39 protein-coding genes, 3 tRNA genes and 1 rRNA gene (1 of these 43 cut by a window edge) are annotated in these 45,653 nt (G+C 65.6%); 22 read left to right on the top strand and 21 right to left on the bottom strand.

Annotated elements, in window-relative coordinates; all coding sequences use genetic code 11:
- The 4 genes from rrf to QQZ18_RS17545 form a co-directional block, all read left to right on the top strand.
- Positions 1 to 111 (top strand): 5S ribosomal RNA (gene rrf, locus QQZ18_RS17560); the annotation flags it as partial.
- A 366-nt stretch (positions 112 to 477) separates the two neighbouring features.
- The gene (locus QQZ18_RS17555) at positions 478 to 669 is read left to right on the top strand and encodes a CsbD family protein (RefSeq protein WP_284542243.1); all 192 of its coding nucleotides are present in this window, start codon (positions 478 to 480) and stop codon (positions 667 to 669) included.
- Between the two features lie 108 nt (positions 670 to 777).
- On the top strand, positions 778 to 2,262 hold the full coding sequence (amyA, locus tag QQZ18_RS17550; RefSeq protein ID WP_284542242.1) for an alpha-amylase: 1,485 nt from the start codon (positions 778 to 780) through the stop codon (positions 2,260 to 2,262).
- Between the two features lie 64 nt (positions 2,263 to 2,326).
- Positions 2,327 to 2,833, top strand: coding sequence for a TspO/MBR family protein (locus QQZ18_RS17545; protein WP_284542241.1), 507 nt, complete (start codon positions 2,327 to 2,329; stop codon positions 2,831 to 2,833).
- Between the two features lie 109 nt (positions 2,834 to 2,942).
- Here QQZ18_RS17545 and QQZ18_RS17540 read toward each other — a convergent pair.
- A tRNA-Gly gene (locus QQZ18_RS17540) sits at positions 2,943 to 3,017 on the bottom strand.
- 236 nt (positions 3,018 to 3,253) lie between these two features.
- On the opposite strand from QQZ18_RS17540, the gene QQZ18_RS17535 reads away from it, so the two are divergent.
- The 4 genes from QQZ18_RS17535 to QQZ18_RS17520 all read left to right on the top strand — a co-directional run bounded on the left by QQZ18_RS17535 (position 3,254) and on the right by QQZ18_RS17520 (position 5,713).
- Positions 3,254 to 3,757 carry a prolyl-tRNA synthetase associated domain-containing protein gene (locus tag QQZ18_RS17535; protein ID WP_284542240.1) on the top strand — a complete coding sequence of 168 codons (504 nt, stop codon included), beginning with the start codon at positions 3,254 to 3,256 and terminating at the stop codon, positions 3,755 to 3,757.
- 104 nt (positions 3,758 to 3,861) lie between these two features.
- Entirely contained in the window at positions 3,862 to 4,803 is a 942-nt protein-coding gene (gene trxA, locus QQZ18_RS17530; RefSeq protein ID WP_284542239.1) for a thioredoxin, read from the top strand.
- Positions 4,804 to 4,818: 15 nt separating this feature from the next.
- On the top strand, positions 4,819 to 5,496 hold the full coding sequence (locus QQZ18_RS17525; RefSeq protein WP_284542238.1) for an LON peptidase substrate-binding domain-containing protein: 678 nt from the start codon (positions 4,819 to 4,821) through the stop codon (positions 5,494 to 5,496).
- A gap of 10 nt (positions 5,497 to 5,506) precedes the next feature.
- Positions 5,507 to 5,713: a Trm112 family protein gene (locus QQZ18_RS17520; RefSeq protein ID WP_101290374.1), complete on the top strand. Its 207-nt coding sequence runs from the start codon at positions 5,507 to 5,509 to the stop codon at positions 5,711 to 5,713.
- A gap of 8 nt (positions 5,714 to 5,721) precedes the next feature.
- On the opposite strand, the gene QQZ18_RS17515 is transcribed toward QQZ18_RS17520, so the two are convergent.
- Together QQZ18_RS17515 and QQZ18_RS17510 are read right to left on the bottom strand one after the other, a co-directional pair.
- Complete coding sequence (locus tag QQZ18_RS17515) at positions 5,722 to 6,045, bottom strand: DUF167 family protein (RefSeq protein ID WP_284542237.1); 324 nt, start codon at positions 6,043 to 6,045, stop codon at positions 5,722 to 5,724.
- Between the two features lie 4 nt (positions 6,046 to 6,049).
- Positions 6,050 to 6,340, bottom strand: a complete 291-nt coding sequence (locus QQZ18_RS17510) for a YggT family protein (RefSeq protein ID WP_284542236.1) — start codon at positions 6,338 to 6,340, stop codon at positions 6,050 to 6,052.
- A gap of 289 nt (positions 6,341 to 6,629) precedes the next feature.
- Between QQZ18_RS17510 and QQZ18_RS17505 the strand changes: the two genes are divergently transcribed.
- Positions 6,630 to 6,705: transfer RNA gene (locus tag QQZ18_RS17505), tRNA-Ala, on the top strand.
- A 224-nt stretch (positions 6,706 to 6,929) separates the two neighbouring features.
- Here QQZ18_RS17505 and QQZ18_RS17500 read toward each other — a convergent pair.
- The 4 genes from QQZ18_RS17500 to QQZ18_RS17485 all read right to left on the bottom strand — a co-directional run bounded on the left by QQZ18_RS17500 (position 6,930) and on the right by QQZ18_RS17485 (position 12,691).
- On the bottom strand, positions 6,930 to 9,497 hold the full coding sequence (locus QQZ18_RS17500) for a glycoside hydrolase family 31 protein (RefSeq protein ID WP_284542235.1): 2,568 nt from the start codon (positions 9,495 to 9,497) through the stop codon (positions 6,930 to 6,932).
- Between the two features lie 47 nt (positions 9,498 to 9,544).
- A complete protein-coding gene (locus QQZ18_RS17495; RefSeq protein ID WP_284542234.1) occupies positions 9,545 to 10,363 on the bottom strand; it encodes a carbohydrate ABC transporter permease in 819 nt (272 codons plus the stop codon).
- Positions 10,364 to 10,374: 11 nt separating this feature from the next.
- On the bottom strand, positions 10,375 to 11,253 hold the full coding sequence (locus tag QQZ18_RS17490) for a carbohydrate ABC transporter permease (protein ID WP_284542233.1): 879 nt from the start codon (positions 11,251 to 11,253) through the stop codon (positions 10,375 to 10,377).
- A gap of 151 nt (positions 11,254 to 11,404) precedes the next feature.
- On the bottom strand, positions 11,405 to 12,691 hold the full coding sequence (locus QQZ18_RS17485; protein WP_284542232.1) for an ABC transporter substrate-binding protein: 1,287 nt from the start codon (positions 12,689 to 12,691) through the stop codon (positions 11,405 to 11,407).
- Positions 12,692 to 13,037: 346 nt separating this feature from the next.
- Between QQZ18_RS17485 and QQZ18_RS17480 the strand changes: the two genes are divergently transcribed.
- From QQZ18_RS17480 to QQZ18_RS17465, 4 genes are all read left to right on the top strand, one after another.
- Positions 13,038 to 14,078, top strand: a complete 1,041-nt coding sequence (locus QQZ18_RS17480) for a substrate-binding domain-containing protein (protein WP_284542231.1) — start codon at positions 13,038 to 13,040, stop codon at positions 14,076 to 14,078.
- A gap of 209 nt (positions 14,079 to 14,287) precedes the next feature.
- The gene (gene ybaL / locus QQZ18_RS17475; RefSeq protein WP_284542230.1) at positions 14,288 to 16,144 is read left to right on the top strand and encodes a YbaL family putative K(+) efflux transporter; all 1,857 of its coding nucleotides are present in this window, start codon (positions 14,288 to 14,290) and stop codon (positions 16,142 to 16,144) included.
- A gap of 476 nt (positions 16,145 to 16,620) precedes the next feature.
- A complete protein-coding gene (gene secD, locus QQZ18_RS17470) occupies positions 16,621 to 19,155 on the top strand; it encodes a protein translocase subunit SecD (RefSeq protein WP_284542229.1) in 2,535 nt (844 codons plus the stop codon).
- A 188-nt stretch (positions 19,156 to 19,343) separates the two neighbouring features.
- Positions 19,344 to 19,847 carry a rubrerythrin family protein gene (locus tag QQZ18_RS17465; RefSeq protein WP_284542228.1) on the top strand — a complete coding sequence of 168 codons (504 nt, stop codon included), beginning with the start codon at positions 19,344 to 19,346 and terminating at the stop codon, positions 19,845 to 19,847.
- 120 nt (positions 19,848 to 19,967) lie between these two features.
- Here QQZ18_RS17465 and QQZ18_RS17460 read toward each other — a convergent pair.
- From QQZ18_RS17460 to hemC, 4 genes are all read right to left on the bottom strand, one after another.
- Positions 19,968 to 20,043: transfer RNA gene (locus tag QQZ18_RS17460), tRNA-Thr, on the bottom strand.
- Between the two features lie 102 nt (positions 20,044 to 20,145).
- Positions 20,146 to 21,819: a heme biosynthesis protein HemY gene (locus QQZ18_RS17455; protein WP_284542227.1), complete on the bottom strand. Its 1,674-nt coding sequence runs from the start codon at positions 21,817 to 21,819 to the stop codon at positions 20,146 to 20,148.
- A 30-nt stretch (positions 21,820 to 21,849) separates the two neighbouring features.
- Entirely contained in the window at positions 21,850 to 23,952 is a 2,103-nt protein-coding gene (locus tag QQZ18_RS17450; RefSeq protein ID WP_284542226.1) for a uroporphyrinogen-III synthase, read from the bottom strand.
- Between the two features lie 3 nt (positions 23,953 to 23,955).
- Positions 23,956 to 24,876: a hydroxymethylbilane synthase gene (gene hemC, locus QQZ18_RS17445; protein WP_284542225.1), complete on the bottom strand. Its 921-nt coding sequence runs from the start codon at positions 24,874 to 24,876 to the stop codon at positions 23,956 to 23,958.
- Positions 24,877 to 25,087: 211 nt separating this feature from the next.
- Between hemC and tsaD the strand changes: the two genes are divergently transcribed.
- Both tsaD and QQZ18_RS17435 read left to right on the top strand, forming a co-directional pair.
- Complete coding sequence (tsaD, locus tag QQZ18_RS17440; protein WP_284542254.1) at positions 25,088 to 26,167, top strand: tRNA (adenosine(37)-N6)-threonylcarbamoyltransferase complex transferase subunit TsaD; 1,080 nt, start codon at positions 25,088 to 25,090, stop codon at positions 26,165 to 26,167.
- Positions 26,164 to 27,147: an NAD(P)H-dependent glycerol-3-phosphate dehydrogenase gene (locus QQZ18_RS17435; RefSeq protein ID WP_284542224.1), complete on the top strand. Its 984-nt coding sequence runs from the start codon at positions 26,164 to 26,166 to the stop codon at positions 27,145 to 27,147. The genes tsaD and QQZ18_RS17435 overlap by 4 nt, the downstream gene beginning before the upstream one ends.
- 253 nt (positions 27,148 to 27,400) lie before the next feature.
- On the opposite strand, the gene QQZ18_RS17430 is transcribed toward QQZ18_RS17435, so the two are convergent.
- Positions 27,401 to 28,612: an NAD(P)/FAD-dependent oxidoreductase gene (locus tag QQZ18_RS17430; protein WP_284542223.1), complete on the bottom strand. Its 1,212-nt coding sequence runs from the start codon at positions 28,610 to 28,612 to the stop codon at positions 27,401 to 27,403.
- Positions 28,613 to 28,945: 333 nt separating this feature from the next.
- Between QQZ18_RS17430 and QQZ18_RS17425 the strand changes: the two genes are divergently transcribed.
- Together QQZ18_RS17425 and QQZ18_RS17420 are read left to right on the top strand one after the other, a co-directional pair.
- On the top strand, positions 28,946 to 29,974 hold the full coding sequence (locus QQZ18_RS17425; protein ID WP_284542222.1) for a hypothetical protein: 1,029 nt from the start codon (positions 28,946 to 28,948) through the stop codon (positions 29,972 to 29,974).
- Positions 29,975 to 29,976: 2 nt separating this feature from the next.
- Positions 29,977 to 30,990 (top strand): carbohydrate kinase family protein, encoded by a 1,014-nt coding sequence (locus QQZ18_RS17420; protein ID WP_284542221.1) that lies wholly within the window; start codon positions 29,977 to 29,979, stop codon positions 30,988 to 30,990.
- A 44-nt stretch (positions 30,991 to 31,034) separates the two neighbouring features.
- Here QQZ18_RS17420 and QQZ18_RS17415 read toward each other — a convergent pair whose 3' ends face one another.
- Positions 31,035 to 32,507, bottom strand: coding sequence for a xylulokinase (locus QQZ18_RS17415; protein WP_284542220.1), 1,473 nt, complete (start codon positions 32,505 to 32,507; stop codon positions 31,035 to 31,037).
- Between the two features lie 262 nt (positions 32,508 to 32,769).
- On the opposite strand from QQZ18_RS17415, the gene QQZ18_RS17410 reads away from it, so the two are divergent.
- Genes QQZ18_RS17410 through QQZ18_RS17400 form a run of 3 tightly spaced genes read left to right on the top strand, consistent with a single transcriptional unit; the run spans position 32,770 to position 36,249 of the window.
- Positions 32,770 to 33,702: a substrate-binding domain-containing protein gene (locus tag QQZ18_RS17410; RefSeq protein WP_284542219.1), complete on the top strand. Its 933-nt coding sequence runs from the start codon at positions 32,770 to 32,772 to the stop codon at positions 33,700 to 33,702.
- A 55-nt stretch (positions 33,703 to 33,757) separates the two neighbouring features.
- On the top strand, positions 33,758 to 35,287 hold the full coding sequence (locus tag QQZ18_RS17405) for a sugar ABC transporter ATP-binding protein (RefSeq protein WP_284542218.1): 1,530 nt from the start codon (positions 33,758 to 33,760) through the stop codon (positions 35,285 to 35,287).
- 11 nt (positions 35,288 to 35,298) lie between these two features.
- Positions 35,299 to 36,249, top strand: a complete 951-nt coding sequence (locus QQZ18_RS17400) for an ABC transporter permease (protein WP_284542217.1) — start codon at positions 35,299 to 35,301, stop codon at positions 36,247 to 36,249.
- Positions 36,250 to 36,306: 57 nt separating this feature from the next.
- On the opposite strand, the gene QQZ18_RS17395 is transcribed toward QQZ18_RS17400, so the two are convergent.
- The 8 genes from QQZ18_RS17395 to QQZ18_RS17360 form a co-directional block, all read right to left on the bottom strand.
- Positions 36,307 to 37,572 (bottom strand): AGE family epimerase/isomerase, encoded by a 1,266-nt coding sequence (locus QQZ18_RS17395; protein ID WP_284542216.1) that lies wholly within the window; start codon positions 37,570 to 37,572, stop codon positions 36,307 to 36,309.
- A gap of 123 nt (positions 37,573 to 37,695) precedes the next feature.
- Positions 37,696 to 39,783 carry an alpha-galactosidase gene (locus tag QQZ18_RS17390; RefSeq protein ID WP_284542215.1) on the bottom strand — a complete coding sequence of 696 codons (2,088 nt, stop codon included), beginning with the start codon at positions 39,781 to 39,783 and terminating at the stop codon, positions 37,696 to 37,698.
- 204 nt (positions 39,784 to 39,987) lie between these two features.
- A complete protein-coding gene (locus tag QQZ18_RS17385) occupies positions 39,988 to 40,917 on the bottom strand; it encodes a metal ABC transporter substrate-binding protein (RefSeq protein WP_284542214.1) in 930 nt (309 codons plus the stop codon).
- Positions 40,918 to 41,061: 144 nt separating this feature from the next.
- Positions 41,062 to 41,298, bottom strand: a complete 237-nt coding sequence (locus QQZ18_RS17380; protein ID WP_284542213.1) for a sulfurtransferase TusA family protein — start codon at positions 41,296 to 41,298, stop codon at positions 41,062 to 41,064.
- Positions 41,295 to 41,465 (bottom strand): hypothetical protein, encoded by a 171-nt coding sequence (locus QQZ18_RS17375; protein WP_284542212.1) that lies wholly within the window; start codon positions 41,463 to 41,465, stop codon positions 41,295 to 41,297. Before QQZ18_RS17375 ends, QQZ18_RS17380 begins: the two co-directional genes overlap by 4 nt.
- A gap of 4 nt (positions 41,466 to 41,469) precedes the next feature.
- Complete coding sequence (locus QQZ18_RS17370; protein WP_284542211.1) at positions 41,470 to 42,069, bottom strand: SCO family protein; 600 nt, start codon at positions 42,067 to 42,069, stop codon at positions 41,470 to 41,472.
- A 91-nt stretch (positions 42,070 to 42,160) separates the two neighbouring features.
- Positions 42,161 to 42,661 (bottom strand): disulfide bond formation protein B, encoded by a 501-nt coding sequence (locus QQZ18_RS17365; protein ID WP_284542210.1) that lies wholly within the window; start codon positions 42,659 to 42,661, stop codon positions 42,161 to 42,163.
- 299 nt (positions 42,662 to 42,960) lie between these two features.
- A complete protein-coding gene (locus QQZ18_RS17360; RefSeq protein WP_446728672.1) occupies positions 42,961 to 43,194 on the bottom strand; it encodes a DUF1674 domain-containing protein in 234 nt (77 codons plus the stop codon).
- A gap of 52 nt (positions 43,195 to 43,246) precedes the next feature.
- On the opposite strand from QQZ18_RS17360, the gene htpX reads away from it, so the two are divergent.
- Positions 43,247 to 44,227, top strand: coding sequence for a zinc metalloprotease HtpX (gene htpX / locus QQZ18_RS17355; RefSeq protein ID WP_284542208.1), 981 nt, complete (start codon positions 43,247 to 43,249; stop codon positions 44,225 to 44,227).
- A gap of 143 nt (positions 44,228 to 44,370) precedes the next feature.
- Positions 44,371 to 45,653 carry the 5' portion of an RsmB/NOP family class I SAM-dependent RNA methyltransferase gene (locus tag QQZ18_RS17350; protein ID WP_284542253.1) on the top strand. Its footprint extends 13 nt past the window's final position, so 1,283 of the gene's 1,296 nt are visible here — the first part of the coding sequence; it begins with the start codon at positions 44,371 to 44,373; its stop codon lies off the right edge, out of view.

Genomic DNA, 45,653 nt, shown 5'->3' with positions numbered 1-45,653 from the left:
TGGTCATGGCGGGGAGAAATGCACCCGATCCCATCCCGAACTCGGCCGTGAAACTCCCCAGCGCCAATGGTACTCCGTCTTAAGACGCGGGAGAGTAGGTCGCTGCCAGGCCTGCAAAGTGCAAGACAAACAACAACAAACCACACGAACATAACTCTTCACAAAACACACACACAAACGAACCCAAACAACCATAAGCCCTCCGAGAGAGAAATCTCCGGAGGGCTTTTGCGTTTGGAAATGACGAAGCACAAGCGCGACTGTCCGGATCAGACACCTGCCGTATGGCGAGCCCGAACAAGCGGCCCTCTGACCGATCAACCGACTGAAATAGCTCACCATCTCCGCTCCAGAATGCCCGGACTCACGGCAAGGTGAGCCTGGCGTCCGGCGTTTCTTCGGAACCCATCCGTCCCTCCCACGTTTCATTCACGGTTCCCCGAACCGAAACCAACATAGACGTGAAGGGAGAATGTCATGGGTTCCACTACCGACAAGATCAAGGGCTACACCAACGAGGCCGTCGGCAAGGCCAAGCGTGCCGCCGGTGAGGCACTTGACGATCCCGAGCTGAAGGTCGAGGGCGACATCCAGGAAGCCAAGGGCGATGCCCAGAAGGCCGTCGGCAAGGGCAAGGAAGCCCTCAAAGACACCATCGACAAGCTCTGAGCGATCCCGCTCGGCACTTTCAAGACGCTGCCGGTCCGTTGGAACGGCGGCGTCTTTCGTTGATCCGAAGCCGCGCGCAACCCGGCGCGCCCCGCCCAGAGGCTGCAAATGGTCCAGAGAACGTTGCTGCAGGCATTTCATTGGTACTATCCCGGCGACGGGCGCCTCTGGCCAGACATCGAGGAGAAGGCGGCGTCGCTCGCCGACATGGGCATCACCGATGTCTGGCTGCCGCCCATTTACAAGGGGGCCGCGGGAGGACACTCGGTCGGTTACGACGTCTACGATCTGTTCGACCTCGGCGAGTTCGATCAGAAGGGCGGCGTTGCCACCAAGTATGGCGACCGGGCGGCCTTGGAGCGTGCCGTCCATGCGCTTGAGGCGAAGGGCATCGGCGTCATCCATGACGTGGTGTTCAATCACAAGATGGGCGCCGACGAGACCGAGCGGGTCCGGGTGCACCGCGTCAACCCGGACAATCGCGAGGAGATCGATCCGGAGACCTTCGAGGCCACGGCGCATACGCGCTTCACCTTTCCGGGACGGCAGGGGCGCTACTCGAAGTTCATATGGGACGCCAAATGCTTTAGTGGCGTCGATCACATCGAGGATCCAGACGAGAATGGTGTCTTCAAACTGGTCAACGAATACGATGACGGCTGGAGCGTCGAAGTTGGCGAGGAGTTCGGCAACTTCGACTACCTGATGGGATCGGACATCGAGTTCCGCAACAAGGCCGTATACGAGGAGCTCAAGCACTGGGGGCGCTGGCTGATGGGTGAACTGCCCTGTGCCGGGTTCCGCCTCGATGCCGTCAAGCATATTCCCGCCTGGTTCTATCGCGACTGGATCGGCCACATGCGTGAGAATGCCGGCAAGGACCTGTTCGTCGTTGCCGAATACTGGCTTCCGGACCTTGACGCGCTTCGCAAATACCTCGATCTGGTCGATCACCAGCTCATGCTGTTCGACGTGGCGCTGCACTACAATTTTCACGACGCTTCCAAAGGTGGTGCCGAGTACGATCTGCGCACCCTGTTCGACGGTACGCTGGTTGGCGCCATGCCGGAGCACGCCGTGACCCTGGTCGCCAATCACGACACGCAGCCGCTGCAATCGCTGGAGGCGCCGGTCGAACCATGGTTCAAACCGCTTGCCTATGCCCTTATCTTGCTGCGGGAGCAGGGGGTACCTTGCGTGTTCCACCCAGATCTCTATGGCGCGACCTATACCGACAAGGGGGGCGACGGCGAGGATCACGACATCGACATGCCGGCGATCGCCTGCCTGCCAGGGTTGATCGCGGCGCGTCAGCGCTTCGCTTATGGCCCGCAGACGGACGTCTTCGACGATCCGAACTGCATCGCCTTCGTACGCCACGGCACGTCTGAGGCGCCCGGCTGCGTGGTCGTGATGACCAATGCGGCCGACGCGGCGAAACCCATGGACCTCGGTGAGGAGATGGCAGGTGTCGCCTTCCGCGACTTCCTTGGGCACCGTGATGACGAAGTCACGACCGACGAGGCGGGACGCGCGAGCTTTCCCGTGAACGCAGGCAGCGTCAGTGTCTGGGTGCGCAGCGATGCGTTATAGGATTGAGCGAACGGTGCCGAAGGGCTCCGGTCTCTCGGTTGCGACCCGTGAAGGAGGATATGGATTGACCTCGGAAACGCTCTTGCCGCGCCCCATGGGAAAACTTCCAGCGGCGCTCGCCGCTGTCGTTCCCGTCGCCACGGCGGCGATCATCGGCAACTTCGCCACCATGCCCAACCTGGCGCCATGGTACGAGAGCCTCGCCAAACCGCCATTCAACCCTCCCAACGGCGTTTTCGGCCCGGTCTGGACGCTGCTCTACATCCTGATGGCCTGGGCTTTCTTTCGCATCCTGCGCAGCCCTGATGGCGCCTTGCGCCGCCGTGCCATCGCTTTCTTCCTGGTGCAGATGGCGCTCAATGCGGCGTGGTCCGTCGCCTTCTTCGGATTCCATTCGCCTTTGGCGGGCTTGGTCGTGATTCTGGTGCTCGTCACGACCATCGCAGCGACGGTGCACGCTTTTCTCGCCGTCGATCGCATCGCCGGAGGGGCGCTCGTTCCCTATCTGGGATGGGTCACTTTTGCGACGCTTCTCAATGCATCGATCTTGTGGCTGAACCGATCGGCATGACCGGAACATGGGGTGGGAAGGTAAGAGAGAAGATCTTCCTGGACAGACGCCAACAAAAAGGCCGCCCGAAGGCGGCCACTTTGCAAGTCTTTGACTTCTCTTCTGAAAATGGAGCGGGCGATGGGATTCGAACCCACGACCCTAACCTTGGCAAGGTTATGCTCTACCCCTGAGCTACACCCGCGCTCCGCTTTTCAGCGCGCTCCGTCGCCGGAGCGAGGCGGTATATCGCCCAAGTCGGCGGCGAATGCAACAGGCTTTTTCGACTTTTTTCGCAGCGCGCTTTTTTTTGCCGGAAAAAGGGCGTTTCAATCTCGCCAAGGCCCGGATTTTTCAATGGTTTTGGCTTGCGCGATCCATGCGTTACCTGAAAATATAAGCGGGTTCCGGGATCCTAGCCCGTCCGCTCATGAGGTTGTCATGGCTGCAACGCGCGCCGATCTGTTTGCCTTTCTTGATCGTCTCGGTATCGCCCATCGAACGATCGAACACCCGCCGTTGCCAACTGTCGAGGCTGCGATGGCCATCTGGGGCGGCATGACGGGCGGCTTTGCCAAGAACCTGTTCGTCAAGGACAAGAAGAGCCGGCTTTTCCTGATCACGCTCAGGAAGGATGCCTCACTCGATCTCAAGCACGTGCAGGCGGCGATCGGCGCTTCGGGCCGGGTGTCCTTCTGCTCGGCCGAACAACTGATGGAACATTTGGGCGTTCTGCCCGGTTCGGTGACGCCGCTCGGCGTCCTCAACGATACGGCCGGTACGGTGACCGTGGTGCTGGAGAGAGCGTTGCTGGAACTTGATCCGGTCCACGTGCATCCGCTTGAGAACACCGCCACCACGGCGGTATCGGCCGAAGGCCTGGTCACCTTCCTCCGGGCCACCGGCCACGAGCCGCTTATCGTCGACTTGCCGCTTCTCGCCTGAGAGGGGGCGCTGTTAAACTTGGCCCCGCCGCCCTATATAGGGCGGACAAACTCCCTCTTCGCCGCCTCCTGTCGGGAGGTCGGCGCCAGCAATCGAGTGACATGATGAGCAGCCCGACCTTCACCTTTGGCAACGGCTTCGCCCCGCCGGGACCTGGCGCCGCCCCGGCCCCCGCGACCGATGACGTGATCGAGACCACGACCCGCGATTTCGCCCGCGACGTGCTCGATGCCTCGAAGGACAGGCCGGTGCTGGTGGATTTCTGGGCCGAGTGGTGCGGCCCCTGCAAGCAGCTGACGCCGATCATCGAGAAGGTCGTTCGCGACGCCAAGGGTAAGGTGCGTCTCGTCAAGATGAACATCGACAACCACCCCGAGGTAGCAGGTCAGCTCGGAATCCAGTCGATTCCGGCCGTCATCGCCTTCGTCAAGGGGCGCGCCGTCGACGGCTTCATGGGCGCCCAGCCGGAAAGCCAGGTGCGACAGTTCATCGAGCGCGTCGCCGGTCCCATGGGGCCGACCGACCAGGAGAAGCTCATCGCCGCCGGCCAGGAGGCGCTTGCCGCCGGCGATGCGCAGGCTGCTGCCGAGGCCTTTCTCGCCGTGCTCGACGTGGAGCCCGAATCGCTCGTTGCGATCGCCGGCCTTGTCCGGGCGCTGACGGCGGCCGGCCAGCTTGAGGACGCACGTACCGTGCTGGCCCGCGTGCCCGACCTGAAGGCCGGCGACGCGGCGATTGCCGGCGCCCGCGCCGAGCTGGAGCTGGCCGAGCGGGCCGCCAGCGTCGGCGACACCGCAGCGCTGGCGGCGGCCGTTGCCGCCAATCCTGCGGACCACCAAGCCCGGTTCGAACTGGCCGAGGCGCTGGCCGCCAAGGGCGACCGCCAGGCAGCCGTCGACCAACTGATCGAGATCGTCCGGCGCGAGCGGGCCTGGAACGATGAAGCGGCGCGCAAGCAACTGGTCAAGTTCTTCGAAGCTTGGGGTATGACCGATCCCATGACCCTTTACGGACGGCGCAAGCTGTCTTCGGTTCTGTTCTCCTGATCGGAAAGGCATTCGATGCAAGTTGGCAACGCAAGCTACGTCGGTTCCGCCGATCTTCCCGGCGAACTGCCACTCTTTCCGCTGAAGGGCGTGCTTCTGTTGCCGCGCGGCCTGCTGCCGCTCATCGTGTTCGAACCACGCTATCTCGCCATGGTCGACGCGGCTTTGGCCGGTGACCGGCTCATTGGTATCATTCAGCCGCGTTTCGACGCCGACGAGGGCATAGAGGAGGGATCGGCGCCGCTTTGCGACGTTGGAACCGTCGGCCGAATCACGGCGATCGCCGAAACGGGGGACGGGCGCTATCAGGTGACTCTGACCGGCGTCTGTCGTTTTCACCTGACGGGCGAGGTTCCGGCCGGGCTGCCCTATCGCGTCGGCTGGATCGCCTGCGATTTCCCGGTCGATTTCGAGCCACAGACCGGCGAGGAAGAGGTGGATCGCGCCGCCTTCCTCGCTGTGTTCGAAGCCTATCTCGAGGCCAACGAGATGGAAGCGGACTGGGACGCCGTCGAAAAGGCGTCGACCGAGGCGCTGATCAACACCTTGTCGATGATGAGCCCCTATGGGGCAGCCGAGAAGCAGGCTCTGCTCGAGGCTCCCGACCTGAAGATGCGAGCCGAGACGCTGATCGCCATCACCGAGATCGCGCTGGCGCGCGCCGCCGACGGTGCTCCGACCACCTTCAACTGAGGACGCCACAATGCAGGAGAATGACGGCCGGCGGACTGGCGAAGTCGATCCCAAGCTCCTCGAGATCCTCGTCTGCCCGCTCACCAAGGCAACGCTGGAGTGGTATCCCGAACGCCGCGAGCTGGTGTCTCGCCCTGCTCGGCTCGCCTATCCCGTGCGTGACGGAGTGCCGATCATGCTGCCGGATGAGGCGCGGGCGCTCGACCCCGACGAGTAAGTCCGGTTTCAGGCTGGAAGGCCGCAGGCCGTCCTGAGGCGCGCTTCCGCCTCGGCATCGGCACCCGACAGGCGGATGGTCTTGAGACGCGCCGTTGGGCCGGATACGACCGCTGAAGCCGACTTCGGCAAGCCGGCGACGGCGGCCAGCAACGCCGCCACGGCGGCATTGGCTTTACCATCCTCTGGCACCGCCTTCACCCGCGCAGCGACCACCGCGCGGCCGTCCGACAGCGCTTTCACGCCATCTATGCGATCGCTGCCACCACGCGGCGTCAGGCGCACCTCGACGAGGAGATCGGCGCCATCGCGCCGGATCGGGGTGTCGGCCATCGGATCAGAAGACGTAGGGGAAGATGTAGCGGATGATGATCTGCTGCAGAAGGATGATGCCGAACCAAAGCACGAGGAAAGACAGGTCCAGTCCGCCGGTGTTGGGCATGAGGCGCCGGATGGGGCGCAGCAGGGGCTCGGTCATGGTGTACAAAAAGCCCGCGATCGTCGCCACCACCTGGTTGCGCAGGTTGACGACATTGAAGGCGACGAGCCACGACATGATCGCTGAGGCGATCAGGATGTACATGTAGAGACTGAGCACCTGGAGGAGAACGTAGAGGACGGCCTGCATGAATGGGTCTTTCGCATTACGAGGTTTCCGAGATGTAGCCATGACGCGGTGGGGCCGCAAGGCCGCTGTGCGGTGCCGTTGCGCGCAGATCACCAGACTTGGTAAAGGCCGAAGCAGACCGCTGCTTCGAAGGCGGGTGGCGGCGATGCTTCGCCGCGCTCTGGGTGAGCCTTCCCGATCTCGTCCGAGGGCCTGACTTGGGGGCCGGGAAAGGCTTGACAGTCTCTGTCCCTCCCCCTAAAAGCGGCTCACCCGACGCCGGGTTCGCGGCCGAAAAGCCGTGCCGGATGGGGCTGTAGCTCAGATGGGAGAGCGCTGCAATCGCACTGCAGAGGTCAGGGGTTCGATTCCCCTCAGCTCCACCAATCCGTTTCCAGGAATGGTGTTCAAGAGCATGTCAGGCGAACTCTGGTTCGCCGACATGATCCATACTGCTGCTTTCACGTGATTCCGGACGCAAAACCGGGTCCCACGTTTGCTGGGGTTGCCAGGTCGTCGAGAGACGAGCCAAAGCCCTCGCCGACAATCTTGATCCCACGAGGTCGCACCAGGCAGATGAAGCCTGCGGCTCTCCTGCCTGGCTGATGCGTTATCGCGTCAGAACGACGGAAATCGGATCGCCGCGATAGTCCAGTGCGATCCCTGTGGTCGAGGTCATCGGCGTCATGCCCGGACGGACGCGGCAGATTGTGAAATTTCTGACCTGCGGCATTCCCGGGTAGGCTCCACGGCACGCGCCGATCCGCAGTGTGTCCTGTGCGTCATCCCAGTGGAGTGGAATGCGGACGTTTTCGCCTCGCTCACAGCCAAGGCTGAGACCATCGTCCTGATAAAGCTCCATAAAGCCGTCGCAGCCGGGGAAGACGTAGATCGTCAATGTTGTCCAGGACAAGCCGGCCGTCGACTGGACGATCGGGCCGACGGGGAGAATGCTGCCCGCCCTTGCGTGAAGCGGGATGCGATCGAGCGGGCTGGGAACCTCGTGCGCGCAGCCGCCGGCGCGGTGCTCGCCGGTCCAGACATCAAACCAGCCGCCATCGGTCTCCGGCAGATAGACCGGCCAGTTTTCCGCTCCCTCCGCAAGGACCGGGGCGACATGCAAGGCCCCGCCGAACATGTAGCTGTGCGTCTCATCCAGCGCGCGCGAATCGCTGGCGAAGTCGAACACCAGTGGCCGCATCATGGGGACTCCGGTCGCTGCCGTTTCGGCGGCTGCGGCGTAGATGTAGGGCAGAAGGCGGTAGCGGAGTTCGAGATAGGCCTTTGCAATCTCCTCCACCTTTTCGCCATAGCGCCAGAACTCGGTATCCGTCTCGAAGCCATGGACGCGCTGCATCGGCAGGAAGGTGGCGTACTGGAACCATCTCAGGAAGCGTTCACGGTAGGCTTCGTCCTGATACTGCCCGGAGCCGGGGCGGAAGAAACCGCCGGCATCGACGGTCCAGTAGGAGTAGCCGGAGGCCGCCATGTTGAGCCCGGCGGCGATCTGATTGCCAAGCGTAGCCCAATCGTTACCGACGTCGCCCGACCAGGTAAAGGCCGGGTAGCGGTGCTGGCCGAGGAAGGCGCTGCGGGTCAGAATCAGAGCGCGCCTATCCGGCACGGACGTCTTCCACGACTCCGACACGGCGCGCGTGACTTCCAGAGGGTAGGCGAGCTGGACGTGTTCGCCCCGGCCGGCGGCCGTCGTCCGACCGGCGAGATCATCGTTCTCGGGCTCGGTGGCGTCCTGCCACCAAGCGTCGATGCCGAAGCGTCTGAGCCGCTCTTCCTGCTGGGCGGCGTAGAAGGCGGCGGCTTCCGGATTGAAGAAGTCGACCCAGTCGGTACCCTCGATGAAATACCCGCGACGGACAAACTCCTGGCCGAGCTCGGACGATGGATCGATGCGCGCCCAAACCGACAGCATGAAGCGCGCATCGCGCCGGTGGACTTCGTCGATGAGCTGTTTCGGATCGGGGTAATGGGCCTCATCGAAGCGCATGGCGTTCCAGCCGTGCGAACCCCAGTACTGCCAGTCCTGCACGATGACATCGAGCGGCAGGCCACGTTGCCGGAACTCATCGAGCGTCTCGATGATCTCGTCCGAGGAGTGGAATCGTTCGCGGCAGTGGACGTAGCCGAAGGCCCAGATCGGCAGCATGGGCGTCGCGCCGAGGAGTTGGCGGTATCCGCCCATGATTTCGGCCGCGCCGGGGCCGGCGATCACCACGTAATCGATGGCGTCGGCGACGGGAGAACGCCACACCGTGCGGTCGGCGACCGGACCGTGGTAGAGGACCGGAGCGTCGGCCTCGTCGGCCTCCACCGTCACCACGTGGGTTCCGGGGGCGAGATCGGCAAAGAAGCTTGTCGTCGGGGGGAGCCAGAAGTTGTCGTAATCGGCGCAGATCAGGCCATCGATCTCGACACGGTAGCGCGTGCCCATCTTCCGCCCGATGTCGAGCAGCATCGCGTGGCGCCCGCCGGTCGAGATCTCGATCCGTCCCTCGAACACGGCCGTCCGCCGCTCCACCGCCGCTCCGCCCGACGATGTCGAGACGGTTGCCATCTGAGCCTGACCGACCGAGCGCCTCGCCAAGACCATCCGGTTCGGTGGCGGGTTCAGGTCGCTGCGGCCGCGATGGTGCCAGATCAGCCCGTAGCCTTTATTGGACAGGATAAAGGGCAGCGCGATCTGGGTGTTGACCTGGGTCAGGCGACGCGGCAGACCGCGCAGATCGAGCGCGCCGTCCTGGAAGCAACCGGTTCCGTAAAGGCGCTCGTCCGGCGGGGAATCGAAAGCTTGTTCGGCGATATGGATAGCCTCGTGGCCAAGCAGGTCCGGCGACAGGCTGCGTCCTGCCTCGGCCTCGGCAAGCAGCAGTCTGCCGTCCCGCCCGAAGAAGCGCAGGCGCCCCGTGGTGTCGGTTATTTCGCAGACGAGATGCGGCAGGTCCAGGCGGATAGCGCCGCCCCCGGCCTGAGCGGAAACGGCGGCGGGTGGCAGGTTATCCATCAGGATCCGGCTTTCCGGCATCGTTCCGTCGTGCCCGGCGGGTGCAAAGCGGACTCGGAAGGCCCGGTCGCTCAGGGCCGAGATGCAAAGCGTGCCGCTGGCGTAAGCCTTGACGAAGTCAGGCATCATGCCTGCGTGGGAAAGAGCGTTGTTGGTCATGATGCCCGAATCTGGATGTGTGATGGGATCCGATCGTCACCGGCGGCTCATCCCTTGACCGAACCGCTGGTCATGCCGGCGATGATGAAGCGCTGGCCGAGGAGGTAGATGACGATGACCGGAATGATGGTGAGCACGATATCGGCAGAGACGAGGTTCCAACTGCTCTGGTACTGGCCGAAGAAGTTGTAGACCGCGAGGGTCATCGGCCAGTTGGCACTGCTGTTGAGATAGTAGAGCGGTATCATGAAGTCGTTCCAGATATTGAGGAAGTTCAGGATACCTGCGGTGACGAGCACCGGCTTCAACAGCGGCAGGATCACCAGGAAGAACAGTTGCGGCGGTCGGCAGCCGTCGATGATGGCGGCTTCGTCGAGCTCGCGGGGGACGGTCTCGACGAAGCCGTAGATCAGGAAGATCGAGAAGGGCACCTGCAACGCGGCGTAGAGGATGATGACGCCGATCTTGGTGTTGATGAGGTGGGTCACCTGCATCATGGTCGTCAGCGTGAAGAAGTTGATGGGCAGCGCAATGCCCATGATCAGGAACAGGTAGAAGAAGCGGTTGAGCCGCGTCCGGTGGCGCGACATCACGAAGGCCGCCATGGCCGACACCAGAGTGGCGATGATGGTGGCCGATGTGGCGTAGAGCAGGCTGTTGAAGAAGCTGGCAAGCAGCTTTCCCTTTTCGATAGCGATCAGGAAGTTCTCAAGGTGGAGCTCGGTTGGCAGCTCCATGCTCATCGTGCTCGCTTCGGTCGACGATTTGAGCGCATTGATGGCGATGAGATAGACCGGAAGGATCATGACCAGGCTGGCCAGGAAGGCCGCGAGATGGGTGGCGAGGGCGCGCAGGTTCCTAGGCATCCGCTTTCTCCTCAATCGCGGTCCGACTGGCGTTCCATCACCCGGATGACCAGGTAGCCGGTGACGACCAGGATCAGGAAAAGAATGCTGGAAATGGCGGTGCCGAGCCCGAATTGTCCCTTGGAAAAGGCTTTGAAGATCTCGGTCGACAACACCTCGGTCGCATAGCCGGGTCCGCCGTTTGTCAGCGCGTAGACGATGTCAAACACGCGCAATCCGTAAAGGATGTTGAGCACGGTGACGATCATCAGCGCCGGCATCAGCATGGGAAGGGTGATGTGGCGGAACTTCGCCCAGGCGCCGGCGCCGTCGATCGCCGCGGCCTCGTAGAGGTCCTTCGGAATGGTCTGCAGGCCGGCGAGCAGAATGACCATGATGTAGCCGATGCCCTTCCAGCTATCGACGCCGACCACCGAATAGAGCGCGATGCTCGGGTCGATGAGCCAGGGCAGGGCAAGGGCGTCGAGACCGATGCCGCGCAGGAAGCCGTTGAGAAGCCCGGCCGCGGGGTCCAGAATCGAGCGGAAAATCAGGGCAACGACCAACGTCGGCAGGATGACCGGAAGGTAGATCAGCACGCGGTAGCCGTTGACGAACCAGCGGACGCCCTGGTTGAGCAGCAGGGCGAGTGCCAAGCCGAAGACCGTCTTGATGATGATCGTCCAGAAGGTGAACAGCAGCGTGTTTTTGATGAAGGACAGGTAATTCTCGTCCGGAGACAGGATGGTCCGATAGTTGTCGAGGCCGATGAACTCGACCTCTTCGGAATAGCTGCTCCAATCGGTAAACGAATAGGCGATGCCGCTGAGGCTCGGAACGATGAAGAACGTCACATAGAGTGCGAGCGCCGCGAGGACAAAATAGAACGGGTAGGGACTATGCGTTTTCATTGCGAGTTCCGGTCGCTCGTGGTCGCACCCCCGGTCTCAAAGCCTTCTAGAGGAGAAGACCGGGGGTGGACGCCGCCAAGTCCAGAGGTTTTCCGGTGAAGCCGGTTCGCCGGTAGGGCTCTGTCCGCTTGTCAAGACGAAGCAGGGAGGATCACTTCTTCCAGGCGGGATCCTTGGCGGCCTTGGCGAGATCGCCACGACGCTTGTCGATGTTGGCGAGCACCTTCGCCGGTTCCATCGCCCCGGTGAACATTGCCGTCAGATCTGCGCCGATGTCCATCCACTGCGGGTTCACGTAGTTCACGGCGGTCTGGTAGACGGTGCCGCGCGCATCCTTGTGCGAATCGAACAACGCCTGAACGTCAGCGCTGAACTTGCTCTTCGCTCCCTCGAAGGGCAGCGTCATCGCAGTTGGCGTGTTGTCGATGAAGTAGTCGACGTTCTCGGGTTGAGCGAGGAAGGCGAGATACTGCTTGGCGGCGTCGACGTGGGCCGATCCCGAATAGATGAAATGGGTAGGCCCGGCTGGATTGATGTTGACCCTCTGATTGTCGGCGAGCGGCATCAGGAACACGCCGATGTCGGATGCCTTCATATCCGGATAGTCGTGCTCCACCAGCGAAGCGAAGCCCGTATTGGCAAGGACCATCGCCACCTTGCCGCTGGCCATCGCCTTGGACGCACCGGTGTAGACATCGGCGAGGGCGTTCTTGCCCATGAAGCCCAGATCGTACGCTTCCTTGAGCTGGGTAACGGCCGCGAGCATGGTGGGGTTGCCCGCGAAGGTCGCCTTGTTGGCGTTGAGGGCGTCGGCGAGGCCGGGCGTCACCTCTTCAAAGCGCGGTCCCAGCTCCGGGAACCAGAGGACGTGATGCCAGCCGTCGGCCACCGGTTCGTAAAGCGGCTGGATGCCGTTGTCGGCAAGCTTCTGGCTCAGGGCCTTGAACTCGGCATAGCTCTTGGGAGCGGCGAGACCGTATTGGGAGAACAGCTTCTTGTTGTAGCTGATCACCCATGTATTGCCGAGCACGTCCCAGTAGGTGAGGCCGTAGAGCTTGCCGCCAACCGTCGCTTGCGCGGTGACGAGCGGATCCATCTTGGCGGCCCAAGGCTCGCCGGTGAGATCGACGGCGTTCTTCTCGACGTTGTACTGAAGCTTGAGGTCGGTCACGCCGCTTTGCCCGCCGAACAGATCGGGACCCTCGCCCGAGTTCAGCTTGGCCTGCAGGACGCTGAAATACTGGCCGGACGGCAGGATCTGGAAGTCGATGCCGATCCCGGTCTTTTCCTCGAACTTTTTGGCGAGCGCCTGTTCGGCGTCCTTCACCCAATCCTGGCTCGCCATGTAGGTCAGCGTCACCTTGTCAGCTGCAAGTCCAACTCCGCCCGTGAAGGCGAAGGCCAAACAGGCGGCGCCGGCAAGAGCCAGCGAGCGCATGACGCCTCGCGCGGCATTTCGAGTGCTATGTGTCGCAATCATCGTACCCTCCCATGTTTCAGATCGAACCGGACCGCGCCATCTCCCGCGGCGGCTTCGAACACGAGCCCCTCGTTTCTCACCAAGGCGGCGAGCGATTCGAGCGTGACTGTCTACGGACGAGATCTCCCAATCTTCGGCCGTCTTCCCATTGTAAGCGCTTACAATCGATGGGCTCTCTTGGGGCTGCCGTCCTTCTCCCCGACGGACAGGCTTGAGATGCACATCATGTTACTGTAAGCGCTTACAATGCTAAGTTCGCCGCAGGACGTCTGTCAATGGGCTACGTGGAAGGTCGGAGGATTTTATGAGAGGCATCGCCCGTCTGGCCCGAGAGCTCGGAGTTTCCACGGCCACGGTATCTCGCGCTCTCAACGGCAATCCCAATGTCAACGAAGAGACGCGCCGAAAGGTTTTGGAGACGGCTCAACGCCTTGGCTACGCCGCGAACCAGGCCGCCCGTTCGCTTGCCCAGGGCGTTACCCATTCCGTCGGTTTCATGATCGAGCTCGATCCCGAGAGCACCACCAGCACCGATTACTTTTTCATGGGAGTGGTCGAGGGCATGCAGGCCATCCTCGCCGCCCACGGCCTCGACCTGTTGGTCCTGCCCTGCGCCAAGAGCCAGGACAACTTCACTTTTCTCCAGCGTTTCGTGTCGCGTGGTGCCGTCGATGGCTTGGTTCTCGCCGAAACGCGGCGCATCGACCGACGCATCGATTTCTTGCAGTCGTCGGGCATCCCGTTCGTCACGCTGGGGAGAAGCGACAGCGGCGGCAGCCACTCATGGATCGATCTCGACTTCGAGGGCGTCATGGCCACTGCCGTCGAACGCCTGGTTGGATATGGCCATCGGCGCATTGCGGTGACGCTGCCATCCAACGACGCCAACTACGGAGTCATCTTTGCACAGGCGTACAGGGATAATCTCGCGCGGCATGGACTGGAGTTCGACGAAGGATTGGTGTTCTCGACCCGCCGCCAGGAGGACGACGGCGACAGCATAGTCGATAGTCTCGTCGACAGGTCCGATCCCGCGACGGCCATCATCCTGTTCTACGAAGTGACCGCCATCGGAATCTACAGGCGCCTTGCCGAGCGTGGGCTCAAACCTGGCCGGGATTTGTCGATCATCGGATTCCGTGGCGAAGAATCGGTTCGGTTCCTGACGCCGCAGGTGACGTGTTTCCAGATGTCGCTTCAGGACCTCGGGACCGCTGCGGCGCGCGCGTTGCTCGCTCAGATGCCTTTGACCGCGCCGGCTTTCTCTTCGGGCATCGTGCAGTGTCGGGTCCCGCTGTCGCTCGTCCCCGGCGAGAGCGACGGGCCTGCCTTCCAACGCGGTTAAGACGAGGTTAATTGAAGGTCGGCGGGAGGGCAAGAAACTCCGATTTTCTGTTCGGATAATGACGTCTTTCGACGTGGGCGCACACTCGTTCTTGGCGGAATGCACTTGATCGAGCTTCGAAAACCTCCATATTGTTCCGAGGTCTATTGGCCCGGCCTGCCCGCGAGGTGAGTCATCCCCTGAAAATCCAGCCCTGACGGAGGCCTTACATGCCGCACGACACGTCCCTCATTTCGACGATTGTCGGCGGTCTGGTTCTTGCCTTCATATTCGGCACCATTGCCAATCGCTTCCGTCTGCCGCCGCTGGTCGGCTATCTTGTTGCCGGCATGCTGGTCGGGCCGCACACGCCGGGCTTCGTTGCCGATCAGGAGCTGGCTCCTCAGCTCGCCGAGCTTGGCGTCATCTTGCTGATGTTCGGTGTCGGCCTGCATTTCGCGCTGAAAGATCTTTTGTCGGTCCGCTTCATCGCCGTTCCGGGCGCCATTGGCCAGATTGCCATCGCAACCTTGCTCGGCTGGATGCTCGGCGAAGCCCTGGGTTGGTCCTTCGGCGCCAGTCTGATTTTCGGTGTTGCACTTTCCACCGCCTCAACCGTGGTGCTTCTGAAGGCCATGCAGGATCGCCGGCTCGTCGATAGCGAGCGCGGTCGAATCGCCATCGGCTGGCTGATCGTCGAAGATCTGGCCATGGTGCTGGTCCTGGTCCTGATCCCGGCGGCGGCCAGCTTGTCGAACGGAGGGGTCAGCGCCTACTCCGACCCGCTTGCCGCCGTGGCCAGCCGACTGATCGGCATCGATCTCGGTGTCGGCGGCATTGTCGCGGCGACGCTGATCAAGGTTGTCGTCTTCGTTGCGCTGATGCTCGTCGTCGGCCGGCGAGTGATCCCGGCTATCCTGCATCGCATCGCCCATACCGGATCGCGGGAGCTGTTCAGGCTCGGCGTTCTCGCCATTGCGCTCGGTGTCGCCTTTGGAGCGGCCGAACTGTTCGGAGTCTCGCTGGCTCTCGGCGCTTTTTTTGCCGGCATGGTGCTGTCGGAAAGCGAACTCAGTCACCGGGCCGCCCAGGAAAGCCTGCCTCTACGCGATGCCTTTTCGGTTTTGTTCTTCGTTTCGGTCGGCATGTTGTTCGACCCGAGCATCGTCGTCAACAAGCCGTTTGTTCTCCTCGCCACGCTCGCCATCATCCTCATCGGCAAGACGGTGGCGGCCTTCGTCATCGTGCTGGTCTTCCGGCGGCCGGTGAAGACGGCTCTGACCATTTCGGCAAGCCTTGCGCAGATCGGCGAGTTCTCGTTCATCCTGGCGGAAATGGGCGTCGGCATCGGCTTCCTGCCGGAGGAGGGACGGGACCTCATCCTGGCTGGCGCGCTGATCTCGATCATTCTCAACCCGTTGATGTTCACCGTTGCCGACCGGATGCGCCCGGCGCTGGAGGCCTGGCTGCAGCCGAAGCTCGAGCCGGTGAGCGCTCCCGAACCGGCCGCGCCCGCTCCGATCGTGGAGGCCGAGCCGGTCGCCGCCGCTGCCGAGCATGACGACACCGACGACGAGGTGACGGAGCCTACGATGCTCAGCGGTCATCTGGTGGTGGTCGGTTATGGTCGGGTTGGCAGTGTCATCGCCGACGATCTCGCCGCGCGGAGCGTGCCGTTGCTGGTGATCGAGGATGCCGAGGATCGTGTGCGGCGGCTACGTGAGAAGGGTATCGAGACGATCGTCGGCAACGCTGCTGACGGTCGTGTTCTGGCCCTGGCCGGCCTTGAACGGGCAAAGGCGTTGCTGGTCGCCATACCCAACGGTTTCGAGGCCGGTCAGGCCATCGAACAGGCACACCAGATCAGTCCCGGCCTTCTCATCGTTGCCCGCGCTCACTCCGATGAAGAAGTGGAGCACCTGATGCGCCATGGCGCCAATAAGGTGATCATGGGCGAACGCGAGATCGGACTCGGCATGCTGAAGATGCTGGACGCTCAGCCGGACGTGGCTCCCGAGACGGACGATGCGGCTCCATCCGAGTTGGACGGTCTGGACGAGACCGAAGAAGGAAAGCCCGCCGCGTGACCCAACGAGCCGCGCCAGTTCTCTCTGTCAGGCGTCGCTTGTCGGCGACGTTGACGGCTGTCGCGATTCTCTCGGTCTTTTTCGTCACCCTCGTCCTCCAACTCGGGTTGGGGGGCGGTTTCGGTCCTTCGTCTTCGGTAACGCTCGGCGTTGCCGACCAAGCCGTCCTCAGGCATTCGGCTGTCCTTCGTGATGGGCTGAGGCCGGTGGTCGTCGCCGATCACGGCGATCGAACCTCGGCACCACCACCACCTTCGCCGCCGATCGCGCTGGTTGCCATCGCCGTGGTCGCGACGTGTTCGTCCGTGTTCCGGCGCATGTGCGTCGTCGCCGGGGTCAAGCCCGCACGCCGCCAATCCGCCGCACACCAGCCCCGCGCGCCGCCCTTCGCCGCCTGATTTCCCGAACCCGAATCAGGTTTTGCGACCGCTGGCCTCCCATGGGGCGCAGCGACGTCGCTCGGCATGGACATTCCAATGAAGACTTCCCGCTGGCTGGTGGCCCTCTATTCGGCCATCATCGTCCTCGGCATCATCGTCACGCTTCCGAACGTGGTGCCGCAATCCACCCTCGACAATTTTCCCTCCTGGCTGCCGCGCGACAAAGTGTCGCTCGGGCTCGACCTCCGGGGTGGCTCGCATCTCGTTTTGGAGGTGGATGCCGCCGATCTCGTGAAGGAGCGGCTGCAAACTCTGACGCAGGACGCCCGCCGCACGCTGCGCGAGGCGAAGATCGGCACGACATCGATCCGCCGCGCGGGCAACGCCGTGACCGTCAGCCTCGACGATCCCGGACAGACCGCCCGAGCCGCCGGAGAGCTCGGCAAGCTTGCCGCTTCGATCGGCAATCCCGGTCTTGGCGTGACGGCCAGCGATCTCGACATCCGCCAGGGCAACGGCACCGTGACGCTCGCCCTTACCAGCGCCGGTCTCACCGATCGCGCGGCGGCGGCCGTCGAGCAGAGCCTCGAAATCATCCGCCAGCGCATCGACCAGGTTGGTGTCGCCGAGCCGACCATCCAGCGCGTGGGCAGCGACCGCATCCTGGTCCAGCTACCCGGCGTGCAGGATCCGGCGCGCATTCGCGAACTGCTTGGGTCGACCGCCAAGATGGGCTTCCATCTCCTGTCCGACGCGGCGACCGCCGATTTCGTACCGTCGGGTGTGACCATTCTTCGTGACGACGAAGGACGGGCCTATCCCGTCGAAGACCGCGTCGAGCTATCCGGCGATCGCCTTACCGACGCGCGCGTTGGGTTCGATCAGAACACCAACGAACCGATCGTCTCCTTCCGCTTCGATTCGGCCGGCGCCGCTCGCTTTGCCGACATCACCCGTGCCAACGTCGGGCGCCCGTTCGCCATCGTGCTCGACGACAAGGTGCTGAGCGCGCCGGTGATCCGCGAGCCAATCACCGCCGGCTCCGGCCAGATTTCAGGTAGCTTTTCCGTTCAAAGCGCCACCGACCTCGCCGCCATGTTGCGGGCCGGCGCACTGCCGGCCAAGCTGACGGTGATCGAGGAGCGCACCGTCGGCGCCGACCTCGGTGCCGATGCCATCGAGATGGGCATTTCGACCGGTCTCATCGGCTTCGCCCTGGTGTTCGGCTTCATGCTGGTGCTTTACGGCACCTGGGGGTTGCTCGCCAACCTGGCGCTCGCTCTCAACGTCATCCTTACCTTCGCCGGCCTGACGCTGCTCGGGGCGACGCTGACGCTGCCGGGCATCGCCGGCATCGTGCTCGGCATCGGTCTTGCGGTCGATGCCAACGTGCTGATCAACGAGCGCATCCGCGAGGAGTCGCGCAAGGGCATGAGCGCCATCGCGGCGCTCGATGCCGGCTTCAAGCGCGCCTACTCGACCATCGTCGATGGCAACGTCACGGCCCTGATCGCCTCCATTCTGCTGTTCTGGTTCGGTTCCGGTCCGGTGCGCGGCTTTGCCGTCACCATGGGCATCGGCCTGGTCATCTCGATGTTCACCGCCGTGTCGGTGGTGCGGGTTCTGATGCTGTCGATCGTCCGACGCCGCAAGCTCAAGAAGATGGACATCCGGCCGCTTCTGCCGATCAAGCTGATTCCCGACGGCACGGCCATTCCGTTCATGCGGGCGCGCTTCTTCGGCATCGGCTTTTCGGCCTTCTTGTCGCTCGCCTCGATCGGTCTCTTCATCTACCCGGGACTGAACTACGGCGTCGACTTCCGTGGCGGCATCCAGATGCAGGTGGAAACATCCGGGCCTGCCGACCTTGCCGCCTTTCGTTCCGGTCTCGACGGTTTGGGGCTGGGTGAAGTGGCGTTGCAGGCCTTTGGCGACGACAACCATCTGCTCGTCCGAGTCGAACGGCAGGAGGGGGGCGAAGAGGTGCAGACGGTGGCGGTCGAACAGCTCCGGCAGGAGATCACCAAGATCGATGCCTCGGCAAAGGTGATCGGCACCGAAGTGGTCGGCCCCAAGGTGTCGGGCGAGCTCGCGACGGCCGGCGTGCTTGCGGTGATCTTCGCCAGCTTGGCCATGCTGGTCTACATCTGGGTGCGCTTCGAGTGGCCCTTCGCCGTCGGTGCCATCGCTACGCTGGTGCTCGACGTCACCAAGACCGTCGGTTTCTTCGCGCTGACCGGGCTCGACTTCAACCTGACGGCCATCGCGGCGTTGCTCACGCTGGTCGGCTATTCGGTCAACGACAAGGTGGTCGTCTACGATCGCATGCGAGAGAACATGCGACTCTACAAGTCGATGCCGCTGCGCGAACTGATCGACAAGTCGATCAACGAAACGCTGGCGCGCAGCCTCTACACTTCTGCGACGGCCTTCCTGTCGCTGTTGCCGATGGCGATCTGGGGTGGCAGCGCGGTGGAGAGTTTCGCTGTGCCGATGATCTTCGGCATCGTCATCGCCGCCTCGTCGTCGGTGTTCATCGCGGCGCCGATCCTGCTGTTCCTCGGCGACTGGCGGACGCGCCGGCGGCACAGCCAGCCGGTGCCGGCCAACGGCGCTCCGTCCGAGGCTTGAGTAGACGAGGAGGCCGGATCCGTCCGGCCTCTTCCTTTTTGGGCCAGCGATCCCTCCTTAGAAAAAATCTCAAGTCCATAGGGCATTTCACGGGGTTGTCCCGATACTCGGGCCTGGACTGCCGGGCTAGTCTCTTGGGTCGGGGACCCGCGACGTCCCCCTCGTCGCTCAACAAAAAGGCTAGCAACATGCCCACCACCACGGACAACCTCAAGGAAGCCTTCGCCGGCGAAAGCCAGGCCAACCGCAAGTATCTCGCCTATGCCGATGCCGCCGTCCGGGAAGGCAAGCCGGGCGTCGCCAAGCTGTTCCGCGCCGTCGCCGCCGCCGAGACCATCCATGCCCACGCCCATTTGCGCGCGCTCGGCGCCATCAAGGGCACGCTCGACAACCTCGCGGACGCCATGGAAGGCGAGAGCCACGAGTTCACCTCGATGTATCCGGCGATGGTCGCAACGGCCAAGGCCGAGGGGCATAAGCGCGCCATTCGGTCGATGACCGAGGCGATGGAAGTGGAGAAGATCCACTATGGCCTGTTCGGCGATGCGCTGGACGCGGTGAAGGCCGGCGGCGACCTCGGCGATGTCGTCATTCGGATCTGCCCGAACTGCGGCCATACGGTGATCGGCGATGCGCCGGAAGCCTGTCCTGTCTGCGCTTGCGCCGGCGAACACTACAAGATCATCGAGTGATCCCATTCCGGCGCCGCCACGGACGGGCGGCGGCGCTGGCCTTCCCGATCAGGGCGATTGCCTTCGGACACGCGACGCGTTCCGATCGATGCAGAGTGCTGTGGGTGGAAAGGCAGGAAGTGGTGCCGCACGACGGATTCGAACCGCCGACCCCATCATTACGAATGACGTGCTCTACCAACTGAGCTAGTGCGGCGCCGGCGCGGGAAGCGATCCCGCGCGACGGGGCGTTGATACCGGCATCCCCGGCTAATTTCAAGCACCGCTTCGGAAGAAAATGAAGCCGGCGCCGATAGCCTCACGAGAAGGGCGATTGCGGCGTCAGGCTGCGTGCCAGCCCCTTGCCGTTGGCCGGTCCCGGATCGTCGGGCGGTGGCGGCAACACGGCCAGAGGATCGACCACGACCCCACCCGTTGCCTCCGCCGGCTCCACGGCCGTGGCGGGCTTTGCGGGCGCCACGGCGATGATCGGAGCAGCGGGTGTCTCGGCCTTTTCCGGTGTCGCGATCGGCTCGTCCTGTGGTTCGGCGACCTGTCGTGCCGGCGGTTGCCGTTCCATTTCGGCGATAGGAGGGGGAGCGTCCGGCGCTTCTTCCGTTTCCGTGGCCGGCAGTGCTTCCGGAGCGGACGGTGCGTGTGGCGTTGCCGCGATGACGGCAAGGTCGTTACCGTCGATCGCTTCGCCTATCTCGCGCTCGGCGGGCACCCGCCATTCCACCGCGTCAAGCCGGCCCGACAACGGGGAAAGCGGCTGCCAGGCGTCGAGCACCAGACCGTCGGCGGTCCAGGCGGCGTCGCGCGGCGCGCGCACCGCGCGGGCGAGCCACTCGCGGACGCGGCCGATATCGCCGCTTTCGCTTTCCTCAAGCTCCGCCATCATCAGACAGACGCGTTCGGTCGGCGCCTGACGCAAGGCCTTGGCAAGTGCCTCGCGGGCCAGCGAGAACTCGCGGGCGTCGAGCGCGGCCCGGGCCACGGTCACCGCGCCTTCGGGATGCACCGGCTTCAGGTTTTCCAGCATGCGGGCGCGCTTCAGGCGGTCACGTGCCGAATCGCCCGGCCGCAGATGCAGATAGGCCACGGCGAGATCGGGATGCGGGTTCAGCTTCCAGGTGGCTTCCAGGACCTTCGCCGCCCGGCGGGTGTCAAGCTGGCGAGCCAGCGTGCGCGCCGCGACGGTGGCTGCCGGCACGAAGTCCGGCGCGATCTTGTGGGCTTCGAGCGCGAAGGCACGAGCCTTTTCCGGTTCGCCATCCTCGACTTCAAGCGCGCGGGCGGTGAGCAGCACTGCCCGCAGACGGTTCGCGTCGCCCTTGCCGACCAAGCGCCCGGCGACATTCTGATCGAGCACGGACAGCGCTTCGCCCCAGTTCCGGTCGGCGGAGAGATAATCCATCATGGCGGCGCCAGCCCAAGGCAGCGCGGGATTCTCCTTCTGCGCTTCGGCGGCGAACTGGCGGGCTGCTGCCGCCTCGCCGGCGCGCGTCGCTTCGATATAGAGACCGCGGAGACCGAGCAGGCGCGTTTCCGACGCCTTCAGCATGCGCGTGAAGGCTTGGCGAGCGGCGTCGCTCCGGCCTTCGAGCTGGGCGGCCTGGGCGGCGAGCAGCAGGACCAGCGGTTCGCTTTCCAGAAAACGGTTGGCTTCGGTGGCTTCGCGCTGGGCAAGGCGGTAATCGCCCGAGCCGACGGCGATCATGCCGCGCGACAGAGCCCGGTAGCCACGGTCGCGACGGCGGCCGGCGAAGTAGGTGCGCAGGCCGCGCGGGGCGCGCCACAGGCCGGACGTGACTTTCCAAATGACCAGAAGGGCAACCGCGAGAACCAGCAGCGCGACCACGACGACGCGCAGGGGCGGCGCCGCGGCACCGCCCGGCCAACTGATCGAGACGGCAACCGGCACGCCACCCAACCAATCGAAGGCGAGGACGGCGATGAACAGTGCGGCGACCGACAGAAGAATGCGGATCATCTCGGGGCCTTTCCGAAGCGGGCGGCGGGGTCAGTCTGCGGCGGGCACCGACAGGCGATCGACGATACGGGCGGAGATGGCCTTGACGCCGGCATCGACGCGAACGCGAGCATCGAGATCGGCAAGCCACGCCTCGGCCGGTGGACGCGCCCAGGCCGGCAAGGTGTCGGCAGCGGCCTTGGCGGCAGCGGCGTCACCCCGTTCGAGCGCCGCCCGGATCGCCTCGACGGCGCCGGAGGCGGGGTCGGTGACGGCGGGGCCGGTTTCGCGATAGTTGACCAAGGATTTGGCGCTATCGAAAACGCCATCCATCCAGCCCTTGCCGGGCTCCACCGGCCGCCGAGCCAGCATGGCATCGACCGGCAGCGTGGCCAGCAGCCGGTCGCGGGTGGGTACACCCGTTTCGGCATGTGTCCTGAGGTCGCCGAGACCGGGAAGATCGGGGGCGGCGGCTGCGATCACGGCGAGGTCGGTCGCGAACGGCAGGCCGGCATCGATCTTGCCGGACAGCGAGGTGAGGGCGAGCGACAAGGCGGCGATTTCGCCACCCTTTGGGGCATTGGCAAGGCGCTCTTCGACGGCGGCGAGCCGAGGCGCCAAGGCAGCGTTGTCGGCCTTCAGCGCATCGGCTGCCGCGGCCAGTTCGGTGATGCGGCCTTCCAGCGCGGTGAGTGCGGCAGGATCGACGGTCGGCTTTTCGGCCGCCGCCTTCTCGGTCGCATCCAGCCGGGCGGCGAGATCATCGATGCGGGTCGCGAGTGGGGCGAAATCCACGGTCGGAACTTCGCGCCCTTCAAGGGAGGCGATGCGGCTGCCGAGCGTCTCCGTCGCCTGCTGGCCTGCCGCCAGCCGGTCGGCGACCTCGCCGAGGCGCGCTTCCAGCGTTGCCGGATCGACACTGCTGGTTTCCTCGCGGCTGCCGCCGACAGGCAGAACCGCGAGCATAACCAGGGCTGCGGCACAGCCGCCGACGAGGCCGGAGCCCAGGAGAGGCAGCAGCGCCTTCATCTGGCTGGGCCGATCGGTGCGTGGTGGCGCAGCGGCTTCCGCTGCTGCGTCCACCCCGCCATCGGTGGCTCCCATCATCGGTCTGTCCGGCTTTGGCGGATCGCCGATGGGGGGCAGATCTCCGGGCGGTGGCTCGATCGGAGGAACGTCCGGCCCGGGCGGTTCGATGATAGGCTTCTCCGGTTCCGGAGGTTGGGGAGCTGGCGGCTCGGGAACGGGCGGTTCGCGAGGCGGTTCCTGGGGTGGCTTGGGCGGTTGGGCGGCCTTTGCCACCTCCGTCGCTTCAAGGTCGATGACTGGAGCTTTCGGGCGATTGCGCCGGCCGGCGTCCTTGCGGTGGTCTTCGGATACCATGGTCTCAAGTCCCTCCGCTTCTTGCTCGCCGCCGACAGTTTCGCGCAGCCGGGCGGCGAGCGCAACGCTGGCTTCAACGAGAGCCGGTCCTGTCGGTTCCGCCGCGACGACCAGTTCGGCGACACGGCCGCCGAGCGGCGCCGCCGCCGCTTCGGACAACGCCACCGCGCCGAGACGGGCGAGGCGGGGCGCCCAGTCCATTGCGTCCATCAGATCAACGAAAGCTTGCGCGGAGCGGCGCGAGGCGACGATCAGCCCGGTGATGTGCTCCTCGGCGAAGGCGTCGGCGATTTCGGGGGCGAGCGTCAGTCGCGGTTCGGCCCGGTAGAGCTCGGCCTCCGAAACGGCGACGCCGAGCGCTGCCAGCCGGCCGGCGATGTCGCCTGCCTTGTCGCGACCGCCGGCGTGGATCAGGCGGTGAAAGCCGGTTCGGGCGACGAGGTCGACGAGGTCGTCGGCGTTGCCGTCGGCCGAACGTACATCTGTGAAACCGGCGGCGCGGGCATCGTGGGCGGTGCCTCCACCGACGGCGATCACCGGCAGCCGGATGAGGGTATCGAGGCCCTCCGCCCCCTTCAGGATCGCCACGGTCTGGCGCGAGGTGAGGATCAACGCCTCGGCCTCGGGGTCGGCCATCCGGACGCGGCCGGCAGGGTCGGACGCGGGCTCGATGCTCAGCATGGGTTCGGCAAGGGCCGGAACGCCTCGGGCGGCGAGCGCCGCCACCATGTCGCTCGCCTGCGGTTCCGGACGGAGGACGAGTAGAACCATGGCTCAGCTCCCGCCGAAGAAACCGGGCCCGGCAAGCGCGGCGAGGTGGGCACCCAGACGATCGCCGACGCTCTCCGGGTCGGTGCCGCTGTCCCGACCTTCGTGGGCAACGCTTCCATCCGGCGTCAGGATCAAGCCATGGAGATCGACGCGACCGTCCGCCACCGTGGCATGTCCGGCGATCGGCGTGCGGCAGGACCCGTCGAGCCGGGCGAGATAGGCGCGTTCGCAGGCAAGCGCCGTGGCCGTCGGCGCATGGTGGATCGGCGCCAGCAGTTCGGCAATCCGCGCGTCATCGATCCGGCTCTCGATGCAGATCGCGCCCTGACCGACGGCAGGCGGAAAGGTCTCGATATTCAGAATCTCGGTCGCCACGTCGAGCATGCCGAGCCGCTTCAGACCGGCGACCGCAAGCAGCGTCGCGTCGGCGATGCCTTCGCGGAGCTTGCGCAGCCGGGTCTGGACGTTGCCGCGATAGGGGATCACCACCAGGTCGGGACGGAGGCGGCGGACGATCGCGCCGCGCCTCAGCGACGCCGTGCCGACCACCGCACCCTCGGGCAGTTCGGCAAGCGAGCCGTATTTCAGCGAAACGAAGGCATCGCGCGCGTCCTCGCGCTCCAGGAAGTGGCCGAGCACGAGGCCGTCGGGCAGAACCGTCGGCATGTCCTTGGAGGAGTGGACGGCGATGTCGAGGACGCCGGTCGACAGGCCGGCCTCGATTTCCTCGGTGAACAGGCCCTTGCCGCCCACCTCGGCGAGCGGTCGATCCTGGATGCGGTCGCCAGCCGTGCTGATCGGCACGATCTCAACTTCTGGCGCCCTTGCTCCCCAAGCGGCGATCAAACGGTCGCGGACCTCATGGGCCTGGGCAAGAGCGAGCGGACTGCCGCGCGTGCCGAGACGGATGGGTTTTGGTTGCACCGGTTCGCTCCCCGTGTGATAGAGCCGTGAAACGAAGGCGTCGGCCGGCCGACGGTCGAAGACGGCGGCGAATCGTCCCTAACGTCTCGCCTTGTCATGGCAACACTTGGACCATGGGACGGCGCGAGGCAACGTGTTCTTGGGTCTCGCCTTTCGAGACCGCATCGGCATCGGCGAAGAGGGATTGACCAGGATGGGCGACCTTGGGGATATCGTCGTTCTCGGGCTCGAAAGCTCCTGCGACGAGACCGCCGCCGCCGTCGTGCGGCGCTGCGCCGATGGATCGGGCGAAATTCTTTCCAACGTCGTCTTCTCGCAGATCGAGCAACACGCGGCCTTCGGCGGCGTGGTGCCGGAGATCGCCGCCCGTGCCCATGTCGAGGTGATGGACGGCCTCGTCGAGGCGGCGCTTGCCGAGGCGGGGTATACGCTCGGCGAAGTCGATGCGGTGGCGGCGACGGCCGGGCCCGGTCTGATCGGCGGCGTGCTGATCGGCCTCACCACGGCCAAGGCGCTGGCCTACGCGGCGAGAAAGCCGCTTGTCGCCGTCAATCACCTCGAGGGGCATGCGCTGACCGCCCGCCTCACACATGGCGTCGAGTTTCCCTACCTGCTGCTGCTGGTCTCCGGCGGACACAGCCAGATTCTGAGGGTCGATGGCGTCGGCCGATACACGCGCATCGGCACCACCATCGACGATGCGCTCGGCGAGGCGTTCGACAAGACGGCCAAGCTGCTTCAGCTCGGCTACCCCGGTGGGCCGGCGGTGGAGAAGATGGCGGCCGAGGGCGACGCCCGCCGCGTCGCGCTGCCCCGGCCACTTATCGGCCGCGACGAGCCCAACTTCTCCTTCTCCGGCCTCAAGACGGCGGTGCGCCATGAAGCGGAGGCTCTGGCGCCGCTTTCCCGGCAGGACGTGGCCGACATCTGCGCCTCGTTCCAGGCGGCGGTATCGGATGTGGTGGCCGACCGGGTCGGCCTTGCCGTGCGGCGGTTTGCCGGGACGCTTGCCGACGGACGCCCGCCGGTGCTGGTGGTGGCCGGTGGCGTTGCCGCCAACAAGGCGATCCGCGCCCGGCTCGACGCCGTGATGGCGGATCTCAATGGCCGTCTCGTCGTACCGCCCGGCAACCTTTGCACCGACAACGGAGCCATGATCGCCTGGGCCGGCGCCGAACGGCTGGCGCTCGGCCATACCGACGGATTTGACGTGGCGGCACGACCGCGCTGGCCGCTCGACGACGTTGCCGTGCCGCTCGTCGGCCATGGCCGGCTGGGGGCGAAGGTATGACCAACACCATCGGCGTCTACGGAGCCGGCGCCTGGGGCTCGGCGTTGGCGTTGACGGCGGCGCGGGCGGGCGCCGAGGTGATCCTTTGCGGCCGGGATGCCGGCGAGGCCGACAGGCTGAACGCCACGCGGCGTAGCGCGCATCTTCCGGATGCCGTCTTTCCGTCGGCGATAACGGCCCATTTCGATCCGGCCTCGCTTGCGGGTGTCGAGCTCGTGCTCCTTGCCGTACCCGCCCAGTCCTGCCGACTGGCGGCGGCGACGCTTGCCGAGGTCGTCGGGTCGGAAACGGCGATCGTCTCCTGCGCCAAGGGCATCGAACAGGCAACCGGCGCCCGGCCGTCGGTCGCAATCGGGGCGGCGCTTCCGGGTCGGCGAGTGGCTGTGCTGTCGGGGCCTGGTTTCGCCGACGATGTGGCGCGCGGCTTGCCGACGGCGGTGACGATCGCCGCCGAGGACGCGGCGCTTGCCGACGCCATTTGCCGCCGGCTCGCCGGTCCCACGTTCCGGCCCTATGCCGCCACCGACATCGCCGGCGTCGAGATGGGCGGCGCGTTGAAGAACGTGTTGGCGATCGCCGCCGGCATCGTCGCCGGCCGCGCGCTCGGTGCGTCGGCGCAGGCGGCCGTCATCACGCGCGGCTTCGTCGAGATGCGCCGGCTGGCCGCCGCCTTCGGTGCCGAGGCCGAGACGCTGATGGGCCTCTCCGGCTTTGGCGATCTGGTGCTGACCTGCTCGTCCACCCAGTCGCGAAACTATTCCTTCGGGCTTGGCATCGGCCGGGGAGAGCCGCCGGCAAGCTTCGGCAAACTGGCTGAAGGCGCTGCTACCGTCGGTATCGCCGTTCAGAAGGCGGCCGACTTTTCGGTCGAGGTTCCGATCATGGCCGCCGTGGCCGAGGTGCTCGCCGGCCGCCTTTCGGTCGACGATGCCGTCGACCGGCTGATGGCGCGTCCGCTCAAGCGGGAAAATATCATCTGAAATCGGCTGGCCGTTGCAATTTGCAACGCGAATGGGGGCGTGCTGCCGAGGCGATCAACATATAGCACCCCTTCGGTTCATTTTGGGCCATATGTTGAAGTCGGCAAAATTGTGCCCGGAAACCGAATCGCAACCATGATCGACGAAACTCCTCTGCGTCGGCATCAGGTCGCGCGTAGCCGGCCGGTCCGAATGGACACCGGGTCCGTCCTCGTAATGTTCTTGCGTCGAGGACGGCCCGAGCCCCTTCTTCTCATCCCAGCAGTTCCTTGAGCGGCTTCGTCTCGATGTCGTGACGGGCTATGCGCTTGCCGGCTTCCAGAAGCTTTTTCGCCGTCACGAAGGCGGCGGGGAAATTGAAAGCGTCGACGGCGATCATCGCCCCTGCCGCAAAATACCAGACCGCGTGGCTGCCCGGGCGTGGGCCGTCCGCCTTCAGCGTGTCGTCGTAACCGTGGTGGAGGCCGGCGATCTGCAGCTTGGCGTCATACTGGTCGGACCAGAACCATGGTTGCGGCACGTAGGCGCCGCCCATGCCGATCAGCGCCGCGGCGGCGGCTTCTCCTTGGTCGAAAGCGTTCTGCACCGACTCAAGGCGAACCAGCCGATCACCGTAAGGGAAGCGCGCGCAGTCGCCGATTGCAAGAATGTCGGGGTCGGAGGTGCGTGCGAGCTCGTCGACCAGGATGCCGTCGTCGACGGCAAGGCCCGAGGCTTCGGCCAAGCCCGCATTGGGCGCCACACCGATGCCGACGACGGCGAGATCGGCGGCGATCGTCCTGCCGTCCATCAGCTCGGCACCGGTAAGGTGACCTTCGGTGCCGACCAGACGAACGATGGACGTGCTTTCGAGGATGTCGACGCCGTGGGTGCGATGCAGATCGCGGACGAGGTCCGCCGTCGCGGCGGCGGCGACGCGCTTCAGGATGCGGTCGGCGAGTTCGATGACCGTGACCTCGAGGCCGCGCGTTCTGGCAACCGCCGCCGTCTCCAGGCCGACATAGCCGCCGCCGATCACCAGCAGGCGACGCCCGGGTTGGAAATCCGCCATCAGCGCGTCGGCGTCGGCCTTGTCGCGGAGCGTGTAGACGCCCTGAAGGTCGCCGCCGATCACCGGCGGAAGGCGGCGCGGCGTGGCGCCGGTCGCCAGAACCAGAGTGGCATAGGCAAGCTCCTGTCCGTCATCGAGGGCGGCGACCCGTCGCGTCCTGTCGATTGCGGTGGCCTTGCGGCCGGTCAGCACCGTCACGTCATTGGCTTCGTACCAGGCCGGCGGCTTCAGCAGCAGCCGGTCGAAGGTCGCCTCGCCGACAAGATACTTCTTGGACAGCGGCGGACGCTGGTAGGGCAGGACCGGCTCGTCGCCCACGATCGTCACGGGACGGTCGGACCCGAGCGCGCGGAGCTTGCCCGCGAAGGCGGCGGCTGCCTGGCCGGCGCCAATGATGACAATGGGATCGCTCATTGTTTTCTCCCGCTAGGACGGAGCCTGCTGTGGGCCTGGGGCAAGCTATATCGGGATCGCGCCTTGCGCGGAAGCATGGGCCTTGGGGTGCAGGCGACGCGCCTTCCGTCTTTGGTCGCATCGGCCGTCAAGCACTGCCCTTAAGCCGGAACGGGGCTTGTCACCCGCTTTGAACCGTCACAACATGCGGGGCGGGCGCGTGACGATCCGTGGATCGGGCTGCGACCCGAGCGCAAGAAAATGGGCCGCCTTTTCGCCGTTGGCAGGAGGGCGGGAGGAAACGTGGAGCCGCGCGGCCGGGGAGGGCCCGGCACCGGCGGATTGGAGTGACCGATGTTCCGTCTTGACGAGAAGCTTGCCCGCATCCGGGCGGGCGCCTACACGCGCGCCGATTTCATCATCGCCGATGCCAAGGACCCGGACATGGGGCCGTCGATCCCCGGCGCCGGTCCCCTCAGAGCCAAGGACGGAACGCTCGGTCGCTACCAGACGCGCCCGGAGTTTCTTGAGAACGTCCGCGCCATCGTCGAGCAGGACATCGTCGATATCATGCTGACGTCGGCCTCCAGTCTTGAGCTGCTCAACGAACATGGCGTCTACAAGAATTCCAAGGTGAAGCCGGCCATCCGCGCCAACGACACGACCGACATCTGGTTCGTACGTGGTGGCGTCTACCCCAAGAAGCCGTCGCGGCCGTTCCGCACCGCGTCGCTGTCGCGCGTGACGACCGGCACCGTCGATCCGGCGCCCGGCGCACCGCTGGTCGGCACCGACCTCGGCCTCTATTCGATGACCTTCAACAACGATCTCGATCACGACTACGCCTCGCTCGAGGCGTTTAGCGATTTCCGCTACGAGGCATCGCTGAACGGCTTCAAGTACTTCCTTGAGGTGTTCAACCCCAATGTCGACACCGGTATCGATGCCGATCTCGTGCCGCACTACATCAACGACTGCATCGCCCGCTGCCTTGCCGGCGTGACGAAGGCCGACCGGCCGGAGTTCCTGAAGATCGCCTACAACGGCCCCAGGGCGATGGAGGAGCTGGCCTCCTACGATCCGACGATCATCGTCGGCGTGCTTGGCGGTGGCGCCGGCACGACGCGCGATTGCTACGAGCTGCTCTTCCAGTCCGAGAAATACGGCGCCCGCGTCGCTCTGTTCGGCCGCAAGATCAACCTCGCCGAGGATCCGCTCAGCATGGTCAAGCATATGCGGGCGGTGGCGAGCGGCGATCTCACGCCGTCGGAGGCGGTAAAGTCCTACCACGGCGATCTCGCCAAGGCCGGGATCAAGCCGAGTCGCGAGCTCGCCGCCGATCTTGAAGTGACGGAGAAGCCGCTCAAGGCCGGGCTCGCCTGATCATGGCGGCAAGACGCGGCATCGTCACCGGAGGGACCTGGTGCGTCGACAACAACCGCGTGGTCAGCTTCTGGCCGGAGGAGGACGGCATTGTCGAAATCCTCTCCCAGGAACTGGCCGGCGGCGGTTCCGGCTGCAACCTTGCGGTCGATATCCGCCATCTCGATCCGAACATGCCCGTTGAGACCATCGCCATCGTCGGTGACGACGAAGGCGGGCGGTTTCTGCGCGGCATCGCCGAGGAAGCTGGCATCGATCACCGCCAAATGCACGTCGACGGTTCGCTGCCGACGCAGTTTACCGACGCCTATGCCTCTGCGGCGACCCACCGCCGTACGCATCTGTTCGCGAAAGCGGTGGCGGCGGCGCTCACGCCCGATCATTTCGATCTCGCGGCGACGACTGGGCGCATCCTTCACCTGGGGCTGCCGGGCTTCCATAAGCAGCTCGACGGCGTCTGGGAGGATGGCGACAATGGCTGGGTGACGATACTCAAGAAGGCGCGCGCGGCTGGACTCAAGACCAACATCGAGCTGGCCAGCCTCGAACCCCGCATCCTCGCCGATACCGTCATGCCCTGTCTCGATCATCTCGACTATGTCGTGGTCAATGACGTCGAGATCGGAGCGTTGGCCGGGCTTCCCACCGTCAGCCATGGCGTGACCGACGCCGACCTTTGCGAGGCGGCGGCGCGGAAGGTGCTCGACGATGGCGCCATGGAGCTGGTGGTGGTTCACTGGCCGAAGCTTGCCATCGCCGTGACGCGCGATGGCACGGTGGCCAGGAAAACCTCGTGCGCCATCCCGCCCGATCTGGTGATCGGGGCCAACGGGGCCGGCGACGCCTTTGCCGCTGGCATGATCTATGGCGTTCACGAGGATTGGCCGCTCGAGAAATCGCTGGCGCTGGCACACGCCACGGCGGCCTGCTCGCTGCGTTCGGTCACCACGTCAGGATCCGTGGTCGGCTGGCAGGAGACGCTGAAGCTGGCGGATGCCTGGGGTTGGCGAACCTGACGACGATGTCCCCGGCAGTTCGGCTGCCGGGGGCTTTCGCCGGCTTACCAGCCGGAAAAGGCCGCGCGCGCCGCGTTGAATGGCTTCAGCGCCGCGTAGAGTGCGCGATACTCGCCATAGAGAAAATCCATCCGATCGCGCCGTGACGGGTCGGGCTCGAACAAGCGGTCGGTGACGACCAGGCTGCTCGCCGCCGCGTCGATCGATGGGAAACAGCCTGCACCGACACCGGCCAGGATGGCGGCCCCGAGAACGCCGGCATCGAGCGTCTTGAGGCGGCGGATCGGTCGGTCCAGCATGTCGGCGCGAATCTGGCACCACGGGTCGGAAGCGCCGCCGCCGCCGGCCATCGAGAAGCCGGTTGCCGCCCGCCCGGCCGATGCCTCCAGCGCCTCAAGCAGCCAACGCACCGATGAGGCCACGCCCTCGAAGACGGCGCGCGTCAGCTCGGCCGGTCCCATCGAGCCGTCCAGCCCGACGAAGGCGCCGCGCGCGCCGATATCCCAGATCGGGGCGCGTTCGCCCTGAAGGTGGGGCAGGAACAGCGGCGTCGGACGATGGGGATCGCTGGCGGCGACGAGGGCCGACAGCTCCGAGGGCGAGCGTCCCGTGAGGTTCGACAGCCAAGCGAGCGAGGCGCCGCCGGCCTGCGTCGGGCCGGCATGCATGGTGATGCCCTCACAGGTCGGGAATGCGATGACGCCGGCGGCGGGATGGCGCACGCTCGACACCAGACCGACGATCTCCGACGTGCCCGACAGGTACATGCATTCGCCGTTGCCAAGCGCGCCGGTGCCGATGAGGCCGGCCCAGGCATCCATGGCGCCGGTCACCATCGGTGCGCCGGCGAGCGGCAGTCCCGCCCGGATGCGGCCGGCTGACTGGGTGAAGCTCCGAAGCGGTGGCAGACGGTCGGCGATGCCCGGAACGAGGTCGAGAAGGCGGGGCACGTAGGCGAGCGATTGATCGATGACGCCGAAGGCGGTCATCGGGTCGGCCGTCGGCTCGCCGGTGAGCTGGAAAAGACAATAGTCCTTGGGTGCCATCATCCAGCGCGTCCGCCCCCAGAGGTCGGGGTGATGCCGCTTCAACCAGAGGGCCCGGGCAAGCGGATGGCTGGCATCGATCGGCAGCGGCGCCCCCCACCAGCCGATGCGTTCCTCGGAGGAAATCTGCGCATCGAGTTCGGCCGCTTCCGCGCCGGCGCGGCCGTCCTGCCAGGTGATGGCAGGCATCAGCGGCGCGCCGTCCATGCCAACGAACACATGGGTGTTGACCTGGCTGGTCAAGCCGACGGCTGCGACCGCGCCATCCGTCAAACCGTCCGACAGGCGCGTCAGCGCCGCCGAAACGCGCCTGGTCCAATCGGCGGGGTCCTGTTCGGCGAGCCCGGGTGCCGGTCGCAGCATGGGATACGGGTCGGCGAAGGCGCGGAGCGCCGTGCCACCGGCGTCGAACAGCGTGGCCTTGACCGAGGTGGTGCCGACGTCGATGCCGACGAGAAGGGGCGTCATCATGGAAGAGATCCGACTGGCAAAGAATGCGCCGCCGAGATCACCACGCCGGCTACGGCCTGTCCATGGCGGTTTGTCGCTTTCCGACCGAAAAGACCCGTTTGACGAGAGGCTTGGCCTTGCCGACACGCCAGGAATCGCGATCGATCGGCCGGCTTCGTGTTGAACGGCATCCCTCCGGCTGCTAACTGTTTTTGGGCCGGCGGGGAGAAGGAGGACAGGTGCCTCCGACGACCGGCCCTAGAGAAAAATGGGGAACGCACACATGACTGCTACGCTCCGCATGCGGCTTCCGGCCGCCGCGCTGTTTCTTTCTGCCGTGTTCGCGACCGGCGCCGCCATGGCGGCCGGCAAGATCGCGGTGATCACGCCCTATCTCGCCCAGCCGGGCACCCAGTTCTACGTCGAGGCCTTCCAGGCCGCCGCCAAGGACAAGGCCTGGGACGTCAACGTCATCGATACCAAGGGCGATGTCGCCGCCGTCATCTCTCGCCTTGAGGATGCCGCGACGCAGAAGGTCGACGCGGTGGTGATCAACGTCGATCCGGCGCAGGTCGAGGCGGGGCTCGCCGCCGTCAAGGACGCCGGCATTCCGGTGGTCGGCATGGATGCGGGCGCCAGCCCCTATCTCGTCACCAACGTCACGTCGAACGGCTATGCCATGGCTGCCGACACCGCCGCCTATGTCGCCAACCGGATCGGCGGCAAGGGCAACGTCGTCATGTTCGTGTTCGACGCCTTTCCGCCGGTGCAGGTGCGTGGCGTGATCGCCGACGCCGTGTTCGGCAACAATCCCGACATCAAGGTCTTGGACCGCGTGACGCCCGACGTTTCGGACGGCGGCATCGCCGACAGCCGCGCCAAGATGGAGGCGATCCTCGCCGCCAACCCGGACAAGGGGTCGATCTCGGCCGTCTGGGCGGCCTGGGACCAGCCGGCGCTCGGCGCTCTGCAGGCGATCGAGGCGGCGGGACGGCAGGACGAGGGCATCGTCATCACCGGCATCGACGCCAACCCGCAGGCTCGCGAGGCGATCGCCACCGGTGGCAACTTCGAAGCGTCGATGGCGCAGGATTTCCACGGCATCGGCAAGGCCGCCGCCGAGGCCGTCGCGCAGACGCTCTCCGGCAAGCCGCCGAAGTCGTCGGTCATCTACGTGCCGACCAAGCTGATCACCGCCGACAACGTCAAGGACTGACGGCGTTTCGCAATGGATGGGCGGCGTTGCCGCCCTCCCGACCCGGGTTTCCGACATGACGCTGCTTTCGATCAACGACCTCGACAAGAGCTTTGCCGGCGCCCGGGCGCTTGGCGGCGCCTCGCTGGAGGTTCGTGCCGGCGAGGTGCATGCCCTGATGGGGGAGAACGGCGCCGGCAAGTCGACGCTGATCAAGGTGCTGGCCGGTGTGGTGAAGCCGGACGCCGGAACGGTCGCCATCGACGGCACGCCGGTCTCCATCGCTTCGCCGGCCGATGCGCTTCGTCTCGGCCTGCGGTTCATCCACCAGGAACTGTCGGTGGTGCCGCACCTGTCGGTGGCCGAGAACATTTTCCTCGGCCGTGACTATCCGCGCCGCTGGGGCATCATGATCGACTGGGACGGTCTCAACCGCCGCGCCACTGCCGTGCTGGCGGGACTCGGCGTCGATCACATCCCGCCGGGACGCAAGATGGCCCGCCTCACGGTGGGCGACCAGATGCTGGTGAAGATCGCCGCCGCCTTCCAGGATGCCAGCATAGACGGTGGCGCGCCGGCCCGTCTCTACGTGATGGATGAGCCGACGGCGGCGCTGTCGGCCGAGGAATCGCAACGCCTGTTCGCGGTGATCCGTCGCCTGCGGGCGGCGGGGGCCGGCATCATCTACGTGTCGCACCGGCTCGACGAGGTGATGGAGCTTGCCGATCGCCTCACCGTGTTGCGCGACGGCGCCACGGTGACGACGCGCGACATCGCAGGACTTCAGAAACTCGAAGTGATCGAGTTGATGATCGGGCGCCGGTTTGCCGAAGGATATCCGCCACGCCTCGCGCCGGTTTCGAGCGAAGTGGCCCTCAGCGTCGAGGGATTGTCCACAGCTTATCTACAGGATGTGACGTTCGAGGTCCGCAAGGGCGAGATCCTTGGTCTCGCCGGCCTTGAGGGTGCCGGCCAGAGCGAAGTCATCCGCGCGATCGTCGGGGCGGACGGCGGCCATGACGGCGCGATCAGCCTTGCCGGACGACCGGTGAAGATCGAGGAGCCAGTCTCCGCCTGGGCCAAGGGGCTCGCCTTCCTGCCGCGCGAGCGGCGTCAGGAGGGGCTTGTGTCGTCGGCATCGATCGCCGGCAACGTGTCGCTACCGCATCTCGACGATCTCGTCCGCTTCGGCCTCGTTCTCGACCGCGCCGAGGAGGCCCGGCGGGCGGTGGATCTGGGCGCGAAGGTGAAGCTGAAATCCAAGGGGCCGCGACAGAAGGTTCGTGAACTCTCCGGCGGCAACCAGCAAAAAGTGGTGTTCGCCCGGGCGATCGCCGGCGAGCCCGAGGTCCTGCTGCTCGACGAACCGACGCGCGGCGTCGACGTCGGCGCTCGCTATGACATTCATGCCCTGCTTCGCGAGCTGACGGGCGAAGGACGAGCGGTGGTGCTCGCTTCTTCCGACCTGCCCGAGCTCGTCTATATGGCCGACCGCATCATCGTCTTCCGGGACGGCAAGGTGGCGACCACCGTTTCCACCGAGGGCCTCGACCAAGCCGGGCTTGCCGCGCTTTGCTTCGGGACGCCGACCGCGCCCTCCGCCTGAAGGAATTCCCAGTGGCTTCCGCGCTCAAGACCTACGGCACGCTGATCGGCTTCATTCTCGTCGTCCTCTTCTTCTGGGTCGAAATTCCCGACACCTTCATGACGGCGAAGAACTGGCTGAACATCAGCCAGCAGGTGTCTATGCTGGCCGTGGTGGCCTTCACGATGACCATCGTCATGGTGATGGGCGACTTCGACCTTTCCGTCGGCTCGATGGCCTCGCTCGCCGGTATCGTGGCGGCGCTGGCCTTTCGCGACGGCCACGGAGTGTGGGTCGGCGTGGCGCTGGCGCTCGTCGTCGGGCTGGTCGGCGGCCTTCTCAACGGCGCGCTCGTCGCCTATGTCGGCATCCTGCCCTTCGTGGCGACGCTCGGCACCCTGACCGTCTACAGCGGCCTTGCCTTCCTGGTCTCCGGCGGCAAGACCATCTTCGGACGCGACATTCCCGCGGCCTTTTCCGGCTTTGCCCGTTCCGGCATCTCGCTCACCGAAACCATTAGCCTTCCGAGCCTGACCATCGTCGCGGCCCTGGTGCTCCTCGCCGTCTGGTTCACGCTGGAGCAGACCACCTTCGGCCGCCGGCTCTATGCGATCGGCGGCAACAAGGAGGCGGCGCGTCTTGCCGGTATCCGTGTCAGACGGTTGCGCTTCCTGGCCTTCGGCCTCAGCGGTCTCGGTGCGGCGCTCGCTGGCCTGATGTATGCGAGCCGGGTGGCTTCGGCCAATCCGACGCAGGGGTCCGGCCTGATGCTCGATGCGATCGCCGCCGTCTTCCTCGGCATGACCATGAGCGAAGAGGGCGAGCCGCATGTGCTGGCGACGCTGGTCGGCGTGCTGATCCTCGGCGTGCTTGGCAACGGCCTCACCCAGATGAGCATCGACAGCTATGTGCGCGAGGTGCTGATCGGCTCGATCATCGTGCTGGCCGTCGCCTCGTCATCGCTCGGCAAGGCCAAGGGGTGAACGAAAACGCCGCCGGCCAAGACCGACGGCGTCCGTCAACTCTATCTCTCCTGACGATCAGACCTTGATGCCCTCGGTCATCAGTCCGTTGACGAGGCTGCCGGAGGTCGGCAGCAGCGGAATGAGGCAGGCCTGCACGGAGTGGTAGATGTCGGGTCGGCCGAAGAAGGGATTGGTGGCCGACCGGTCCTCCGCGTCGAGCTGCGGAATGAAGGCGCCGGTCGCACGGTCGATCATGTGGTCCGTCGTGAAGTCCCAGATGCGGCGGTACCAGTTCTCGTAGAAGGGATCGCCGGTGATCGAGGCCAGGAAATGGGCGGCGCCGATGCCCTCGCAGCACGGCCACCAGAAGCGGTCGGGTACCGACGGTTTGCCGTCCCAGCCGACGGTATAGTAGAAGCCGCCGCGCTCGCCGTCCCAGCCTTCGGTGACGGCGAGGCGGAACAGGTTCTGCGCGGCATCCGGCAGCCAGCCGAGCTTGCGGCCGCCGAGCTCCCAGAGCTGCAGAAGCAGACGCGCCCACTCCAGCCAATGGCCGGGCGTCGAGCCGTAGGGCTTGAACATCGGATTGCCAACATACTCCAGCGTCACGTTCCACCGGGCGTCGAAATGCTCGGGCAGGCGCCAGTTGTTGCGCGAGGCGAAGCGATCGACGATCAGTTCGGCGATGCTCTCGGCCCTGCGAAGATACTCGGTGTCGTCCGTCACCTCGAAGGCCGCCATCAGCGCTTCGGTGAGGTGCATGTTGGAGTTCTGGCCACGATAGTCGCCGATCGGCTGCCAGTCGGCGGTGAACTCCTCGGCGACGGCGCCCGGCTCCGCCTCCCAGAACCGGGACAGCAAGATGTCCGTGACGTCGGCGATCAGCCGGTTGGCATCGGGGTGGCCGGCCGCCTTGGCGGTGGCGCCGGCGAGGAGAGCGTGGGCGTGGCCGTAGGCCTGCTTGGTGGGATCGGTCAGCGTTCCATAGCCGACGCCCCAGTGATAGCCGCCGTGCGACGCGTCGCGGTGGTCGTTCCAGAGGAAATCCATGCCGTGATCGACGAGGTTGGCGGCGCCGGGGCGCCCCATCAGCGAGGCAATGCCGAAGGCATGCACGAGGCGGGCGGTGATGTGCAGATTCCGCGATGGCGGCAGGCCGCCGTCGGCGCCCGGCGCCATCGGTCGGCCCGCGTCGTCGAGTTCGAAATACCCGCCCAGCGGGTTGCGACAGCCCGCCTCGAAGAAGGAGAAAAGAGCGTCGGCGCGGCCGAGCAGCCATAGACGATGCGGCGCGCGCTCCACCCAGCGACTGTGCGCGGCGGACTTCAGTTGCATGAGCATTGTTTTCCCTCCCTGGGCGGCGGTGCGTCGGCCCTCCAGCCTTCCTTTCTTTTTTAAGCACTGCCTGCCAAAGGGGCAATCTCAGGAGATCACCGAACTCCGCCTTTCGTCCGGAATGGTTGATTAGCCGGCCGGCGTCAACTCAAGAAGAAGAGCCGTTTCCGGCCGCTGCATGGGCAATGGCAGGCCGGCGCTCGCCAGCGCCGCCGCGCTGAAGGTCAGCTCGCCGGACAATAGTCTCTTCTGGCCATCGCTCATTCTGATGAAGCCCGAGGGACTGTCGCCGTGGATGGCGGCGATCCGCCACATTCGTTCGGGCGAGCCCGGCAGGCGGAGGACCAGCGGCTCCGGCTGTTCGCAGACCATGGTCGGCCCTTGCGCCACGAAGACGGCGGCCTGATCGGAGGTCATGGCGCCCCAGACGTAGCGACCGTCGCGCGGGTCGAGATTGAAGTTGGCTCCCGGGGCGTGGAGAAGCGGGCGCAGACGCTTGTGAAGCGCGATGAAGCCGGCGAGTTCCGTCCGTTCGGCCGGGCTCATGTCGAGCGGGTTCAGCTCGACGCCGAGGTGATAGGCCAATGCGACCAGAGCCCGGAAGGTCAGCGACAGCGTTCGGCCGGATTGATGGCTGGGATTGGCCGAAACGTGAGCCCCCATGATTTCCGGCGGCAGGAACAGGCTGGCGCCGCGCTGGATCTCCAGGCGGTCGAGGGCGTCGGTGCAGTCCGAGGTCCAGACGCGCTGGGTGTTGGCGAGCGCTCCGTAGTCGGTCCGGCCGCCGCCCGAGGCGCAGCTCTCGATCTCGACATGCGGGAAGGCCGCGCGGACACGGGCCATCAAAGCATGGACCGCGCGGGTCTGGGCGGTGGTCACCGCGCGGCCATCGACGCCGCCGACGTGCGTTAGGTCGCGGTTCATGTCCCACTTGATGTAGGAAATGGCGTGCGAGGACAGCATCGCCGATATCTTCTCGAACAGGTGGTCGGACACCTCCGGCCGCGTCAGATCGAGGACCTGCTGATTGCGCGAGCGCAGGAAGGGACGCCCGTCCACCTTCAGCGCCCAATCAGGGTGGGCTCGGTAGAGATCGGACTCCTCGTTGACCATCTCCGGTTCGAACCAGATGCCGAACTGCATGCCGAGCGCGGTGACGTGATCGACGAGCGGCTTCAGGCCATCGGGATACTTGCGCCGGTCGACGATCCAGTCGCCGAGCGACGTGGTGTCGTCGTCGCGGCGACCGAACCAGCCGTCGTCGAGAACGAAACGCTCGATGCCCAAGGCGGCGGCTGCATCGGCCTGGGCCTTCAGGGAATCGAGGCGGTGATCGAAATAGTTGCCTTCCCAGGTGTTCAGCGTCACCGGACGTGGGCTCATGGCGCCGCCCGGCCACGTCAGGATCTCCGAGCGCACGAAGGCTTGCAGCGCCGCCGCGTCCTCGGCGGCATAGACGACGGGGCTCTGGTAGCTGTCCCCTCGGGACAGGCGGATCTCGCCGGGTTCGAACAGCGCGCCGAGATGGACGAGGCGGCGGCCGTCGTCGAGCGTGTCGACGGCGACCAGATGGTTGCCGCTCCAACCGAGATGGAAGGCAAAGCGGGCGTCGCCAACGGTGACGCCGAGGTAGGGTTGCCGGTCGTGGCTGGTGCGGCCGCGGCGGTTCTCCTGCAACGTGATGCCGGGGGCGAGGTGATGGCGACGGATCTGGAACTCGCGCCCCCACATGCCCGTGAAGCGGGTCGCAGTCGCTTCGCCCGCAGGCAGGAGGAAGCTGCCGGCCATACAGCGATCGAGCGTGTAGACGCCGTCCTTCATCGACATCAGACGTGTTGAAAGGCCGAACACGCCCGTCTTGCTCGCCAGGATGGAAATCTCGATGTCGATGCCCGCGACGGCATCGCTCGCCGCGAGCACCGCGGTCGCGCCATCATGGCGTACTGTCCAGCCGGAAAAATCGAGGAGAAAGTCACGGCCGTCGCGATGGCCGACGATGGCCGGCCATCCGAAGGCGCCAAGTCCGGCAACCGGTAGCAGTGCCGCCGAGGGGACGTCGGCATCCATGCCGTTGATGCGGCTGGATCGCGGAACGTCCGGCCAGAAATCGGGCACTGCCGCGCCGCGCCCGAAGGCGAGGATCTCCGGCATGCCGCGGTCGGGAAGGCCGACCGAGAAGGAAAGCGGGCCGGCGGAGAGGGTGACGGTGGACGGCATGGACGACCTCGGCTCATGAAACGAGAAGAGACGATGGGGTGGCATAGGATTCCCCGCTCCATTCCCATCGCACTCGTCCTGCCGATATAGATCGTCCTTAGGTCGCTATTCCAGCGGCATTTCCGGGAAATTGACCTTTTGAGCCGAGATTCCCTGTCGTTAGCATAAATTTCCTCGCCATGTCGCAATTCGCACCGATTGCGATTAGCGCTTGGGCGCCAGGGCCTCGGTGAGCGTACCGATGTTGTGCCGGATCATGTCGACGTAGGTCGGCGCGGGACCGTCCTTTGACGACAGCGCGTCGGTGTAGAGCTCGCCGCCGACCACGGCATGGGTCTCGGCGGCGATCTGGTCGATCAGCCGGCGATCCTTGATGTTCTCGACAAAGATCGCGGGGATGGCGTCCTCGCGGATCTGGCGAATGATGCCCGCGACGTCGGAGGCGGTGGCTTCGGATTCGGTGCTGACGCCCTCGGGAGCCAGGAGTTCGAGCCCATAGGCGGCGCCGAAATAGCCGAAAGCGTCGTGGCTGGTAATGATCTTGCGCCGGTCGGCCGGCAGGGCCGCCATGGCGGCGCGGACCTCGGCGTCGAGCGCTTCAAGTTCGGCGACATAGGCGGCGGCGTTGGCATCGTAGGTCGCCTTGCCGGCGGGATCGGCGGCGTCCAGGCCGACGGCGATGTTCTTCACATAGGTGACGGCGTTGGCCACGTCTTGCCAGGCATGCGGGTCGACGCCGTGATGATCGTGCGCGGCGTGGTCCGCCTCGGCGTGATCGTGGTGGTCCTCTTCCTCGGCCATTTCGCGGGGCTTGACGCCCTCGGAGGCCACCGTCACCGGCCCGGCATAGCCGGACGCTTCGGCAAGGCGGTTCATCCAGCCTTCGAAGCCGAGGCCGTTGACGACGAGCAGCTTGGCTCCGGCGACGGCTTTGACGTCGTTGGGCGTCGGCTCGTAGACATGGGCGTCGCCATCGGGACCGACGAGGGTGGTGACCGAAACGCGGTCGCCGCCGACGCGGCTCACCATGTCGCCGAGGATGGAAAACGAGGCGACCACCGGCAGGCGATCGGCGGCGAAGGCGGGGCCAGCGGTCAGCATGGCGAAGAACGAGGCAATCACAAGGCGGTTCATGGAACCCTCTATGTTATGTTATAACATAACTACGGTTGGACCGAACCGAGAGTACTGTCAAGGGCCAATGCGCCCCGCCCCGTTCCCCGGGGCGCTTCGCCCGGTTGTAAACCCTGGATCTTCATTCTGAAGCCGCGAGGCCGATCACTCGCCCTTGGCGATGGTGAAACGCAGGACGGTGCCCTCCGTCGTCTGGTCCACGAGACGATGACCTTTCTGGCGGCAGAAATGAGGGATGTCGATCGCTGCCATCGGATCCGTCGCTTCGACGACCAGCAGATCGCCGGGCTTGAGAGCGAACAACGCCTTGCCGGCCTTCAGCACCGGCAGCGGGCAGTTGAGCCCTTTGAGATCGAGGCGCAGCGGTTCGGCTTTGGTCACGGCAACGCCGTCCGGCAGAGATCGACGAAGGCCCGCACGCCGTCGGAGCCGGCCGACAGGGCCGCGCCGAAGGCTATGACGGCCAATGGCAAGGCGAGCGATGCCATATGGTCGGACAGCCGGGTACGCCTCGTGGAGCCCGTCTCGGGTTTGTGTCGGTCGGCCATTGGCTCAGCTCTCGGTGATCAGGGTCTTCAGCTTGTTGAGCGCGGCTTCCTGGTCTTCCATGTAGGCGATGGTGCCGCGGAAGCGGCCGTCCGCATCGAACATGAAGCTCGACGCCGTGTGATCCATGCCATAGTCGCCGTCGGTGCCGGGTACCTTGCGGGCGTAGACGCGGAAGGTCTTGATGGCGGCATCGACCTGCTCGCGGCTGCCGGACAGCCCGAGCACGATGTCGCCGAAGGATGACAGGTAGTCTTTCAGCACTTCCGGCGTGTCGCGCTCCGGGTCGACGGTGACGAACAGGAGGTCGACCTTGCCTGCATCCTGCCCGAGCCGCTCCTTCAGCGCCGCGTATTCGCCAAGCGTGGTGGGGCAGACGTCCGGGCAGTGGGTGTAGCCGAAGAAGATGACGTGCGGCCGGCCGGCAAAGGTCTTGTCGGTGACGGGGCGCCCGTTCATGTCGACGAGGGTGAAGGGGCCGCCGATGTCGCTCGCCGCGACGCTGGCGCTTTCCATGAAAGGAAGCCTGCCGCCGAACACGAGCCAGCCGGTGGCGCCGAACAGCACCGCGACAAGCAGCCAGACGATGATGCGTAGAGCTTTCACTTCTTCTCCCAACGTCGATGGCATCGGATCGCGTCGAGCCTAGCGAAGAACGGCCTTGCGCGAAACGATCAATTTCAGGCGTGGGCGCGTGTCAGATCAGCGCGTCGCGACGGGCGAAGATGCCGCGCCAGCTCATGATGCCCACGAACAGCGTGGACAGCACGTCCCAGCCGGCGAAGGACAGGCCGAACAGGTTGATCGGGGCTTCCGAGCAGGAAACAAGGCGAGTGCCCTTCACCGCTGCCATCAGGTCCGTGGCGCTGGTGATCACCGTCGGCGTTCCGCCACAGTCGGACGGACCTTCCCACAGCTTCCACTCAGCGCCGACATGATAGCCGGCAAGCGCCGAGCCGAAGAAGAAGATGGCGCCGCCAACGAAATAGAGGAGGCGGGCAAGGCGCGGCATGCGGTGAGACAGCAGCAGGCCGACGAGCAGAATCGGCAGGCCGACATAATAGGGAATGCGCTCTTGCAGGCAGAGCTTGCAGGGAAGGTAGCCACCGATGATCTCGAAGCCCCAGGCGGCGATGATGGCGAAAAGGCCGGCTAGAAATGCAAGACCGGGGGCACGGATGGCGGCTGGAGCGGACATGGAACACCCTGAACGACGACTGCGGCGGTTCCGGCCTAACAGCTTGGAACGAGCCACGCAATCGACGATTGGGTTGTTCGGGGGCGGTCGCCGGTCGAAAAGCGCCCCCGGCCGCGCCTCGTAAGGCGCAACGCCGGCAGATACGAATTCCGGGGGGCTGGGGGGCTGGATTGAGCCGGAACCCGTCCGCAGCGTCATTGCCGGGGGACGAAGACATCCTGCTGGCCTGACTTGGCGTCGACAAGGCGGGAATGGGGCCAAACTGTGAAAGACGATCAGAGCTTCGTGAAGGGCCTGAGCTAGAAGTCGGCCGCGATGCCCTTCACTTCCCAATCGCCATAGCGGGCCGGTTCGAGGCCGCCCCGGCCGCCGATCTCCTGCGGACGGCTTTCGCTGGCCGCGCGGCGGCGCTCCTCCGCTTCGGCCAGCGCCCGGAGGGCGGCGGGAGACAGAGTTTTCTGGGGTGCCGCTGGGGACTTGTTGTCAGTGTCGGTCACGGGCGCATCCTTGATGGCGGGTGGATGGCATACCATCTTGTCTTTCGGAAAACCCGATCAGCATATCAGCCGGACACCGGAAGGACAGATGAATTTCTTCAAGACCTCCCTCCTCCTCGCCGCGATGACGGCGATCTTCATGGGCGCCGGTTATCTGATCGGCGGCCAGGGCGGCATGTTGATCGCGCTGGTGGTCGCCGCCGGCATGAACCTCTTCTCCTATTGGAATGCCGACAAGATGGTGCTGGCGATGCATCGCGCCCGTCGTGTCGATCGGGCCGGCGCGCCGGAGTACTATGCTATCGTCGAGCGCCTCGCCGCCAATGCCGGCCTGCCGATGCCGGCCGTCTACGTCATCGACAATCCGCAGCCCAATGCCTTTGCTACCGGCCGTGATCCCGATCACGCAGCCGTTGCCGCCACCACCGGCCTTCTGCAAATGCTCGATCGCGAGGAGATTGCCGGCGTCATGGCGCACGAGCTCGCCCATGTGCAGAACCGCGACACGCTGACCATGACGGTGACCGCGACGATAGCCGGTGCCATTTCGATGCTCGCCAACTTCGGCCTGTTCTTCGGCTCGATGAACCGCGACAGCGAGAACCGCAGCCCGCTCGGCGGCATCGGCATTCTGCTCGCCGCCATCGTGGCGCCGCTAGCCGCCATGCTGGTGCAGATGGCCATCTCGCGGACGCGAGAATACGCCGCCGACCGGCGGGGCGCCGAAATTTCCGGTAATCCACTGGCCCTCGCCTCTGCCCTCGACAAGATCGCCGGGGCCGCCCATCGCGTGCCGAACATGACAGCGGAGCAAAATCCTGCTACGGCGCATCTGTTCATCATCAATCCGCTGTCCGGCGCCAGGATGGACAACCTGTTCTCGACCCACCCGGATACCGGCAACCGCATCCGCGCCCTGATGGCGATGGCGGATGGCGGTGGTTTCGGGCGGCGCAGCTCCGAGCCCGTGGCGGGTGGCCCCTGGGCCACGCCACGTGGTTCGCGGGGCGGTCCATGGGGTGGGGGCGGTTCTGTCGGACGGCCCTCGAACCGTGGACCCTGGGGATGACCGCAGACGACAAAGGCCGCAAGAGCGGCGGAAAAACCGGCAACGCATTCAGGCCGGCACGCCCGCATGACGGCCAGAAGGGCGGGGCGTTCAAAGGCGGGCGTCCGCCTCAGGGTGGCCGGCGGCCGCCGCGGCCGCAGGGCATGGAGGCGCGTGCCGTTGCCGTTGACCTCGTGGACGGTGTCCAGAAGGGTCGTCTCCTCGACGCATTGCTCGACAAGGGTTCCGCTGCCGAGCGTTATCAGCGCCTCGATCCGCGCGATCGCGGTCTTGCCCGCGCCATCGTCGGCTATGCCTTGCGCCGCCACGGACAGATCGATGACGCTGTCGGGCGTTTTCTGACGCGGCCGCTGCCGGACGATGCCGGTACGCTGAAAGCGGTGATCGCTGTTTCGGCGGCCCAGATCATGTTCATGGACGTTGCCGACCACGCCGCCGTGGCGCTCGGTGTCGAGCTGGCCGGCGCCGACAAGGCCGCCATGCCGTTCAAGGGCGTCGTCAACGCCGTCCTGCGCCGCGTCTCGGAAAACAAGGCGACCATCCTCGCCGAACAGGATGCCATCACCCTCAACACGCCAGCGTGGCTGATGGAACGCTGGAGCGCAAACTATGGGACCGACGTGGCGCGCGACATTGCCGCCATGAACGCCTTCGAGCCGACGCTCGACCTCACCGTGAAGTCCGATCCGGACGGTTGGGCTGCCCGGCTGGGTGGGATCAAGCTCCCCAACGGTTCGGTGCGCCTTCCCGTCACGGGCGCCGTCGAGAAGATCGACGGCTACGAGGAGGGTGGCTGGTGGGTGCAGGACGCCGCCGCCACGCTGCCGGTCCATCTCCTGGGCGACGTCAAGGGCAAGAAGGTCGTCGACCTCTGCGCGGCGCCCGGCGGCAAGACGGCCCAGCTGGCCGCGCTCGGCGCCGACGTTACCGCCATCGACGTATCCTACCATCGTCTGCAACGCCTCGAACGCAACCTCTATCGCCTCGGTCTCAAGGCCAACCTCGTCAAGGCCGATGCCACCGAGTGGCTGGGAGGCACCTTCGATATGGTGTTGCTCGACGCGCCTTGCACGGCGACCGGCACCTTGCGCCGCCATCCCGACGGGGCAGTCGGAAAGAAGCCGGCCGACGTGCCGACGCTTGCCGCCGTGCAGCGCCGCCTGATCGATCAGGCGATCCGCATGCTGAGGCCTGGCGGCCTCCTCGTCTATTCCACCTGCTCGCTGGAGCCGGAGGAGGGGCAGGACCAGATTCGTCGCCTCAGGCTGATCGAGGCGCCGCTCGACCTGGTGCCGGTGACGGCGGACGAGGTTTTCGGTCTCTCGGAGATCGTCACGCCGGAGGGGTTTGTCCGCACCCTGCCGTCGCACCTCAAGCAGGAAGAGGCCCGGCTTTCCGGGCTCGACGGTTTCTTCGCCGCCCGCCT

This window comes from Pleomorphomonas sp. T1.2MG-36 (assembly GCF_950100655.1).
In the GTDB taxonomy this organism is placed as follows: domain Bacteria; phylum Pseudomonadota; class Alphaproteobacteria; order Rhizobiales; family Pleomorphomonadaceae; genus Pleomorphomonas.
The sequence above is the reverse complement of the archived record's forward strand: the minus strand, read 5'-3'. Positions and strand labels throughout refer to the sequence as shown.

Bases quoted from the DNA above. Each gene is read 5' to 3' on its own strand.
- trxA (WP_284542239.1), top strand. From the start codon at position 3,862: ATGAGCAGCCCGACCTTCACCTTTGGCAACGGCTTCGCCCCGCCGGGA.
- QQZ18_RS17430 (WP_284542223.1), bottom strand. From the start codon at position 28,612: ATGAGCGATCCCATTGTCATCATTGGCGCCGGCCAGGCAGCCGCCGCC.
- QQZ18_RS17455 (WP_284542227.1), bottom strand. From the start codon at position 21,819: ATGATCCGCATTCTTCTGTCGGTCGCCGCACTGTTCATCGCCGTCCTC.
- QQZ18_RS17490 (WP_284542233.1), bottom strand. From the start codon at position 11,253: ATGAAAACGCATAGTCCCTACCCGTTCTATTTTGTCCTCGCGGCGCTC.
- QQZ18_RS17360 (WP_446728672.1), bottom strand. From the start codon at position 43,194: ATGGTATGCCATCCACCCGCCATCAAGGATGCGCCCGTGACCGACACT.
- QQZ18_RS17395 (WP_284542216.1), bottom strand. From the start codon at position 37,572: ATGCTCATGCAACTGAAGTCCGCCGCGCACAGTCGCTGGGTGGAGCGC.
- QQZ18_RS17405 (WP_284542218.1), top strand. From the start codon at position 33,758: ATGACGCTGCTTTCGATCAACGACCTCGACAAGAGCTTTGCCGGCGCC.
- QQZ18_RS17410 (WP_284542219.1), top strand. From the start codon at position 32,770: ATGACTGCTACGCTCCGCATGCGGCTTCCGGCCGCCGCGCTGTTTCTT.
- QQZ18_RS17390 (WP_284542215.1), bottom strand. From the start codon at position 39,783: ATGCCGTCCACCGTCACCCTCTCCGCCGGCCCGCTTTCCTTCTCGGTC.
- QQZ18_RS17425 (WP_284542222.1), top strand. From the start codon at position 28,946: ATGTTCCGTCTTGACGAGAAGCTTGCCCGCATCCGGGCGGGCGCCTAC.
- QQZ18_RS17435 (WP_284542224.1), top strand. From the start codon at position 26,164: ATGACCAACACCATCGGCGTCTACGGAGCCGGCGCCTGGGGCTCGGCG.
- QQZ18_RS17515 (WP_284542237.1), bottom strand. From the start codon at position 6,045: ATGGCCGACACCCCGATCCGGCGCGATGGCGCCGATCTCCTCGTCGAG.
- QQZ18_RS17415 (WP_284542220.1), bottom strand. From the start codon at position 32,507: ATGATGACGCCCCTTCTCGTCGGCATCGACGTCGGCACCACCTCGGTC.
- QQZ18_RS17510 (WP_284542236.1), bottom strand. From the start codon at position 6,340: ATGCAGGCCGTCCTCTACGTTCTCCTCCAGGTGCTCAGTCTCTACATG.
- QQZ18_RS17375 (WP_284542212.1), bottom strand. From the start codon at position 41,465: ATGGCCGACCGACACAAACCCGAGACGGGCTCCACGAGGCGTACCCGG.
- secD (WP_284542229.1), top strand. From the start codon at position 16,621: ATGAAGACTTCCCGCTGGCTGGTGGCCCTCTATTCGGCCATCATCGTC.
- QQZ18_RS17385 (WP_284542214.1), bottom strand. From the start codon at position 40,917: ATGAACCGCCTTGTGATTGCCTCGTTCTTCGCCATGCTGACCGCTGGC.
- QQZ18_RS17480 (WP_284542231.1), top strand. From the start codon at position 13,038: ATGAGAGGCATCGCCCGTCTGGCCCGAGAGCTCGGAGTTTCCACGGCC.
- QQZ18_RS17465 (WP_284542228.1), top strand. From the start codon at position 19,344: ATGCCCACCACCACGGACAACCTCAAGGAAGCCTTCGCCGGCGAAAGC.
- QQZ18_RS17555 (WP_284542243.1), top strand. From the start codon at position 478: ATGGGTTCCACTACCGACAAGATCAAGGGCTACACCAACGAGGCCGTC.
- QQZ18_RS17365 (WP_284542210.1), bottom strand. From the start codon at position 42,661: ATGTCCGCTCCAGCCGCCATCCGTGCCCCCGGTCTTGCATTTCTAGCC.
- htpX (WP_284542208.1), top strand. From the start codon at position 43,247: ATGAATTTCTTCAAGACCTCCCTCCTCCTCGCCGCGATGACGGCGATC.
- QQZ18_RS17495 (WP_284542234.1), bottom strand. From the start codon at position 10,363: ATGCCTAGGAACCTGCGCGCCCTCGCCACCCATCTCGCGGCCTTCCTG.
- QQZ18_RS17420 (WP_284542221.1), top strand. From the start codon at position 29,977: ATGGCGGCAAGACGCGGCATCGTCACCGGAGGGACCTGGTGCGTCGAC.
- QQZ18_RS17450 (WP_284542226.1), bottom strand. From the start codon at position 23,952: ATGGTTCTACTCGTCCTCCGTCCGGAACCGCAGGCGAGCGACATGGTG.
- ybaL (WP_284542230.1), top strand. From the start codon at position 14,288: ATGCCGCACGACACGTCCCTCATTTCGACGATTGTCGGCGGTCTGGTT.
- QQZ18_RS17500 (WP_284542235.1), bottom strand. From the start codon at position 9,497: ATGACCAACAACGCTCTTTCCCACGCAGGCATGATGCCTGACTTCGTC.
- amyA (WP_284542242.1), top strand. From the start codon at position 778: ATGGTCCAGAGAACGTTGCTGCAGGCATTTCATTGGTACTATCCCGGC.
- QQZ18_RS17485 (WP_284542232.1), bottom strand. From the start codon at position 12,691: ATGCGCTCGCTGGCTCTTGCCGGCGCCGCCTGTTTGGCCTTCGCCTTC.
- QQZ18_RS17520 (WP_101290374.1), top strand. From the start codon at position 5,507: ATGCAGGAGAATGACGGCCGGCGGACTGGCGAAGTCGATCCCAAGCTC.
- QQZ18_RS17525 (WP_284542238.1), top strand. From the start codon at position 4,819: ATGCAAGTTGGCAACGCAAGCTACGTCGGTTCCGCCGATCTTCCCGGC.
- QQZ18_RS17535 (WP_284542240.1), top strand. From the start codon at position 3,254: ATGGCTGCAACGCGCGCCGATCTGTTTGCCTTTCTTGATCGTCTCGGT.